At 70.4% G+C, this 46,413-nt stretch carries 46 protein-coding genes and 4 pseudogenes; 22 read left to right on the forward strand and 28 right to left on the reverse strand.

Translation table 11 applies throughout. The features are described from left to right. Positions 1 to 191 precede the first annotated feature (191 nt). A complete protein-coding gene (locus ACFW1I_RS13910) occupies positions 192 to 578 on the forward strand; it encodes a DUF6416 domain-containing protein (protein WP_384669537.1) in 387 nt (128 codons plus the stop codon). Positions 579 to 643: 65 nt separating this feature from the next. On the opposite strand, the gene ACFW1I_RS13915 is transcribed toward ACFW1I_RS13910, so the two are convergent. The 4 genes from ACFW1I_RS13915 to ACFW1I_RS13930 all read right to left on the reverse strand — a co-directional run bounded on the left by ACFW1I_RS13915 (position 644) and on the right by ACFW1I_RS13930 (position 6,867). Further along, positions 644 to 1,459 (reverse strand): hypothetical protein, encoded by an 816-nt coding sequence (locus tag ACFW1I_RS13915; RefSeq protein WP_384669538.1) that lies wholly within the window; start codon positions 1,457 to 1,459, stop codon positions 644 to 646. A gap of 319 nt (positions 1,460 to 1,778) precedes the next feature. After that, positions 1,779 to 2,714 carry an AraC family transcriptional regulator gene (locus ACFW1I_RS13920; RefSeq protein ID WP_384669539.1) on the reverse strand — a complete coding sequence of 312 codons (936 nt, stop codon included), beginning with the start codon at positions 2,712 to 2,714 and terminating at the stop codon, positions 1,779 to 1,781. 56 nt (positions 2,715 to 2,770) lie between these two features. After that, the gene (locus tag ACFW1I_RS13925; RefSeq protein WP_384669540.1) at positions 2,771 to 3,697 is read right to left on the reverse strand and encodes an NADP-dependent oxidoreductase; all 927 of its coding nucleotides are present in this window, start codon (positions 3,695 to 3,697) and stop codon (positions 2,771 to 2,773) included. A gap of 302 nt (positions 3,698 to 3,999) precedes the next feature. Beyond that, on the reverse strand, positions 4,000 to 6,867 hold the full coding sequence (locus ACFW1I_RS13930) for a BTAD domain-containing putative transcriptional regulator (protein ID WP_384669542.1): 2,868 nt from the start codon (positions 6,865 to 6,867) through the stop codon (positions 4,000 to 4,002). 138 nt (positions 6,868 to 7,005) lie between these two features. Here ACFW1I_RS13930 and ACFW1I_RS13935 point away from each other — a divergent pair, with 138 nt between their 5' ends. Together ACFW1I_RS13935 and ACFW1I_RS13940 are read left to right on the forward strand one after the other, a co-directional pair. Continuing rightward, on the forward strand, positions 7,006 to 7,362 hold the full coding sequence (locus ACFW1I_RS13935; RefSeq protein ID WP_384669544.1) for a hypothetical protein: 357 nt from the start codon (positions 7,006 to 7,008) through the stop codon (positions 7,360 to 7,362). Positions 7,363 to 7,705: 343 nt separating this feature from the next. Further along, positions 7,706 to 8,038 carry a hypothetical protein gene (locus ACFW1I_RS13940; protein WP_384669546.1) on the forward strand — a complete coding sequence of 111 codons (333 nt, stop codon included), beginning with the start codon at positions 7,706 to 7,708 and terminating at the stop codon, positions 8,036 to 8,038. Between the two features lie 44 nt (positions 8,039 to 8,082). Here ACFW1I_RS13940 and ACFW1I_RS13945 read toward each other — a convergent pair whose 3' ends face one another. Beyond that, positions 8,083 to 9,195: a hypothetical protein gene (locus ACFW1I_RS13945; RefSeq protein ID WP_384669548.1), complete on the reverse strand. Its 1,113-nt coding sequence runs from the start codon at positions 9,193 to 9,195 to the stop codon at positions 8,083 to 8,085. Positions 9,196 to 9,433: 238 nt separating this feature from the next. Between ACFW1I_RS13945 and ACFW1I_RS13950 the strand changes: the two genes are divergently transcribed. Both ACFW1I_RS13950 and ACFW1I_RS13955 read left to right on the forward strand, forming a co-directional pair. Further along, on the forward strand, positions 9,434 to 9,880 hold the full coding sequence (locus ACFW1I_RS13950) for a DUF6228 family protein (RefSeq protein WP_384669550.1): 447 nt from the start codon (positions 9,434 to 9,436) through the stop codon (positions 9,878 to 9,880). A gap of 213 nt (positions 9,881 to 10,093) precedes the next feature. Next, on the forward strand, positions 10,094 to 10,828 hold the full coding sequence (locus ACFW1I_RS13955) for a class I SAM-dependent methyltransferase (RefSeq protein WP_384669552.1): 735 nt from the start codon (positions 10,094 to 10,096) through the stop codon (positions 10,826 to 10,828). A gap of 109 nt (positions 10,829 to 10,937) precedes the next feature. Here the strand turns inward: ACFW1I_RS13955 and ACFW1I_RS13960 are convergent, their stop codons facing one another. Further along, positions 10,938 to 11,954 (reverse strand): DMT family transporter, encoded by a 1,017-nt coding sequence (locus ACFW1I_RS13960; protein WP_384669554.1) that lies wholly within the window; start codon positions 11,952 to 11,954, stop codon positions 10,938 to 10,940. 111 nt (positions 11,955 to 12,065) lie between these two features. Between ACFW1I_RS13960 and ACFW1I_RS13965 the strand changes: the two genes are divergently transcribed. Further along, entirely contained in the window at positions 12,066 to 12,956 is an 891-nt protein-coding gene (locus ACFW1I_RS13965; RefSeq protein WP_384669556.1) for a LysR substrate-binding domain-containing protein, read from the forward strand. A gap of 70 nt (positions 12,957 to 13,026) precedes the next feature. Here ACFW1I_RS13965 and ACFW1I_RS13970 read toward each other — a convergent pair whose 3' ends face one another. Next, entirely contained in the window at positions 13,027 to 13,785 is a 759-nt protein-coding gene (locus tag ACFW1I_RS13970) for a DeoR/GlpR family DNA-binding transcription regulator (RefSeq protein WP_384669559.1), read from the reverse strand. A 49-nt stretch (positions 13,786 to 13,834) separates the two neighbouring features. Here ACFW1I_RS13970 and ACFW1I_RS13975 point away from each other — a divergent pair, with 49 nt between their 5' ends. Next, positions 13,835 to 14,218, forward strand: coding sequence for a DUF4406 domain-containing protein (locus tag ACFW1I_RS13975; protein WP_384669561.1), 384 nt, complete (start codon positions 13,835 to 13,837; stop codon positions 14,216 to 14,218). Beyond that, positions 14,215 to 14,895 (forward strand): NUDIX domain-containing protein, encoded by a 681-nt coding sequence (locus ACFW1I_RS13980; protein WP_384669562.1) that lies wholly within the window; start codon positions 14,215 to 14,217, stop codon positions 14,893 to 14,895. Before ACFW1I_RS13975 ends, ACFW1I_RS13980 begins: the two co-directional genes overlap by 4 nt. Positions 14,896 to 15,321: 426 nt before the next feature. On the opposite strand, the gene ACFW1I_RS13985 is transcribed toward ACFW1I_RS13980, so the two are convergent. Then, positions 15,322 to 16,152, reverse strand: coding sequence for an isocitrate lyase/phosphoenolpyruvate mutase family protein (locus tag ACFW1I_RS13985; protein ID WP_384669564.1), 831 nt, complete (start codon positions 16,150 to 16,152; stop codon positions 15,322 to 15,324). Between the two features lie 187 nt (positions 16,153 to 16,339). Between ACFW1I_RS13985 and ACFW1I_RS13990 the strand changes: the two are divergent. After that, positions 16,340 to 16,435: pseudogene (locus ACFW1I_RS13990) on the forward strand (IS5/IS1182 family transposase); the annotation flags it as partial. Between the two features lie 106 nt (positions 16,436 to 16,541). Here ACFW1I_RS13990 and ACFW1I_RS13995 read toward each other — a convergent pair. The 3 genes from ACFW1I_RS13995 to ACFW1I_RS14005 all read right to left on the reverse strand — a co-directional run bounded on the left by ACFW1I_RS13995 (position 16,542) and on the right by ACFW1I_RS14005 (position 18,510). Then, a complete protein-coding gene (locus ACFW1I_RS13995) occupies positions 16,542 to 16,937 on the reverse strand; it encodes a hypothetical protein (RefSeq protein WP_384669566.1) in 396 nt (131 codons plus the stop codon). 378 nt (positions 16,938 to 17,315) lie between these two features. Then, positions 17,316 to 18,005, reverse strand: a complete 690-nt coding sequence (locus ACFW1I_RS14000; protein ID WP_384669568.1) for an RNA polymerase subunit sigma-70 — start codon at positions 18,003 to 18,005, stop codon at positions 17,316 to 17,318. Positions 18,006 to 18,159: 154 nt separating this feature from the next. Then, entirely contained in the window at positions 18,160 to 18,510 is a 351-nt protein-coding gene (locus ACFW1I_RS14005; protein WP_384669570.1) for a hypothetical protein, read from the reverse strand. Between the two features lie 328 nt (positions 18,511 to 18,838). On the opposite strand from ACFW1I_RS14005, the gene ACFW1I_RS14010 reads away from it, so the two are divergent. Beyond that, a complete protein-coding gene (locus tag ACFW1I_RS14010; RefSeq protein WP_384669572.1) occupies positions 18,839 to 19,438 on the forward strand; it encodes a TetR/AcrR family transcriptional regulator in 600 nt (199 codons plus the stop codon). Positions 19,439 to 19,869: 431 nt separating this feature from the next. Here the strand turns inward: ACFW1I_RS14010 and ACFW1I_RS14015 are convergent, their stop codons facing one another. The 4 genes from ACFW1I_RS14015 to ACFW1I_RS14030 form a co-directional block, all read right to left on the reverse strand. Continuing rightward, on the reverse strand, positions 19,870 to 20,475 hold the full coding sequence (locus tag ACFW1I_RS14015; protein ID WP_384669574.1) for a suppressor of fused domain protein: 606 nt from the start codon (positions 20,473 to 20,475) through the stop codon (positions 19,870 to 19,872). A 169-nt stretch (positions 20,476 to 20,644) separates the two neighbouring features. After that, complete coding sequence (locus ACFW1I_RS14020) at positions 20,645 to 21,484, reverse strand: SDR family oxidoreductase (protein ID WP_384669576.1); 840 nt, start codon at positions 21,482 to 21,484, stop codon at positions 20,645 to 20,647. 57 nt (positions 21,485 to 21,541) lie between these two features. Next, positions 21,542 to 22,150 carry an MFS transporter gene (locus tag ACFW1I_RS14025; RefSeq protein ID WP_384669578.1) on the reverse strand — a complete coding sequence of 203 codons (609 nt, stop codon included), beginning with the start codon at positions 22,148 to 22,150 and terminating at the stop codon, positions 21,542 to 21,544. Continuing rightward, positions 22,069 to 22,965, reverse strand: a complete 897-nt coding sequence (locus tag ACFW1I_RS14030) for an MFS transporter (protein WP_384669580.1) — start codon at positions 22,963 to 22,965, stop codon at positions 22,069 to 22,071. The genes ACFW1I_RS14025 and ACFW1I_RS14030 overlap by 82 nt, the downstream gene beginning before the upstream one ends. A 117-nt stretch (positions 22,966 to 23,082) precedes the next feature. Here ACFW1I_RS14030 and ACFW1I_RS14035 point away from each other — a divergent pair, with 117 nt between their 5' ends. Continuing rightward, a complete protein-coding gene (locus ACFW1I_RS14035) occupies positions 23,083 to 23,757 on the forward strand; it encodes a TetR/AcrR family transcriptional regulator (RefSeq protein ID WP_384669582.1) in 675 nt (224 codons plus the stop codon). 468 nt (positions 23,758 to 24,225) lie between these two features. Here the strand turns inward: ACFW1I_RS14035 and ACFW1I_RS14040 are convergent, their stop codons facing one another. Then, positions 24,226 to 25,197 carry a helix-turn-helix transcriptional regulator gene (locus ACFW1I_RS14040; protein WP_384669585.1) on the reverse strand — a complete coding sequence of 324 codons (972 nt, stop codon included), beginning with the start codon at positions 25,195 to 25,197 and terminating at the stop codon, positions 24,226 to 24,228. Between the two features lie 63 nt (positions 25,198 to 25,260). On the opposite strand from ACFW1I_RS14040, the gene ACFW1I_RS14045 reads away from it, so the two are divergent. Further along, positions 25,261 to 25,647 carry a VOC family protein gene (locus tag ACFW1I_RS14045; protein WP_384669587.1) on the forward strand — a complete coding sequence of 129 codons (387 nt, stop codon included), beginning with the start codon at positions 25,261 to 25,263 and terminating at the stop codon, positions 25,645 to 25,647. A 119-nt stretch (positions 25,648 to 25,766) separates the two neighbouring features. Here ACFW1I_RS14045 and ACFW1I_RS14050 read toward each other — a convergent pair whose 3' ends face one another. Next, positions 25,767 to 26,282: a hypothetical protein gene (locus ACFW1I_RS14050; RefSeq protein WP_384669589.1), complete on the reverse strand. Its 516-nt coding sequence runs from the start codon at positions 26,280 to 26,282 to the stop codon at positions 25,767 to 25,769. Further along, positions 26,279 to 28,015, reverse strand: a complete 1,737-nt coding sequence (locus tag ACFW1I_RS14055) for a PHP domain-containing protein (protein WP_384669591.1) — start codon at positions 28,013 to 28,015, stop codon at positions 26,279 to 26,281. Before ACFW1I_RS14055 ends, ACFW1I_RS14050 begins: the two co-directional genes overlap by 4 nt. Before the next feature lie 233 nt (positions 28,016 to 28,248). Here ACFW1I_RS14055 and ACFW1I_RS14060 point away from each other — a divergent pair, with 233 nt between their 5' ends. The 3 genes from ACFW1I_RS14060 to ACFW1I_RS14070 all read left to right on the forward strand — a co-directional run bounded on the left by ACFW1I_RS14060 (position 28,249) and on the right by ACFW1I_RS14070 (position 32,122). After that, the gene (locus ACFW1I_RS14060; RefSeq protein WP_384669592.1) at positions 28,249 to 29,595 is read left to right on the forward strand and encodes a jacalin-like lectin; all 1,347 of its coding nucleotides are present in this window, start codon (positions 28,249 to 28,251) and stop codon (positions 29,593 to 29,595) included. A gap of 241 nt (positions 29,596 to 29,836) precedes the next feature. Then, positions 29,837 to 30,631 carry a barstar family protein gene (locus ACFW1I_RS14065; protein ID WP_384669594.1) on the forward strand — a complete coding sequence of 265 codons (795 nt, stop codon included), beginning with the start codon at positions 29,837 to 29,839 and terminating at the stop codon, positions 30,629 to 30,631. A 690-nt stretch (positions 30,632 to 31,321) separates the two neighbouring features. After that, positions 31,322 to 32,122 (forward strand): hypothetical protein, encoded by an 801-nt coding sequence (locus tag ACFW1I_RS14070; RefSeq protein ID WP_384669595.1) that lies wholly within the window; start codon positions 31,322 to 31,324, stop codon positions 32,120 to 32,122. Between the two features lie 60 nt (positions 32,123 to 32,182). Here ACFW1I_RS14070 and ACFW1I_RS14075 read toward each other — a convergent pair whose 3' ends face one another. Continuing rightward, positions 32,183 to 32,839 (reverse strand): hypothetical protein, encoded by a 657-nt coding sequence (locus ACFW1I_RS14075; protein ID WP_384669597.1) that lies wholly within the window; start codon positions 32,837 to 32,839, stop codon positions 32,183 to 32,185. Between the two features lie 538 nt (positions 32,840 to 33,377). Here ACFW1I_RS14075 and ACFW1I_RS14080 point away from each other — a divergent pair. Next, positions 33,378 to 33,806, forward strand: a complete 429-nt coding sequence (locus ACFW1I_RS14080) for an ester cyclase (protein WP_384669599.1) — start codon at positions 33,378 to 33,380, stop codon at positions 33,804 to 33,806. A gap of 48 nt (positions 33,807 to 33,854) precedes the next feature. On the opposite strand, the pseudogene ACFW1I_RS14085 reads toward ACFW1I_RS14080, so the two are convergent. Beyond that, positions 33,855 to 34,286 (reverse strand): annotated as a pseudogene (locus tag ACFW1I_RS14085) (NAD(P)-dependent oxidoreductase); the annotation flags it as partial. On the opposite strand from ACFW1I_RS14085, the gene ACFW1I_RS14090 reads away from it, so the two are divergent. Then, positions 34,235 to 34,609, forward strand: a complete 375-nt coding sequence (locus tag ACFW1I_RS14090) for a helix-turn-helix transcriptional regulator (protein ID WP_384669600.1) — start codon at positions 34,235 to 34,237, stop codon at positions 34,607 to 34,609. The pseudogene ACFW1I_RS14085 and the gene ACFW1I_RS14090 sit on opposite strands and share 52 nt — an antisense overlap. 100 nt (positions 34,610 to 34,709) lie before the next feature. Here ACFW1I_RS14090 and ACFW1I_RS14095 read toward each other — a convergent pair whose 3' ends face one another. From ACFW1I_RS14095 to ACFW1I_RS14120, 6 genes are all read right to left on the reverse strand, one after another. After that, positions 34,710 to 35,453, reverse strand: coding sequence for an amino acid ABC transporter ATP-binding protein (locus ACFW1I_RS14095; protein ID WP_384669601.1), 744 nt, complete (start codon positions 35,451 to 35,453; stop codon positions 34,710 to 34,712). Then, positions 35,450 to 36,358 carry an amino acid ABC transporter permease gene (locus tag ACFW1I_RS14100; RefSeq protein ID WP_384669603.1) on the reverse strand — a complete coding sequence of 303 codons (909 nt, stop codon included), beginning with the start codon at positions 36,356 to 36,358 and terminating at the stop codon, positions 35,450 to 35,452. The genes ACFW1I_RS14095 and ACFW1I_RS14100 overlap by 4 nt, the downstream gene beginning before the upstream one ends. Positions 36,359 to 36,368: 10 nt before the next feature. Next, complete coding sequence (locus ACFW1I_RS14105; RefSeq protein ID WP_384669605.1) at positions 36,369 to 37,244, reverse strand: ABC transporter substrate-binding protein; 876 nt, start codon at positions 37,242 to 37,244, stop codon at positions 36,369 to 36,371. A gap of 209 nt (positions 37,245 to 37,453) precedes the next feature. Then, the gene (locus ACFW1I_RS14110) at positions 37,454 to 38,290 is read right to left on the reverse strand and encodes an SAM hydroxide adenosyltransferase (RefSeq protein WP_384669607.1); all 837 of its coding nucleotides are present in this window, start codon (positions 38,288 to 38,290) and stop codon (positions 37,454 to 37,456) included. 521 nt (positions 38,291 to 38,811) lie between these two features. Further along, positions 38,812 to 39,300 (reverse strand): pyridoxamine 5'-phosphate oxidase family protein, encoded by a 489-nt coding sequence (locus ACFW1I_RS14115; RefSeq protein ID WP_384669609.1) that lies wholly within the window; start codon positions 39,298 to 39,300, stop codon positions 38,812 to 38,814. A gap of 34 nt (positions 39,301 to 39,334) precedes the next feature. After that, positions 39,335 to 40,777: an MFS transporter gene (locus ACFW1I_RS14120; protein ID WP_384669610.1), complete on the reverse strand. Its 1,443-nt coding sequence runs from the start codon at positions 40,775 to 40,777 to the stop codon at positions 39,335 to 39,337. A gap of 173 nt (positions 40,778 to 40,950) precedes the next feature. Here ACFW1I_RS14120 and ACFW1I_RS14125 point away from each other — a divergent pair, with 173 nt between their 5' ends. Both ACFW1I_RS14125 and ACFW1I_RS14130 read left to right on the forward strand, forming a co-directional pair. Continuing rightward, positions 40,951 to 41,874 carry a LysR substrate-binding domain-containing protein gene (locus tag ACFW1I_RS14125; protein ID WP_384669612.1) on the forward strand — a complete coding sequence of 308 codons (924 nt, stop codon included), beginning with the start codon at positions 40,951 to 40,953 and terminating at the stop codon, positions 41,872 to 41,874. 37 nt (positions 41,875 to 41,911) lie between these two features. Continuing rightward, positions 41,912 to 42,104: pseudogene (locus ACFW1I_RS14130) on the forward strand (ATP-binding protein); the annotation flags it as partial. A 67-nt stretch (positions 42,105 to 42,171) separates the two neighbouring features. Here ACFW1I_RS14130 and ACFW1I_RS14135 read toward each other — a convergent pair. After that, positions 42,172 to 42,855: a hypothetical protein gene (locus tag ACFW1I_RS14135; protein WP_384669614.1), complete on the reverse strand. Its 684-nt coding sequence runs from the start codon at positions 42,853 to 42,855 to the stop codon at positions 42,172 to 42,174. 52 nt (positions 42,856 to 42,907) lie between these two features. On the opposite strand from ACFW1I_RS14135, the gene ACFW1I_RS14140 reads away from it, so the two are divergent. The 3 genes and pseudogenes from ACFW1I_RS14140 to ACFW1I_RS14150 all read left to right on the forward strand — a co-directional run. Further along, complete coding sequence (locus ACFW1I_RS14140; protein ID WP_384669616.1) at positions 42,908 to 43,180, forward strand: hypothetical protein; 273 nt, start codon at positions 42,908 to 42,910, stop codon at positions 43,178 to 43,180. Positions 43,181 to 43,839: 659 nt separating this feature from the next. Continuing rightward, the gene (locus tag ACFW1I_RS14145; RefSeq protein ID WP_384669618.1) at positions 43,840 to 44,598 is read left to right on the forward strand and encodes a hypothetical protein; all 759 of its coding nucleotides are present in this window, start codon (positions 43,840 to 43,842) and stop codon (positions 44,596 to 44,598) included. Positions 44,599 to 44,873: 275 nt separating this feature from the next. After that, positions 44,874 to 45,384, forward strand: a pseudogene (locus ACFW1I_RS14150) (hypothetical protein); the annotation flags it as partial. A gap of 62 nt (positions 45,385 to 45,446) precedes the next feature. Here ACFW1I_RS14150 and ACFW1I_RS14155 read toward each other — a convergent pair. Continuing rightward, positions 45,447 to 46,271, reverse strand: coding sequence for an HAD hydrolase family protein (locus ACFW1I_RS14155; protein ID WP_384669622.1), 825 nt, complete (start codon positions 46,269 to 46,271; stop codon positions 45,447 to 45,449). Between the last annotated feature and the right edge of the window lie 142 nt (positions 46,272 to 46,413).

Here is a 46,413-nt window from a genome sequence, read left to right on the forward strand (position 1 = left end):
TTAATATGGCCTTCGCGCCCTCTCGCCCCGGTTTCGAACGGGGGGGGGGCACCCCGTGGGGCGCCGGCGGGGGTGTCCGCCCCGTCCGTTCCCCCCGGCCGGCCTCGTCTACGATCGCGAGGAGCGCGAACACACGCCACACCCCCGGGCCCGGAACAGGGTCTCCCGAAGAAGGACGAGGAGCAGCATTCGTGTACCTGGACGACGCTCATCCCCTGTGGGACAAGCACTCCGGTGGATCGGGCCACGACGGTCCCGACTGGACGGCCGACGACCACGCGCGGGCCGTGGCCTACTACCAGGCGCTGTCCACGACCGCACAGCAGATCTTCGACTACCTGTGCGCCACCCCCGGACGCCTGGTCCCCTGCGACGAGATAGTCGAGCGGTTCGACCTCAACCCCGACGGCACCAAGAACAACCCCAACGTGCTGGCCGGCTACATGAACACGGCGGGCCGCGCACGCAGGGAGGCGGGACGCCGCTTCCCCTTCCACTGGTGGGAAGCCGAAGGCGGCGCCGACTACGCGGTGAAGCAGTCCGTCGCCACCCTCTTCGCAGCGGCCCTGGAGGCGTAGGCGCGGGTGCGAGGCCGCCGGAACCGACGCTTCTGGACGCCGGTGACCGGTGATGCGGCGCACGGCTACGGGCTCGTGCGGGCGCCGTGGGCGTCGCAGGGGAGCGGGCGGTTCGGGTGGTCCTGGGCGTAGTCCTCGCCGATGTCGTCCACCGTGTCCTCCATGGCCGTGCTGGAGATGTGGATCTGCCCGGAGAACGGTCGGTCGATGTCCTCGATGAGGAGGAGCGAGCCGGTGAACAGGGCGGTCAGGACGCACAGCAGCACGAGGTGCGACGGCCCGCGTCTGGCGGGCAGGCCGAAGGCGAAGGCGCCGATCGTGGCGGCGAGCGCGACGACCATGAACCAGTAGACGACGTGCGGGATCGCCGGAGCCGCCTCGGCCAGGCGGGCCTGGCGGGCGACGGAGCGCTCGTCGTCGGCGTCGACCAGCAGGCCCAGCGTGTCGGCGTCCGTGCGGGCCAGCTCCTTGAAGTGGCGGCGGAAGTCCGAGGACCACACGGACGCCTCAGGGGCCTTCTCGCCGTTCCTGTCCATCTGCGGCCACTCGTAGGCGAGGATGGCGCGGGCGTAGCAGACGGCGTCGGCCTGGATGTGCTCCCGCTGGGGCTCGGGGGCGTAGTCGGCCACCTCGTAGAGCTGGTCGACGCGGTGGGCCTCGGCCCCCACGGCCACGCCGGCCGAGCCGAAGGACTCCGCCGCGACGACGATGACGAACGCCACGAGGAGGACGGCGAGCGTCTCCAGCGGGCTGACGAGGTCGCTGACGGACGCCTCTTCCTCGTCCCCCTTCGGGGACGCCCGTCGACGCCGGTAGTGGTTCGCCGCCAGCCCGAAGGCGAGTGCGGCGGCCATCGCCGCGATGGTGATGATGGTCAGCATGCCCAGGCCCCAGACAGAAGGTCGGTCGACTTTCGGCCACCCCCACCGACCAGCCGATCACACCGGAATCGCTCCGGCGGGAACGACGCGCCCGCGATGCTCCATGCAGCCCATGGGGCTCGCACGCGCCGCGCCGACGCGTGCCGTGGCGTGACGGATCCGCGCCGGGGCCTGACCGCGGACCGAGCAGAGGCGGGCGCGCGGACCGGCGCCGACCGGCGGGTTTCGATGCCGGTGGGCCGTACACCGGCGGCGTCGAGCGCATGCGATCGCTCCGCCCGTCACCTGTACGACCAACGCCGCCGGTGGTGATCCCCGGTCAGGCGGCGCGCACCTCACGCCGGTAGCCGCCCGGGGCCTGTCCGTACTCGCGCTTGAACGCCTTGGCGAAGGCGTACTCGGAGCCGTAACCGGTGCGCGCGGCTACCGTCGACAGCGGGACCTCGGACTCCCGTAGGAGCCGCGCGGCGGTCGTCATGCGCCAGCGGGTCAGATACGCCATGGGCGGCTCACCGACCAGGTCGTTGAACCGGCGGGCGAAGGCCGCACGGGACAGGCCCGCGCGGGTGGCCAGCGACTCCACGGTCCACGGGAAGCCCGGCTTCTCGTGGATCGCCGCCAGGGCCGGCGCGACCGCCGCGTCCCCGAGCGCGGCGGCCCAGCCCCTGGCCTGCACGGCCGGACCCTCCTCCAGCCAGGCGCGCAGGATGTACAGGAGCAGCGAGTCGATCAGCGCGGGCACGATACCGCCGGAACCCGCGCGCGGCTGCTCCAGCTCCGCGCGCAACAGCTGTATGGCCGAGGTCAGTTCGGGATGCCGGACGGGGTTCGCGGGCAGGTGGATGATCTCCGGCAGCTGTCGTACGAGGGGGTGGGGGCGGGCCTGGTCGAGGTGGTAGTTGCCGCACAGCAGGTGGGTGGAGGCGCCCTCGCCGCCGACGGTGACCGTGCCGAGCGGTGAGCCCGGACTGAACTGGGATTCCCGCTCGATCTCGGCCGGCGTGTCGGGGTGGTCGGCCAGGATGTGACCGCGCCCGTCCCGCAGGAAGACCACGTCGCCCGCGCCGAGCGGCAGGGGAGCCTGATGGGCCGCGTCCTCCAGCGGGACGAGCCAGCACGTGCCCGACAGCACCACGTGGAACCCCGCGCCGGCCACGGGGGGCAGCCTCAGCCCGAAGGGCACCCGTCCGGTGGTCCGGACGGAGACCGGTCGCCCGGTACGCATCGAGGCCAGCACCTCCGTGAGGATGTCCAACTCCCGCCCCTCCCCGTACCTCTCCCGGTCTTCCTCCGCACTCTAACCCGCCCTGCTCAGGCCACGGTCAGGACGACCTTGCCGCGGGTGCGGCCGGAGCCGACCAACTCGTGGGCCTTCGCGGCCTGTTCGAGCGGCAGCGTCGCCGAGACGTGCGGGCGGACGCGGCCGGCGTCGATCAGGGCCGCGATCGCCTCCAGGGACGCGTAGTCCGGTTCGACCGAGATCCCGGCGAAGCGGCGGCCCTCCTTCTCGGCGCGGGCGGCAAGCTCGGTGTTCCAGTGCTCCATGATGCTGACCAGGGTGCCGCCGGGCTTCAGGACGCTCAGCGCGCGCTCGCCCTCGGAGCTGGAGTCGAAGACGACGTCGATGTCCTCGGCCGCTTCGGTGTAGTCGGTGGTGCGGTAGTCGATGATCTCGTCCGCCCCGAGCTCGCGTACGAAATCGTGGTTGGCGGCGCTCGTCAGGGCTGTGACGTGGGCGCCGCGCGCCTTGGCGATCTGCACCGCGAAGTGTCCGACGCCACCGGCCGCCCGGTGGATCAGCACCCGCTGCCCTTCGGCGACGCGGGCCGCGTCGACCAGGCCCTGCCAGGCGGTGAGGGCGGCGAGCGGCACGGCGGCGGCCTGCGCGTGGTCGAGCGACGCGGGCTTGCGGGCCACCTGGCGCGAGGGCACCGCCACGTAGTCGGCGTAGCCGGTGGCCGCGCGCGGGAAGAACGGCATGCCGAAGACCTCGTCCCCGGCCTTGAAGCGGGCACCGGGACCGGCTTCCTCGACGACGCCGGAGATGTCCCAGCCGACGCCGAACGGCGGCTCGCCCAGGAGCGGGTACGCGCCGGAACGCACCGCCACGTCCACCGGGTTGACGCCGCTCGCGTGGACGCGGACCAGGACCTCACCGCCGAGCGGGGCGGGCTTGTCCCTCTCGGCGAGCTCCAGGACCTCGGGGCCGCCGAAGGACTTCTGGATGACAGCACGCATGGTGAACTCCCTGTTGCGGTAGTGGTCTCGGGGCGACCGCCCCTCATCTGCCTCCACACTAGGAAGATCGAACGAGCCGCTGAATATCCTCCAGTCTTCGAAAGATGTCCGAGCGTCCACGGCGCCGGCAGCGGAGGCGGCCGACGTGGCCCAGGCGGCAGCGCTCGCCGCGCGCACGGGAACGACTCACACCCGAGACCGCGGCCGCCCTGATCGCGGAGCCGGAGAGCACAGGCGTACCCGAAGGACGGTCACCGCCCACACCCGGCCTGTCGCCCCGGGCGGGGTGCGGGGGACGGCCGTCAGCGGTCGGCCTTGGAGCGGGTGTGGATGTCTCGTACGGTCTGGAACTCGCGCTCGGCCTGCCGCCAGCGTCCCGTCGCCAGGTAGGCGTGGCCCAGCCGCGCCCGGATGTCCATCTCCAGCCAGTCGTAACTGGGTTCGGTGAGACGGGACAGCGACCGGTGCTGGCGCAGGGCCTGATGGTGCAGGACGATCGCCGCCTCCGGGTCCCCGTCGGCCTGCTCCGCCGTGCCCAGCCGGGTCAGACTGCGCGCGCACAGGAAGAAGTCGCTGACCTGGTCGACCAGGACCACCGCCGCCCGCAGATGACGCTTGGCCTGCTTGAACCGGCCCAGCCGGAGGTGCGCGTCGGCGGCGCAGCTCAGCGCCCGGCCCATGGTCCGGGGGCGGCCGATCGCTTCCGCGTGCGCGAAGGCGTCGGCGAAACAGGCCAGCGCCTGCTCGTTCTGGCGGTCGAAGTAGTACGACAGTCCTTGGATGATCAGTGCGGTTGCCGCGACCCAGTCGCTGCCCGCGCTCCGGGCGAGGGCGATGCCCTCGTTCGTATGACGGATGGCGGATCCCGCGTCGCCCAGGCTCAACTGCATGGCGCCCATGGCGGTGTGCGCCCGGCTCTCCTCATGGACGTCGGGATGGTCCGCGAGCAGTTTCCACGTCTGCTCCAGGCAGGTACGGGCCCGGGCGTACCGGCGTTGGTGGATCGCGGTGTAGCCGAGGCAGTTCCACAGGGCGAGCGGCATCCGGCGGTCGGTCGTCTCGTCCACATGGGCCAGGGCGGTCTCCACGGCCGTCTCGGCCTCGTGGTAGCGGCCCTGCCGGACGAAGTAGTCGGTCAGGCCCTCGGCCAGCCAGCAGGCGTGATCGGCGTCGCCCGCGGATACGGCGTGGGCGACGACATCGGCGAGTTCGCCGCCGGCCGCGTCCAGCCAGGACTGCGCCTCCTGCCAGGTCGTGAACGTCCCGTCCAGCGGCCGAGGGCCGGTCGGGAAGCCCTGCGCACCCCAGTCGCTGGCCATCCGGGCGGCGCCCAGATGGAGACGGAGCGCGGCCTCGCGGGCGCCGGCGGTCTCGCCCGGGGTCGCGTGCGCGAGTCGTCGTGCGTGGGCCCGGACGAGATCGTGTAGCCGGTAGCGGCCCGGCTGGGGCTGCTGGACCAGGCTGGTGTCGACGAGTTCCTCCAGCAGTACCTCTGTCTCGGCATGGGGGAGTCCCAGCATCGCCGCCGGTGTCAGCGCGTCGAACTCCACCGTGGGTGTCACCCCCAGGACCCTGAAGGCGCGTCGTTGCGCGACGGGCAGATACTCGTACGACATCTGGAACGCCGTCTCCACGCTGCGGTCCCCGGCGTTCAGCTCTCCGAGCCGGCCCTCGCCCGCCATCCGGCCCACCAGGTGCGCGACGGTCCAGGCGGCCCGGCTCTGCAACCGTGACCCGGCCAGACGCAGGGCGAGCGGGAGCCCGTCGCACAGCCGGGCCAGCCGCCGGACCGCGTCGGGTTCCTGGTCCGAGCGCTGTGACCCGATGATGTCGGCGAGCAGCGACACGGAGTCGTCCGCTGTCAGCGGCTCCAGGGTGATCCGCAGATCCGCGTCCAGCCCCGCCAGCCGCCGCCGGCCTGCCACCAGCACACGACTCCCCGCGCCCGCCGGCAACAGCGGCCGTACCTGGTCGGCGTCCAGTGCGTCGTCCACGACGAGCAGCAGCCGCAGCCCACTGGTGGCGGTCCGCCATACGGAGACCAAGTCATCGAGATCGCTCGGGAGTTCACCGGTCTCCGTGCTCAGCGAGCGGATCAGCCGTTGCAGCGTCCGCACGGGCGTCTGCCGCTGCTGTGCGCTGTGGGCGCGGAGATCCACGAACAGACAACCGTCCGGATACTCCCCGCTCAGCTCGCGCGCCGCGCGTACGACGAGTGCCGACTTGCCGACTCCTGCCGGCCCGTCCACGGTCCGGACGGTCACGGCCCCCGGGATCGCGGCACCCCTCAGCCGAGCCAGCTCGGTCTCCCGCCCGATCAGCCGGCCGGCGTCTCCGGGCAGTTCATTGACCACTCGGCGGGCGGGCGCGGGCGGGCGCGTGGATGCGGGAGCGGGTGCAGGTGCAGGTGCGGATGTGCCGGGCAGTATCACCGGATCCCCACGGAGTATCGCCCCGTGCACTTCGCTGAGCGCGTCGCCGGGGCTCACGCCCAGCTCGGTGCGCAGCAGTCGGCTCAGGTCCGCGAAGACCGTGAGGGCTTCGCCCCGGCGACCGCTGCCGGACAGGGCCCGCATCCGCAGTGCCGCGAGCGGCTCGTCGTAAGGACTGGACGCGCACAGCTCGGTGAGATCGTCGACGACCTCGCCGTACCTGCCGAGGTCGACCAGGCATTCCAGCCGCTGTACGTGTGCCTCGCGTCGCCGGTTCAGCAGCCGTTCGCGTTCCTGCTCGGCGAACGGCCCGGGCAACCCGGCCAGCGGCTCACCGTCGAACAGGGCCATCGCGTCCGCCAGCAGCTCCGCCGCAGCGGCCGGGTCACCGGCCGCCCTCGCCCGCCGGGCCGCGTCGGTGAGCTCGGCGAGATCCGTCACATCGAACGTGAAGCCGTCGGAGACCAGGCGGTACCCGCCCCGCTCCCCGCGGATCAGGGACTTCTCCGGTCCGCTTCCCGGAACGTCCAGCTCCTGACGCAGCGCGTACACATAACTGGGCAGTACGCTCCGGCCGGTCCTCGGGGGATCGTCACCCCAGACCGAATCGAGCAGCAGCTGATGACTGACCAGGACACCCGGTCGCAGCGCGAGCGCGACCAGAACCGCCTGGCGGCGGACCGGCCCGAGCGACAGCCGCCCGCCCTCGCGCCAGAGCTGTACTGGCCCGAGCAGCATGAGCCGAAGCCGTCGCGCCTGCTGCGCCCCCACGCCGTGCCTCCGCTTCGCGTCATCGGAATTTCATCGGCATTGCAGCGGCTTCCGCTTGGCTGACGCAAGTGCCCCGCCGAGGGGCTGAGCTGGAGGGACAGAGAGATGACGCCCGAATCGAACGCGCTGACGTCGCCATCGGGACAGTACGGGATCCTGCTGGTATTGGACCGTCCGGTCGAGCGGGGCGGCGTGGTGTACGTCTGCGTGGACGACGGCTTTCCCGGTGGCTTCCCCGTCGGCCGGGCCATCCGCGGCGACGACGGCACGTGGTGCGCTTACGCCCGTGTCCGCCCGGGCCGGGTCTTCGCCGACGACCGTGTGGCCACCGGTCTGCGGGATCTGCGGATGGCCGTGCGCAAGGTACTCGCACACGCCCGCTACACCGAACCGGAGACCTCCGATCTCCCCGCCGCTGTCGCGCCGCGCCGGCGACCTGCCGAGAGTGGAGACCGCGATTGATGCGCGGGTCCACCATGCGGGTCCACCGCAGGCACGGGCAGGCGCCGGGGCTCGGCCGATGCAACCGCCGGCCTTCCCCTGCACCGGTTGGACGAGGTCGAAGCCGTGGAAGCGACGGTCACGGGCGGTGGCTGCTCCAGAGGAGTCACTGCGTGAGGAGTGACGCTGTCTCAATCTCGTGGGTCCTGATCGGCCGACCGACAGGTGTGGACCTGCTCAGGGGCGTGGACGCACACGGAGTGGAACCCGGCCCTGGAAGGGCGGACGGTGACGCGAGCGGAGGCTTCGCCGGCCGCGTAGCTTCGCGCATTGCGGGGACACACCAAGGGGGTGGGGGACGCACATGACGGATGACAACCGCTCAGGTCCAGACGGCGACGTGATCTGGGGCGTCCTGGGGCTTCTGGCAGGCGGCGTTCTCGCCTTCAAAGTGCTGTCCGCCATGGGCGTACGCGAGGGCGACCGCCTCACACTGGAAGAGATCGCGATCGGCCTGGCCCTCTTCTTGGGCCCCTTCTGGGCGCTCATGACCGCCGCGGAGCACTTGAGCAAGGACGTAGCGGCCGGAAGGACCACCGCCGCGACGTACTGGACCACGATGGCAGGACTGTCCGTCACCGCACTCACCCTCGTCGGCATCACAAGCGTCGACGACCTCCTCGCCTTGGCCAGGTAACGAGGGCCACCGACCGGGCCCACGGGCCCGGCGGGCCAGGCAGCTCAGCCGTCGAAGTTGGTCCAGGGGATTCCGAGTCGTCCCAGCGGCCGGAGAACACTGCGATGCACCGCCCCGACCCACACGGAGGTGTTCCCGTGCCACTGGTCCGTCGTCTCGGCGATGACGCCCGGCGCGACGTAGAAGCGTGTGGAGTCGTTCGGCCAGCGCCAGGGCTTCCACGGCACCGGTGTCAGCGCTGCCGTCAGCGTGTCGAGGTGCTCGGGGGCCAGATCGGAACGCAGGGCGTTGTAAGGGGCGTTCACCATGGCCTCGTACAAGGCGTACTGGAGCAGGAAGCCGCTCAGCGGCAAGTGCTCGCGGCGCAGCTCGTACCCGTCCTGGTCGATCCACACGTCGGGGTCGGGGCGCGAGGGATCGAACAGCCAGGTGAATCCGCCCTGGTTCTCGTCCCCGAAGGCGATCAGGCCGTCGTGTTCCTCCCGCCACGCGTGCGGGGGCCGCAGACGGTTCTGAACGCCGAGCAGAGCCGGCCGGTGTCGGGCCAGCCGGTAGAACAGGGCAAGCGGTTGGGGAACCGCCCGTGGCGCCGCTGCGGCGAACGCGCCGAGGTCGTCGCAGGTCTCGGGCACCCAGCCTTCGATGAACTCCGTCAGCGCCTCGAGCGGGCTGGTGGACATGCGTGCGAGCCAGCCCAGGTTCGGCAACGCTTCGGGTTCCGCAGGTGGCCTGACCCGGTTCAGGAGCTCCGGCGTCAGTTCCGGCTCTATCGTCAGGGCCGCGTAGTCCAGGCATTCGTCCGTGTATCCGGCCTGCCCCGGCTTGCCGACTCCCAGGTACGCGCAACCTTCCGGCAGCCGGGTCAGCAGGTGAACCGGTCGGATGTCCGGCCCCTGGCTCCAGCTCCATTCGGGAGAGTCCGGGGGATGTCCGAACAGGCGGACGCCGACGTCGGGAACGAATGGTCCGTGAAGGTGGAACCGGCGACTGTTCCATACGCCGCTCACGTCGCGCCCGTCCCGCGGTTCCGCGATGATCACGGTCGCGGCGTCACCGAGCAGGACGGAGGCGCCCTCGGTCTCGCAGCCGATGACGTTGTCACCGGCCAGACGTATCGCCGCGCCCTCGGTGAGGAGATCATGCGGGTTCACGGGCATGCGACGGACCCCATCGCCGTCGTGGATCCTTCCACTGGCGGGGTGCCGTGCCCGGCTCCCGACACCGACCGGGCCCGCCACAGGAACTGCAGGTCAGGGGCGTCGGGCGTGATCGGTCAGGGTGGCGTGCACGGACCCGAGCGTACGACGCGCTGATCCGCCGAACAAGCGGCGGCGGTAGCCGGTGCCGCAGGAACTGCCATGACGGTCATGCTGCTTGCCTCGTAGGGTTCGGCGGGTGAGTCTGTTCGAGGTTTCCGCTGAGTGGTCCGAGTTCGTCGTCCGTAGTCCGACGGCGCCGGCGACGTATGTCCGCCTCTTCGATCGGACCCGTGTGGACGAGGATGAGATCGCGTTCGCGGTGGAGGTCATGGCGGACGGCTTGTGCGCACGGCTCGATTCGGTGAGCGTCTCGGTGTGGGATCGTGCCGGGGACCTGACCGAGTTCCTGGACGGCCTGGCAAGGGATTTCCGAGGCTGGGAGGGCGAGAGGTCATGGGTGACCAATCGGCTGGTCCTGACGGCGCTCTTCCGCTCCGGTGGCCACGTTCAGCTGAGTTGGGGTCTGCGCTCTGGGATCTTTGCCGAAGACGCGTGGGAGTGTTCTGTTACCACGACCCTCGAAGCGGGTGAGCAGATGTCGAGGGTGGCTTCCGACGTGCGGAGTTTCCTCCATCAGGGATAGGCCGCCCGTCCCGCGTGCCGCTGCTCGCGCGGCGCGGCCTGGTCGGCGTGAGCATCTGGTCGATCAACGGCTCGGAGAGGTAAGCCGCGTCGGCCATGTGCACTTCCGCGGAAGTGCGGTGTCGGGCCGGATCGACACCGGATCACCGTGTCACAGAGCGTTGGACGTTGTAATGGGTGGTCGATCTCCCGTAGTTCTGGTTAGCCTCCGCTGATGTTGCATGCCGAGTTCCGTGACCCCTTGCTGGTAACTGTCTACGATGCCGAGTGTCCGTGGACACGTGAGGACGACTTCTTTCTTGGTGTGGTTGGCGAGACCCCGAGAGGGAGGGTGCTCGATCTCGGCTGCGGGACGGGGCGGCTGGCCCTGGGCCTGGCCGCGGCCGGCCATGTGGTCACCGGCGTCGACCCGGCCAGCGCCTCGCTCCAGGCGGCTCGCGCCAAACCCGGCTCCGAACGGGTGACCTGGGTGGAGGGAACCTCGGCGGACCTGCCCGACGCGGCGTTCGACGTCGCGGTCATGACGAGCCATGTCGCACAGTTCTTCGTCACGGATGAGGAGTTCGGCCGTGCTCTCGCCGATCTGAGGCGTGCACTCGTGCCGGGCGGACGCCTGGTCTTCGACACCCGAGACCCTGAGGCCCGGCGCTGGGAGTCGTGGAACCCGGTCGACTCCCACCGGCAGGTCGAACTGGCGGACGGAACTGTGGTCACGGCCTGGACCGAGGTCACCGCGGTCATCGACGGCGCGGTCTCCTTCACTCACCACTACACCTTCTCCAACCACCAGCAACTGCAGAGCACCGCGACCCTGCGATTTCGGACCGAGAGGGAAGTCCGTGCGGCACTGCATACCGCGGGTTTCCAGGTCGGGCACGTCTACGGTGGATGGAACCGGGAACCGGTCGGTGACGGAGACGGCGAACTTCTGGTGATCGCCCACCGCTGATGTTTCGCAGGAGGAAGACCGGCGGGAAGGGTGCTCGTGGGACGGCCGCAATATGCGTACGAGCGCGGACGAGGCTGGCCATGTGGGGGAGGGGGAGGGTGATGTCGTATCAATGCCCACCTCCTCGCGACGCCGGGCTCGCCGGGCTCGCCGAGCCGTCGGGCCCGCCCTGCCCGGTCGGTTCCGCCGGTTCCGCCGGGCCCAACGGTTCCGGCGAGCGTGTCGCCGTGTCCGCAGGTGACGCGGGACGAGTGTGCCACCGGGTCGCCGCGACACCGGCGAGCACGACAGCCGCTCCCGCGAGGACCCGGAGACCGATCTTCTCGTCGAGGACGATCGCACCCAGCGCCACGGAGACGACGGGCAGGAGGTAGCCGACGGTGGCTGCGCTGGTGGCTCCCTCGTCGGCGATGAGGCGGTAGCTGAGGTAGAAGGTGAACCCGGTGCTGAGGATCCCGAGGGCGAGGACGGCCAGGATCGCTCGCAGATCGAGATCGACGGACGCCGTGTCACTGCTCAGCGCGCCGGGCGCGGTGAGCGCGGTGGCGACGACGAGCTGGGCGGCCGCGAGCGACAGCGGGGCGGATGCGCGGCCCGTCAGCTTGCTCCCCATGTAGGCGAAGCCGACGGCATAGCTCGCCGAGGCCGCGAGCAGGGCGAGCGCGCTGCTGCTCAGCAGTCCCGTGGCCTGCCAGGGAGCGAAGATCATGAGCGTTCCGGCGAATCCGAGCAGCAGTCCGCCCCATCGGACCGGAGGGATGTGGCGCTCCGTTCCGATGAGGGCGCCGATCAGTACGGACCACAGCGGAGTCGTCGCGTGCAGGACGCCCGCCAGTCCGGAGTCGACGTTCTGCTCGGCGATGCCGAAGAGGAGGAACGGCAGAGCGTTGCAGAAGAAGGCGGCCACCACGAGCCGCCTCCAGGTCCCACGGTCCCGCGGAAGGCGCTCGTGCGCGCCGCGGGACAGCGCGAGCAGGACCGTCGCGCCGAGGGCGGAACGGAGGAAGGCGATCTGGAAGGGCGTCAGTCCGCTGTTGAGAGCGAGCTTGATCCACAGAAACGCCGATCCCCACAGCAGCGCGAGCGCCGCCACGCGTGCCAGCGACCCATGTCGGCCGTCCTTCATTGCCGCCTCCCCGCTCCGTAACTCCGTCGCTCTGTCGGTCCGTAACGAATCTGCCCGGCGGAACACAACAGGACAAGCGAAGAGTTCTAACGGACCTTTAAGCTCTGCTACATGCTCGATGTGAGGCGCATGCAGGTCCTTCGCGCGGTCGTCACCAGCGGGTCCGTCACCGCGGCGGCCGCGAACCTGGGGTACACCCCCTCCGCCGTCAGCCAGCAAGTGGCGGCACTGGAGAAGCAGGCCGGCACGGCGCTGCTGGAGCGGGTCGGTCGTGGCGTTCAGCCGACGGAGGCCGGACGGTTGCTCAGCGAACACGCGGCGGTCATCAGCCGGCAGGTCGCCGAGGCGGAGAGCGCCCTCGCCGACCTGCTGGCCGGCCGCACGGGGCTGCTGTCGATCCGCTACTTCGCCACGGCGGGTGCCCCGCTCGTGGCGCCCGCGCTCGCCCGGTTCCGACAGGAACACCCCGGCGTACGGGTCGACCTCAGGATGACCGACCCCGAGGACCCGCTGGTCGAGGTGGCGGAAGGCCGGGCCGACCTCGCCGTCGCGGTCCGCCCACGCGACCGGCACCAGGAGGGCATGCGCTTCGTCCACCTGCTCGACGACCCTTACCGCGCCGTTCTGCCCGCCGGGCACCGCCTCGCCGCGAAACGCGTGCTCGACCTGACCGACCTCGCCGACTCGCCGTGGGTCCGCAGCGACTGGTCAGGCCCCTGCCTGGACACCGTGCTCGACAGTTGCGGTGCCGCGGGTTTCAGCCCGAACTTCGTCGTGGACAGCGAGGACTACGCCACCGCCCAGGGCTTCGTCGCCGCCGGCCTCGGGATCGGCCTCATCCCGACCATGGGCCTGGTCAACCGTCATCCCGGGGTCGTCGTGCGCCCCGTGCGCGGTCCGGAGCCGGTCAGGGTGATCCACGCGGCGGTGCGGGAGACGTCGATGGGTCAGCCTGCCGTCCGCGGCCTGCTCGCGGCCCTCCGTGACGTACCGCCGCAGTGACGCTCGGGCAGGGGAGCAGCTCTGGCAGTACGGCTTCCCGCCGATCGTCGTCTCATGGCGGCGTGCGCTTTCAGCCGGCGGTCAGAACCTCCACGCCGAGCGCCCTGAGCCGTTCGACGACGGCGTCGCCGGGGTCGGCGTCGGTGATCACGCCGCTGATCTCCTCCCAGGGCAGGACGCGGAATCGTGAGGCCGTGCCGATCTTCTCGGAGGAGGCGAGGACGTACGTGTCCGCGGCCCGCGCCGCCAGGGCGCGCTTCATCGCCGCCTCCTCGGCGTCTCCGGTGGTCAGGCCGGATTCCGGGTGTACGCCGGTCACGCCGAGCAGGCAGAGGTCGGCGGAGACGTTCTGCGCTGCCTCGACCGCGGCGGCGCCGCAGGTGACCGCCGAGTGCTTGAAGACGCGGCCCCCGAGCAGGAAGAGCTCCGCTTGCGGGTGGTCGAGCAGAGCCGTGGCGATGGTCGGGCTGTGGGTGATCACGGTGCAGGCCAGGTCCCGCGGGAGCGCGTGGGCGACGGCGAGGGCGGTGGTTCCGCCGTCGAGAATCAGCGCGCTGCCCGGCTGGACCAGCCCGGCCGCCGCCGAAGCGACCTTTCGCTTGCCTTCCGGGGCCACGGTGTGGCGGGCGGCGTAGTCCACCACCGCCGGCGAGACGGGCAGTGCGCCGCCGTACACCCGCTGGCACCGTCCCTCGGCGGCGAGATCGCGCAGGTCGCGCCGCACGCTGTCCTCGGAGATCCCCAACCGGGCGGCGACGTCCTTGGCGACGATCTTCCCCTCGCGGGCGAGCAGATCGAGCAGGTGGTCGCGCCGTTCAGCAGCCAGCATGCACACTCTCTCCTGTTCTTGCACGTTTCTGCGTGTACTGTAGCGTGCCATGACCGATAAGCCGATGCTCATCCTCATCGCCGGGCCATACCGCTCCGGAACCGGCGGCGACCCGCAGGCCATGGCCGCGAACCTCGCCCGCCTCGAAGCGGCGGCGTGGCCGGTCTTCGCGGCGGGCCACGTGCCCGTGATCGGGGAGTGGATCGCTCTTCCCGTCCTTCGCTCGGCCGGCGCGGGCCCCACCGACACCCTCGCCGACCAGGTCCTCTACCCCGCCGCCGATCGTCTGCTCGCCCACTGCGACGCCGTACTGCGGCTGCCCGGCGAATCCACCGGGGCCGACCAGGACGTCGCCACCGCCCGCCGTCGCGGCCTGCCCGTCTACCACGACGTGACCGAGATCCCCCGGCGCACCCCGCAGGAGGCCGCGTGAACGCCCGTCGTCCCGGCATCGACACTCCCGACCACCGCGGACGCACCGGCCTCGACCGAGCCGGGCGCGACCTGGACGGCAACCCCGACGTCGTCGTCCGCGACGTGGAGCTCACCTCGCAGGGCTGGCACGTGCTGCGCCGCACCACCTTCGACTACCGGCGCCGCGACGGACGCTGGGTCACCCAGCAGCGCGAGACGTACGACCGCGGCAACGGCGCGGTCGTCCTGCCGTACGACCTCGAGCGCGGCCGCGTTCTGCTCACCCGTCAGTTCCGCTACCCGGCCTACGTCAACGGCCACCCGGACGGGATGCTCGTCGAGGCCGCGGCCGGACTGCTCGACGGCGACGACCCGCTCAGCGCCATCCGGCGCGAGAGCGCCGAGGAGTTGGGCGTCACGCTCGGCCCGCTCACCCACGTCCTCGACGCCTACATGAGCCCCGGCTCGGTCACCGAACGCCTGCACTTCTACGCGGCGCCCTACACCCCCGCAGACCGCACCGGCGACGGCGGCGGTCTCGAGGAGGACGGCGAGGACATCGAAGTACTCGAACTGCCCTTCGCCGACACCCTCGCCATGGCTCACGACGGACGCATCAGCGACGGCAAGACCATCCTTCTCCTGCAATGGGCCGCCCTGCGCGGCCCCTTCGGCCCCCCGGTAAGCACCGGCTAACCGTGCGTGATCCCCTTTGACGGACATCAGCGATCAGGGGCCGCGTGCCCCGCCGGCCGATGGTCGCCTCCGCCGCCCGCCACGACGGAGGCCCTGGTATTCGTGCGATGCGGTAGGTCGACCTGACTTCCCGGATCAGTGCCGTGCACGAACGACCCGCGTCACCCTGCGGGCGCCACGCTTCCACACCGCCCCCAAGCCAGGGCCAGGTGCGCGGTCGCCCTCGGACGGCCGGCTGACGCGGCAGCCCGCACAGTCCGCCCCGGAACGGGCATGCGACCGCACCACACAACGGTCCCCGACCCGCACGCCGCTGCCCCCAGACTTCCGGTCCGTGGCACCGCGCACCACGACAAGCGGGCCACGTCGTCCACGGAACCGTCACTGTGCCGGTGATGCACACGTGGCTGCGGTGCTGACCGTGTCTCAGCGCGGGGGCTCGGCCAGGAGCAGCGCATTGAGGGTGGCATAGTCGAATCCGCCCTGCAGCGCGGTCGTCGTGCCCTTCTCCAGCAGTTCGCGGGCGGCCAGGCGGACCAGCCCGTACGCCGCCTCGGCGAGGGAGGACCCCGCACTGATGCGGGCGGCTCCCGCCCCGGCGAGCTCGGACACCGGCAGCGATCCGGGACCGGCCGGCACGTTCACCGGCAGGGGCTGGGAGTCCGCGAGCGTCCGGACCGTCTTGGCGTCCGGCGTGCCGAGGACGAAGATTCCGTCCGCGCCGGCTGCCGCGTAGGCGTGGGCACGGGTGAGGGTTTCGTCCAGCCAGGCCGCGTGGTCACCCGGCGGCAAGCGGTGTGTGTCGATACGGGCGTTGATGAACAGCGGGATACCGGTCCCGTCCGCGGCCTCGCGTGCGGCGGCGATCCGTTCGACCTGCTCGGCGACGGGCCGCAGAGTGTCTTCCAGGTTGATCCCCACGGCTCCGGCCGCGACAACGCCTCGGACGGTCTCGGCAACGCCGTCAGGGTCGGCCGCGTAGCCACGCTCGATGTCGGCGGTGACCGGTAGGTCGACGGCGGCCGTGATCCGCGCGATCACGCCGAGCGCCTGGTCGCGGGTCATATGATCGCCGTCGCCGTGTCCGAGCGACCAGGCGACCCCGGCACTGGTGGTCGCGATCGCCGTAGCACCCGCGTCCGCGACCACACGGGCGGAAGCCACGTCCCAGACATTGGGCAGAACCAGCGGCGTGCCTGGTACGTGCAGGGACCGGAACCGCTGTGCGATCTCAAGTTGCGTTGCCATGAACAACATTGCACCACGAGAGCGATATGAACGATCACGCCCGACCGGTCCGACAGCCGCCCGGCCGCGACTCGTGCGTTGGCGGACGAGGACTTGGGTTCCGCCTGACCGATCTCAGGTGGCGCGCGGCGCCGGTGCCGGCCATGGGAGGCGGAGTTCACCTGCCTCTGCTGCGGAACGGCTTCTCCAGCAGGCGCAGGCGCAGGCCGATGCCGCCGGCGAGATCGGCTGGAACGTCTCGGTTGACTCCACCTCGATCCGCGCCCACCAGCATGCGGCCGACGTGTGGAAAGCTCCGCCGCCCGCCACGTCAGAAGGGTCGGTGCCATCCCCGAGAAGAGCGACCAGGCTGCGCACCGCGTGTGCCGGGGCCGGGTGGGGGATCGGCGGGACAGAACTCAGTTGGCGGGTTGATCCGCAGAAACCAGCCACCGCCAGCGCTGCCGCTCCGTGACGAGGGTGCTGGCGGCCAGCACGGTCACGGGGACCGCCGCCCAAGCAGGCCAGGCCAGCCATGAGGAAATCACGGCTGCGGCGAGTTGGAGCAGCACCAGCAGGATCGTGACCCAGCCCGGCACCGCAATGATGACGTGGGCCTTGTCTCCCCGGGTGGAGAACAGGGTCGGAAGGCCGATCAGAACGACTACGGACACGGCGGCAAGCAGCCATGAGTGGTCGGCCAGCGCCCAGGGGGTGGCCACCCACGCGACGAGCTCCGTCGCGAAGCGCAGGACGGACGCGGCGCGGTCGTCCGGTCGTCCCGAAGTCGTTTGTCCAGCAGCAACGTCAGTCACCTGCGGACGATCTCACGGCGCGCGGTCTCCTGCCAGGGGTTTCGGGCGGCACCGTCGCACCATGGCTTACCGAACAGCGCCCGCAGCCCGGGGTCCACGGGACGCCGAGGGCTTCAGTTGGCGAAACCCGCCAACTGAAGCCCTCGGTCACCATCCAGGACGCAGCGGACGTTCGGGCTGCCGAAGTAGCCGTGGACGATGGGTGGTTGATGCTGGCGACTGGTCCACCCAGTCACGATCGGCCGCATCGTTGCCTACGCGGCCGGCGGTGCGCTGTGAGCAGATCGTGCGCGGGCCTTCAGCCGCTGGGCTGGGGAAGTGGCGGAGGTCAGGTGTGGATATCGGGGACGGACGGACCCTCTTCGCGTACCGCGGCTGTCACAGCGTGGCGTCGATGCGGAGCAGTGTGTTCAGCTCCGTCATGTCGTAGCGGGAGAATGCGGTGGCATACCGTTCGGCCAGCATGCGGTGGACGGAGTCGTGTGGCCAGGCCTCTAGGGTGCCGTCGGGCTCGCGGCGGCCGGCCAGTGTCGTGCGGGCTCGCTGCAGAGCACTGTTGACCGAGGCGATCGTGGAGCCGTGCAACTCTGCAACCTCCCGGGCCGAGAAGGCCAGTACGTCCCGGAGGATTAGCGTGGACCGCTGCCTGGGGGAGAGGTGCTGGAGCGCGACGACGAAGGCCAGCTGTACCGATTCGCTCGTTGCCGCCGCGGCCTCGGGATCCCCTCCGGGCCAGAGTCCCATCCACACGGCGGCGTCCTGCGGAGTTCCCGGAGGTGAGACTCCGGGTGTCGACTCCGAAAGGTCCATGGGCACAGCCCGCCGTCTGTCGGCGGTCAGGGCGTCCAGGCAGACGTTGGTGGCGATGCGGTAGACCCACGCCCGCAGCGACGAACGCCCCTCGAACCGTTCGATGTTCCGCCATGCCCTGACCATCGTCTCCTGTACGGCGTCCTCGGCTTCGGCGTACGAGCCGAGCATGCGGTAGCAGTACTTGGTCAGCGCGGCCCGGTGTTCCTCCAGTCGGGCCACCGCCTCACGCTCGCTGCCCACAACAAGATCCTTCACGTGTGATTCCGCCTCCTGGCACAAGCTCTCCCGGGCCGCCGAGCAGGATCGGCTGTCATCCCCTTCACCCACCCCAGCCGCTCCCGCGGCCCCGACCGGCCCGAGCCGCGGCCTGCGGCCGGCTCCTGCCGGCCGGGGGGTGTCGAGCGGAGCCTCAGCCCCGCGTCACCTTCCACTCGGCGATCCAGTGGCCGTACTTCTTCGAGATCGAGAGGGAGCGGCCGCCGGGTCTCTTCAGGGGTGCGGTCATGCTGTGTCTCTCCTGTTCTCCAATGTCGTGTTCCTGGCCGGGGAAGGGGCGCAGGGTGAAGTGGTGCGCCAGCGCGGCGAGTTCCCGCGCACCGGTGAGCATGTGTGGTGCGCCGGAGTGTCGGCCGTAGGCCATGGCGTCGCCGTACGTGTCCTGCTCGAAGAGTCGTCTCCAGGCGAGCGACGTGGTCGGCGGACGCCTGCCGCGGGTGACGAAGGCGGCTGGTGCAGCGCCAGTCGGGTCACTGTGCTGCACCAGGCAGTGGCGTGCAGGGCCCGTACGACGTCGGAGGATGTCCGAAGACCATGGGCTCGCCGCCCTCGCCGCCCTCGCAGGCCATGAACGCGTCGCCGACGCATGCCACTGCGGGGTCCGAGCGCTTCTGCCCGTACGTGATGGCCGCGCAGTCGGCCGAGAACGCGCCTTGTCGATGGGAACCCACTCGCTTTCTTGCGTCGGCGCACAGGTCCGCCCCCCCCGCCCAATGAGACACGACACGTGCCGTGTCGTCTAGGTCTGAGACTGCAGGCTTGATCGCGTCTCTGTCAACACGACACGTATCGTGTCTTGCTAGGGTGGCGTGGTGACCAAGCCCCCGAACCCACAGCGGCGTAGCCAGAGGAGTCACGACGCGATCCTCGCCGCCGCACTCGAACTGTGCGCCGAAGAGGGGTACGGCCGTGTGACGATCGAAGGCATCGCCACCCGCGCCGGCGTCAGCAAGAAGACGATCTACCGGTGGTGGCCGTCCAAGGGTGCCGTCGTCCTCGAAGCCCTCCACCAGGTGGCGGACATTGCGGCCCCCCACCCCGACACCGGCGACCTCGCCACCGACATGCGCACACAGCTCGCCGCTGTCACCGGCTTCCTCACGCCACCGTCACACGCCCCGCTCACGGGCCTGATCGCGGACGCCCTCAGCGATCCGGAACTGGCCGACCAGGTGCGCGAGCGCCTGATCCAGCCGCGCATCGAGGAGTTCAGACAGCGCATGCGGCGCGCTCAGGATCAGGGCCAACTCCACCCCGACGCGAACCTGGACGTCGCCCTCGACCTGTTCTACGGACCGCTCTACCACCGCCTGGTCTTCCACCTCGGCCTGCCGGACCCCGAGTATCTCGACACGCTGATCGCGCACGTCATCCGTGCGCTCACGCCCGACGAGGCCGCCCCGCACCAGTAATTGAGGAGCGGCCGTCGGTACGAAGCGGGCCAAAGTCAAGCCGGTGAACCGCCCTTCGCGCGGAACACCGACCGGGGACTGGCCACGGCGCCTGAAGACGACGGCTTGGCGGGGCCGCAATGCGCCGTGGGTCGCCATAGGCGGCCTTTTGCTGATGGTGGCGGTGCGCTTCCTGATGGCGCTCACCAACGACCCCGGCGGTGGCAGGCCGTGCCCGCCCGCCAAGGTCTGTGGTCTCGTCCGTTGAGCTTGCCGAAGCGACCATATGTACCTCCCCGTACGGGGCGGGACACCGTTTCGACCGGCTCGCCGACGTCGGCAAGGTCGTCCACGGCTTCCCCGGGGCTTGTCGGCCTTCATCCTCATCCTTGCACCACGGTGCTGAAGGGCTTTCCGGGCTGTTGCGTGCCCCTGGACCGTGCCCGTGCGGTTCAGACGACGGATGGGCGTCTCGGGTCGGTGGGCACGATCGCGTGCTGGTCGAAGAGTCGTTCAAGGGCTTCGTGGCCGTGCTCACGGCGGTACGTGATCTCGGCTGCAGTGACCGGAAGGGTCCAGAGGATGCGGGCATGGCCGTCCGGCAGAGGGCAGTGCTCCAGGTCGGGGCCATGGAGGTAAGGAAGGCTGATCAGGAAGTGGTCGCAGTGGGATCCGGGCAGCCAGGGCTCACCGATGGGAAGGCTGTGCTCGACGTCGAGGTGGTGATCGGCGTGGTAGAGGGCCGTCATGGCCAGGAGGTCGGCGAAGCGGTCGTCGCGGGCGGGCGTGGTGAGGACGAATTCGAGGCCGTGGCCGTCGGTCTCGGCTGTGGGCCAGCAGCCGGCGGTGACGTAGGCCCAGCTGTCGGCGCGTGGTCCAGGGCTGACGGTGAGGATCCGCAGGTCGGGAACCGCTCCGCTTCGCCCAGGTCCCAAGTCGTAGTCGCTGACCGTGATCGCATGGCCTGTGAAGAAGCCGCGAACGTGGGCCTCGACGCCTGCGATCGCCCGCTGGCCGCGCTCGCTCTCGAACATGATGGAGAGGATCTCACGGGTCATCCCAGGCTCTCTGAGTCCGCTCGGCCTCGGGGTACATCGGCCGCTACGCTCCGCCGCCTCCTCCTCGGCCCTCGGTGCTCTGTGACCGGCGTCCGTGCCTGTCGGGTTTGCGGAGGCGTGGGCGCCGGGCGGTCACGGTGGTGGGTTGTCTGCTGTCCTCGGTCGGTTGTCAGGCCGTCGTGAAGTCGGTGATGTGGTCGGTCGCCCAGGTGGTGAAGGGGCGGGCGGGGTGGCCGGTGAGGTCTTCGACTGCGGTGGTGAGGGTGACGGGGGAGTTGTCGTGGGCCTGCCACCAGTTGAGCAGGGCGTCGGCGAAGGGGCCGGGGAGGTACTCGGCCATTTCGCCCTTCCATGCTTCGCGGGTGACGTGGTGGGCGGTGATGGGGTGGCCGAGGGTGTTGGCGAGCTGGTCGATCTGCTGGGCGAAGGTCAGGGACTGGGGGCCGGTGAGGGTGAACCGGCCGCCGCGGTGGCGGGGGTCGGTGAGGACGGCGTGGGCCGCTTCGGCGACGTCGCGTTCGTGGATGGGGTCGTTGTGTGCGTCGGGGTAGGGCAGGCTGACGGGCCTGTCGGACTTGATGGACCAGGCCCAGGCGCCGGCGTTGGAGGCGAAGGAGCCCGGCCGCAGGATCGTGGTGGCGATCGGGGAGGCGAGCAGGGCCTGTTCGACGTCGAGGTGGGGCTTGGCGATCGGGTCGGTCGCGGCGCCGGGGGCCAGGACGCTGGAGGAGGACAGCAGTACGACGTGCTCGACGCCGGCCCACTGTGCGGCGTCGGTGAAGTCGGCGATGCGGTCGGGGCTGGCGTAGAGGAACAGCTGCCGCACGCCGTTCAGGGCGGCGGGGAAGGTGGCGGGGTCGGCCAGGTCGAGGCGGACCGTCTCGACGCCAGGGGGAGGGGTGAGTTGGTCGGGCTGGGCGGAGCCGAGCCGGATGGGCAGGCCCGCGTCGTGGAGCAGGCGGGTGAGATGGGTGGCGACCGCGCCGCGGCCTCCGGTGATCAGGAACATGCGGGTGCTTCCTTCTGCTGGTCACAGCGTTGCGTTGGGCTGTGGGGTGGGTGGGGGTCAGTGGTGCTGGGGCTGGGCGTTCTTGGGCAGGAGGCGGACCAGGCCGCAGCAGGCGAGGGTGATCCCGGCGACGATCAGCAGGCTGAGGAGCATGCCGTGCGCGGCGCGTGTGGGGGTGTGCAGGTAGACGGTGGTGACGGCGGCGGCGCCGAGCGCGTTGGCGAGCTGCTGGACGGCGGTCAGGGAGCCGGATCCGGAGCCTGCTTCGTCGGGGGTGACGTCGCCGAGGGTGATGTCGTAGACGGTGCCGAAGCAGGTGCCCATGCCGAGTCCTGTCACCACGGCGGCAAGGACGATGGCGGCCGGCCCGGTGCCGGTGCCCCAGGTGTGGACGGCGGCGGCCAGGGCGAGGGTGCCGGCCAGGGTGGTGCCCAGGCCGATGAGGATCAGGGTGCGGCCCAGCCGGGCGATGAGCCGGTAGCAGGCGATCGAGGCGATCACGATGCCGGCGGCCATCGGCGCGCTGCCGGTCAGGGCGGTGCGCAGGGGTGAGTAGCCCAGTCCGTCCTGGAGGAAGAGGGAGATCACGTAGAGCAGGCCGGAGACGGCGGCGAAGAACGCGATGCCCAGGACGAGGCCGGAGACGAACCCGCGGTTGGTGAACACAGGGACGGGCGGATCAGCGGGCTGGCCGCGGTGGTCTGGCGGCGGGCGAAGGCGACGAAGAAGATCACCGCCCCCGCGAGCGAGGCCCAGGACAGCGGGCGCCAGTCGTGGGTGGAGCCGTCGATCAGCCCGTACAGCAGCGTGGCCATCGCTCCGGCCAGCAGCACCGACCCGATGGCGTCGATCACCGTCGTCCGGTCGCCGGAGTCGTGGGGCAGCAGGCGGTGGGCCGCGACGAGGGCGGCGCCGCCGAGCAGGATGTTGATCAGGAACATGGCGCGCCAGCCGAGCCCGAAGGGGTTGGCGTCGATCAGGGTGGCGGCCAGGATCGGCCCGCCGACCGCGGACAGGCCGAGGACGGGGCCGAAGGCGCTGAAGGCTTTGCCGATCTGGTCGCGGGGGAAGACGGCGCCGAGGATGCCGAAGCCCTGCGGGATCAGCAGGGCGCCGAACGCGCCCTGCACCAGACGTCCGGCCACCAGGACCGACGGGCCGGTGGCCAGGCCGCAGGCGAGGGAGGCGGCGGTGAAACCGGCCAGGCCGATGAGGAAGACGCGGCGGCGGCCGTACTTGTCGCCGAGCCGGCCGCCGACGACCAGGAGTACGCCCAGGGCGAGCGCGTAGGAGGCGCCGAGCCACTGCACGAGGGAGGCGCCGCCGCCGAGGGAGGCGGTGATGGTGGGGGCGGCGAGGTGGGTGATGGTGGCGTCGAGCAGGTCGAGGACCTCGGCCGCCAGAATCACGGCGAGGATCGCCCAGCGGCGGGACGGCGGGAGGGCCCCGGCCTCAGTGGGCGGGGCGATGGTGCTGGTCATGGGGAACCCCCGGGACAACGGGACGAACAACATTCGTCACGAACAACGTTCGTTTCGACGGTAGTGAGCGAACATTGTTCGTGTCAAACAGTGTTCGTTCCGGGCTAGGCTTGCCCCATGAGTACGCAACCGGTCAGCCGTCGCGCACGCCCCGCCAAGGCCCCCCTCAGCCGCGACGTCATCGTCCGCACCGGCCTGGAGATCCTCGACCGCGACGGCCTGGGCGCCCTCACCATGCGCCGGGTCGCCAAGGAACTCGACACCGGACCGGCCTCGCTCTACGTCTACGTCGCCCACCGCGACGACCTCATGGCCGCCATGCTCGACGAGGCCCTCGCCCCCGTCCCCCGCACCCCGCTCCCCGCCGACGGCGACTGGCGCGAACACCTGCACGTCCTGGCCGGGGCGGCCGTGGAGGCGATGAGCCGCCATGAGGGCCTGGCCCAGGTCGCTCTCGGCGCCATCCCCACGGGCGAGAACGTCCTGCTCGTCCTCGACCGCATGCTCGCCCTGCTCAAGGCCGGGGACCTCACCGACACCACCGCCGCCTGGGCCGTCGACCTGCTCTGGCTCCACCTCGCCGCGGCCGCCGCCGAACAGAGCGCCTACAACACCAAGGGCTCGGACGAAGAAAGCACCCTCGCCGACGCCGACCGCCGCTACGCCGCCCTGCCCGCCGACCGCTACCCGATGATCACCTCGCTCCGCCAGGCCCTGTTCTCCCCAGGCGACCGCGACACCTGGGGTCTGGACGTCCTGATCAACGGCATCCTCCACACTCCCGCACGGTGAGATCCGGCGAACGAGCCCCGACCCGCCCGCCGCGACCGCGTGACGGGCGCCGACGCGCCAGACGGCCCGGGCGAAGCCGCCGACAGCCCTGTCGGGACGGAGCGGACTGAAGGCGACGTTCAGGTGCGTTTCGTACGCTGCGGGCTGGACGCCGAGTTCGTGGGCGGAGTGCTGAAGGGCTCCGTGGAGCTGAGCCGGGCGTCACTGAGGTCCGGGCCGCCGACGACGAGGGCCGCCGTTTGAGGTCCACCGCTCGAGGACCGCTTCCCTGGACGACGGGGAGTTCGACAGGGTCGCCGACAGCCTGCCGGAGTTCCTGGATCACCTCCCTCGCTGCGTTGTCCGCTTCGTGGAGACGGGCGCGGCCGGTGATCTGTAGCGATGACGCCTGTGGGTCGCCAGGGGCCTGTCGGCTCCGGGTCCCGCTGGCTTCGGCGACGTGGTGTCGTTGATGCCCTGACGGCGTCACTAGCGGGACTCGCCATCTGCGTCCGCGTTGTTGTCGAGGAGTTCCTGGGTGCGGCGCAGCAGGGCCTGTCGTACGGCGTCCGGTGACAGGACTCGCAGGGGTGTGGCCAGGCCGAGGAGGTACTGGGCGAGTCCCTCTGCGTCGGGGCCGCCGACGTCGACGATGGTGGCGTCGGTGCCATCGGGACGGTGGGTGCCGATCGTGGAGGGGATCAGTCGCAGGGCCTGGTCCATGGGCACCGGGAGGCGGATCGTGGCGGTGAGCGGGTAGGGGCCGGTCGCGATGGAGCGGGAGACGAGCCGTGCGGGGTCGGGCGGGTCGAGGAGTTCCACCGGGTGTCCGGTCGTCTGCAGCCGGTCGACTCTGTCGGCCCGGAAGGTCCGCCACTGATCCCGTGTCACGTCCCGGGCGACGAAGTACCAGCGGCGGCCGGTGTGGACGAGGCGGTAGGGGTCGACGTCCCGGATCGTGGCTCTTCCTTGCCAGTCGCGGTACGACAGACGGGCGCGCTCGCCACGGCGGCACGCGGCAGCCAGTTCCAGCAGCATGCCCGGCGTGATCTGCGGCTCTTCGGGCCTGGGGGTGTGGACGAAGGCGGCGTCCATCTCGCCCAGCCGGTGGGCGATCCGCTGGGGCAGGACCTGCCGCAGTTTCAGCAGTGCCGACAGCGCGGCCTGGTCACCGCCCAGCGCGCCGCTGTGCGCCGCCCCGCGCAGTCCGACGGCGACGGCGAGCGCCTCTTCGTCATCGAGGATCAGCGGCGGCACCCGGGTTCCGGCGCGGAGGCGGTATCCGCCCCATGGTCCGGGGTCGGACTCGATGGCGTAGCCGAGTTCCCGGAGCTTGGCGATGTCCCGCCGCACGGTGCGGTCGGTGACCTCCATCCGGCCGGCCAGCTCACCGCAGGTCCACGATGGCCGCGCGGCCAGTAAGGAGACCAGTCGCAGCAGGCGGGCGGATGCGCTGATCATGTTCCGCAGTGTTCCACATGACCAGGACCGGATCTGTCCTGGTCCAGCCGTAGCGTCTTCTTCATGAACACGGGAAACGCTTCCGCACCTACGTTCCGCTATGCGGCCGTCACCTTCGACTGCCCGGACCCCGCAGAACTGGCCCGCTTCTACGGTGAGGTCCTCGGTCTGCCGGTCGTCTACTCCACAGAGGATTTCGTCCTGCTCGGCCAGGAGAGCGCGGCCGGCCTGGGATTCAACCGGCTGTCCGACTACCGCCGTCCCACCTGGCCGGACCCTGCCCAGGAGAAGCAGGCCCACATCGATCTGGGCGTCGACGACCTGGACGCCGCCGAGGCGCGCCTTCTGGCCTTGGGGGCCGTCAAGCCCGGGTTCCAGCCGGAGCCCGACCGGTGGCGGGTCCTGCTCGACCCGGCCGGCCATCCCTTCTGCATCTCCACCCTGGTCTGAGCACCACAGAAATCGCCGGAATCGCTCCCGCGACCTCTATCGGCCTGGCCCTCGGGCGGGGGACCTGCGGCCCCGGCGAGTGTCCGTCTGTCCTGAGGGAGCTCGGCCGACTCTCCGCCTCAGTGGTCCGCGCAGCACGGGGTCGGGTCCGGCATCTCGAAAGGCACCAGGACCCCGCCCGCGGCGGGCATGGCGGACAGGACGAGTTCGCCGTCGGCCGTCCATTGGGGGCGTACGTGGTCGTTCGTGACCAGGCAGGTGTCCGGGGCCGGTGGGTCCAAGGCCCCGAGCACGGCCACGCGGTCGATCGCCGAGCGCGCGAGGACGTCGGTGACGGCGAGTGTGCCCGTGAGGGAGGCCGCGCCGGGGTACAGCACCGCGCGGCCCACCGCGTCGGGGATGCCACGCGTCACCGGGTGGCCGTGTGCCGCCAGCCGCTCCTCGACGGTGCTCAGGAGCCGCCGGGAGGGCAGGGCGAGGGACACCGCGACACGCGGCCGCTCGTCGCGCACCAGGTGCGTACATCCGAACACCTCGTCAGGCAGGTCGAGTTCGGAGGCCAGCGTGTGGAGCAGGTGGTCGGCGGCGCGCAGGTCCCTGGCGTGTGCGTCGACCGTCAGCGTGTGCGGCGTCACGACGGCAGGACCCACACCGGGTTCGAGTAGAACCACAGGTCGAGCCACGGGTCCGCGTCCCCGATCACGTCGATGGCCGGGCCCGCGGGGTCGACCGCGGCACCCATCGGGCCGACGGCGGTGCGGTTGCCGTCGGTGCCGCGCAGTCGGAGATAGACCGGGCGGTCGACGCGTCCGAGGTCGTAGCTGAGGCGGACGCTGCCGGAGGACCTGTTCACCTCGTACGACGTCACGACCCTGGCCGTCGGCGCGGTGAAGGTGTCCCGATCCGCTACCGGGCCGGTCACGTCGCCCTGGATGACGTCCACCCGGGACAACCGCGGCACGAAGCCAGCCCAGTTGGGCCCTCCGGCGAGGGCGACGTCGACGGTCAGCGTGACGTTCGTACCCTTCCTGACGTGCAGGGCACCGCCCAGCGTGGCCCAGCGGCTGCCGCCGGCCACGCGGACGTCGAGACCGCTGATCAACTGTCCGTGGTCCACCCAGATACGACCCGCCCGGATGCCGTCCATGACGGCGGCGTAGCCGAAGCCGTCGGCCCCGACGTGGGTGCGGCCGTAGTGGCCGGGCCAGTAGTCACCCTCCGTGAGGTCGATCCTCCCGCCGTAGACGGGGTCCCCGTGCTTGCCGTCGGTGGCGAAGTCGCCGTTCGGGCCGCGGACGGCGGTGTCCGTGTAGACGTGGTGGGAGTCGGAGTTGGCGGTGATCCACCAGGGTTTGCCCTCGGCGAGGAGGCTGTCCCACAGTCCGCCGACGGTGGCGGTCATCCAGTCGAACCCGCCCCAGGTGCGGTAGCTCTCCAGCGGGTAGCCGGGGAAGGAGTTGGCTCCCGGGCTGCCGTCGTACAGGCCACGGGCCCGGCCCATGCCGAGGCCCTTGGCGATGCCGGCGGCCTGGTGGCCGGGGGCGCCCTCCATGCCGACGGCGATGCGGCGGCCCTCCCCGGTCGCGTCGCGCCAGGCACGGATCTCGTGCGGCGAGTCGATGCCCTTGCGCGCCGGGTGGTTGGCGAGCATCAGCGCGTCCTTGACCTGGCGCTGCCGGACCTGGTCGGCGAGGAAGCCGAGGCCCGCGATGGCCAGTGCCTCGTTGGCGGGCGTCGAGTCGCCGGCGCCCTTGACGCTGCCGTCGTAGTCGGTCTCGAACCGCTTGAGGACGGAGACCTCGTTGCGGCCGGGGTGGACGAAGACGGTGCCGTGTTCGGCACCCGGGATGTTCCACTCCAGGCCCTGGAAGACGAGGGTGTCCTCGTAGGCGGCGCGGGCCTCTCGGATGTCCGGGTTGACCTTCTCGACGCCGATCCTGGCGTGGGTGGCGTTGCCGTGGTCGGTGATGACCAGCCAGTCCAGGCCGTGCCTGGCGCCTTGTCGGACCTGGTCGGCGACGCGGTACTTGCCGTCGTTGCTGTACTGGGTGTGGACGTGGTGGTCGCCGGCCAGCCACAGGAAGCCCTTCGCCCGGCGGGCGCCGGGGGCAGCGGCAGCCGCGGGGGTCTGCGGGGCGAGGACGCTCGCGGCGGTCAGGCCCGCACCGAGCAGGCCCGCCCGGCGCAGCAGAGAGCGGCGTGACCGCTGCTCGGGGGTCAGAGCCTCGTCGGGCACGGAGGCGTCGAAGGCGGCGGGCAGCTCCGTCGCCGTGTGCGCGTCATCGTGGTCGTGGTCGTGGTCGTGGTCGTGGTCGTGTAGGTGTCCGTGTACGTGCCAGTGATGACCGTGCCCGTGGCCGTGCCCCATGAATCGCCTCCTGGCTACCGCCTGCCGCCGCGGGCGCTGCTGCGCCGCCTGAGGAGGATCGAGGCGAAAGGTGAAAATTGAACGACTGGTGGGTGAGTGGCGGACGACCTGGGCGCGACGGTTCGCGTCCGCGCTCATTGATTCCTCAAGTTCCCTTGCTCATCGTGGTGTTGTACGCCGAACCTGAGCATCGTTCATGTCTCGTCCACTCCTCCGACCGGAGACACCCCCCCATGAGAAGACTCCTCGGTACCCTCGCGGCCGCGGCCCTGACCCTGACCGGCCTGGCCGCCACCGGCGCCACGCCGACGGCCGCCGCCCCTGACGCCCCCTCCGTCGCCGCCGGCGCCACTGGATCCTTCACCGTCCTCACGTACAACATCGCCGGCCTCCCCCTCGGCCTCGGCGACAGCGACCCGGAGACGAACACCCCGCTCATCGGGGAGCGGCTCGGCCCGTACGGCATCGTGAACGTGCAGGAGGACTTCAACTACCACGCCTCCCTGTACGCCCACGACACCCACCCCCACCGCACGGCGACCAGCGGCGGAGCCGCGATAGGCGACGGCCTCAACACCCTCTCCGACTACGCCTTCGAGGACTTCCAGCGGGTCAGGTGGAACCACTGCACGGGGACCAACTGCCTGACCCCGAAAGGCTTTTCCCTGGCCCGAGCTCGGCTCGCCGAGGGCGTCTTCGTGGATCTCTACAACGTTCACACCAACGCCGACAGCACCGATGACGCGCTGGCGGCCCGTCGCGCCAACATCGAGCAGCTGTCGGACTTCATCCAGGCCAACTCCTCCGGCAACGCCGTGATCGTCATGGGCGACACGAACACGCGGTACACGCGCGCGGGCGACAACATCCGCACCCTGCTGTCGGAGAACGGCCTGAAGGACCCGTGGGTCGACCTGGTCAAGGGCGGCACCCCGCCCCCGCAGGGCGGCGACCCGCTGCTCTGCGACTCCGCCGCCCCGGCCGACTCCTGCGAGGTCGTCGACAAGGTCCTGTACCGCGGCAGCGAACTCCTGAGCCTCCATGCCACCCACTATCACAACGAGTGGGCGTCCTTCCTCCGCTCCGACGGCAAGCACCTCTCCGACCACTTCCCGCACACGGTCGACTTCTCCTACACCCTCGCCCCGTCCCTGAAGGCGAGCGACTTCCTCGGCGGCCCGCACGGCACCGCGTTCAACGACGCTGACGACCTGCCGACCACCGTGTCCCCGCGCACCCTCACCCTGCGTGGCGGCTCCCGCCTGGACGCGGTGTCGCTGACGCACGACGGCGGCAGGGTCCTGACCCACGGCGGTACGGGCGGCACGGCGACGTCCCTGACGCTCGTCACCGGGGAGCACCTCACCTCGGTGAAGCTGACGCAGGGCCAGAAGGACGGTCGCACCAGGATCTTCTCGGCGGCCTTCACGACCGACCGGGGCCGTACCCTCTCCTCCGGCGTGGCGTCGTCGGACACCCGTACCTTCACCGCACCGCCCGGCTGGCAGATCGTCGGCTTCACGGGCCGGTCGGGCGACGAGATCGACAAACTGGGCGTGCTGTACGCACCGATCGGCTGAGCAGCGCTCGCCCTCGGGGGGTTTACGTCCTTGGTCGAGGCGGTCGAGGCGGTCGAGGCGGTGTCAGGTGGGTCTGGGAGGTTCGGCCCGGGGGTCCGGCTTGGGCGATCGTTGTCTGGGGCGACGGCTTGTGGCCAGCCCTGGGTGGAGCAGTGTGTGCGGCTGTCAGGTGAGTGGGTCCTCGGTATGATCAGCGTTTCCTTTGGGGGTGGGTTGCTCGCACCGGGTGGGGTGTCCAGGGGTGGAAGTGAAATACGCGCTGTTCTCGGACGAGGACGACAGCGACTTCTGGGGTTTTGTTCACGGGGCCAGGGGACTCTTCACGCCGCTTCCGGACGGGGAGGGCACTCGCCGCGTGCTTTTCGAAGGATGTCGCCCGCAGGGTGGTCTGCTGGAGAGCGTCCGTCACGTCGGTTTCCGTCGCGCCAGGGCGGGAAACGCCTATGTCGCCCTTCTGGACCGCGACGGCGCCACTATGGGCTCCTACTTCGTGGGCGAGGTCACTGTTGTCGAGGTCAAGCCCTCTGTACATGGCGCCGGCCTGGTCGACCTCACGGTGACCCTCTGGTGTGCGGACGCTCTGCCCGGAGCGGAACGAGCGTGGGATCTGGTCCGCACAGGCGGTCTGAACCGTACGGGTATGTGGCGCGAGCTCGCAGCGGAGGAGCGACATGCGTGGTTGTCGGTGGCGCTGTGGTCCCGGGGATACCAGCGTCAGGGAAAGCCGGATGCTCCGGTGGGTCAGGTGCTCGTCTTGGACGGTCGGCACATCATCGACGAGGACAGCTTCTACTGTGCGATCGGTGAGGCCGTCAACGGGCCCGGAGGGTACTTCGGCTGGAACCTCGACGCTCTGGACGACTGCCTGTGCGGCGGGTGGGGCGCCACTGCTCCCTTCACCGTGCGCTGGGATTCTTCGGCCGAGGCACGGGCACGGTTGGCGGAACGCGTCCCTGTCGGCGATCGTGAGGTGACGGTGTTCGACCTGCTTGTGGAGATTCTCGAAGAACGGGGCGTGAGCGTCATCCTCCGGTGACGGCTGGTCGGTCCGAGGGAGTGATCCGCGCAAGGATGCGGGGAGTTCTACGGACGGCGGTGTGCGACGTGAACTCCGCGACCTGGAGCCTTCGGTGAGCGTCGGCAACGGCTTGGCATCACGCACCCCGAGCTGCGCGACGTCGTCCCCCGGGGCTTCACGGACCTGTCCCCGATCGCCGAGCAACTCACCATCACGTACGACTTCACCCTCGCCGCGGCCCGGCGGTGTCCCGCGCGCGAACCCTGGCATCACCTTCACCTACGTCCCCGGCGAGGGCACCGACAGTTCCCAACGCGGCCGCACGATGCCGGCACATCAACCAGCTGGGCATGAGCTGACGCCTCTTGAGCCGGCGATCTCCTGCCGACGGTGACCCGACCTCGCGCGGGGGCGATCCCCGAGTGAGTGGGGCCTGCCTGGGCGGAGGGCGCGGCAACCATCGCTGCCGGAGCCGCGTGCGCGTGGACGGTGAAGGCGACCGCACTCCACCGTTCGCGGACGGGCACTCGAACGGGGAGAACGGGGAGAACGGGGAGGTCAGGGCCCTGCTCCGGATGGTCGAGGGGGCGTCGCTCATGCGGGGGCGAGGGAACGTTTCCGTACTTCCTGCCCTGTCACCGGCTCGGAGATGATCACGCCGCCCCGGCCCTTGCCGGGGAACCCAAGCTCTCCCCGGAGGTGGCTCCTGTGGTCCTCGTCATCGTCGTCGCCGTACTCGCGCTGCTCGCCGGCCTGGCCGCGAACCGCTGGCTCCGGCCGCGGCTGGTCAACGCCGACGACGACGAGGGCATGGCGGTCAAGGACCTCGTCGGCCCCCTGCTGACGATGACCGTTCTGCTGCTCTCCTTCGTTCTGGTCACCGCCAACGGTTCGTACGGCAAGGCCGAGGTGGCCGCGCGCGGCGAGGCCCGCGCGCTGGACCAGCTCGTGGAGACCGCCGAGTACGCCCCTGCCCTGCAGCGGGGGAAGATCCAGGCTGACGCCGTGTGCTACGCCCGCGCGGTCCGGGTCCAGGAATGGCCCGCCATGTCCGACGGCAACGGTTCGCCGGCCCCCAGTGTGTGGTCGACGTCGTTCCGGGAGACCTTCGAGACGCTGGAGGGCAAGCCGGCCTTCGGCATGCTCGTCGCCGCCGACAACAAGCGCTCCGACGAACGCGAGGAACGCCTGACCCAGGCGACCTCCAGCATCCCCTCGACCATCTTCTGGTTCCTGCTCGCCACCCTGGTCATCACCGTCGCGGCCCTCGGGATCTGCCTGCCCCGCAGGAACAACCGGGGCCAGATCATCACGCTGGTCGTGATCACCGCCCTGCTGACCACGGCCCTCGTCATCATCCGTGACGTCGACCGGCCCTTCGGCGGCATCATCGACATCGAGCCCACCGCCATCGCCGAGGCCGAGCGCCAGGCCGAACGCGACTTCACGGCCAACCACCCTGTCGCCGAACTCCCCTGCGACGCCGACGGCAACCGCCGGAACGCCTGAGGGGGTGCGACGCCCTCCTGGCCCGCACCCCCCGGAGCGAGGGCACGGCGAAAGGGCACGTCAGCGCGGTCCTGACGAACCTGTATGGGTGAGTACGGTTCCGGCCTTGGTCAGCATCTGGCCGAGGAGGTGGAGGGCTCGTGCCCGGGTCGGTGCTCCGCGGGCCGTCCCCGCCCAGTAGGTGTCGGTGAGTTCCTCGGTCGCCTTGAGGGTCTGGCCCTCGTCCTGGGCGGCGAGTACGAGGACGAACCGCACGTAGTCGCCGATGTCGGTGGCCTGGGGGTACTGGTGAAGGAACGGCTGCAGGCGTGGTGTCAGGGCGGGGAGGGTGCGGTCCGTCGGGAAGACGACGGCGAGGCCGGCGAGCGCGAGGCGGACCGCGGGACATTCGGCCGACCAGCGGGCGAGCAGATCTGGGACGTGCGCCTCGACCGCGTTGCGGGCGCGGGTTTCGCTGTCGTGATCGTCGGGGCGCGGGGTGGCCGGCCAGGCCTCGGTTAGGTGGCGCTCGGCGACGGTGGCGGCGTTGAAGAGCAGGACGACGGCCTGGAACCGGTGGCGGGCGGGAATCCGGTCGTCGACGGCGAGGGCCGCGGGCAGGGCGAGGCCGCCGGCGGTGTCGGGCCGGCACGTGTCCTGGTGGAGGATCTCGTTGTAGAAGTCGCCGAGGAAGCTCCGGTCGTCCCAACCGGGGTCGACCTCGGCGTCGAAGAGCATTGCGGCCTGGGCCGGCCTGGCGCCCGGCAGAGGCAGACGGTCGGCGATGACGTCACGGAAGAGCCGCCGGATCGGCGGACCGGAAGCATCGCGTCGCCCAGCTTGTCGTTGAACCAACGGTCGCCCCCCCCGCAGCCTGCCCCGGGTCGTCCGGCTCCGCTCCGCCAAGGGTAGGTTCAATTCTGCCAGCGACGGCTGACTGAGGCAGCAGCGGAAGGGGGTCGGTGTGACGCACGAGAGGGACATCCAGGTCGGGACTGACGTACGGATCACCGGGGGACCGTTCACGGACTTCACGAGCCCCGTGGTGGCCGTCGACCACGCTCGGGGCCGTGTTGAGTTGACGGTGGACATTCTCGGTGACGCGACCAGGATCGATGTCTCTTTGTCGGATGTCGTGAGAGTGGTCTGACCTTGTTCCTCATGCTCGCCGCGGACGTCCGCCGCCCCTGCTGCGGCAGCGCGGTGAGTGTCCGCCGCATCCGGCCGACGGCGCCCCGAGACTCGCGCGGCGGGGAGGGAATGCCAGACTTTGCGGATGATCAACGCCAAGGACACGGTCCGCGAGTTTCTTCTGCAGGTGCGGTCAGGGCTGCATCCTGACCGAGCCGGTCGCTTCATGGCCGGCCGGGTCCAAGCCCACCAGGTCGTCTCGGAGGCGCCGGTGGTCGTGGAGCGAACACCGCAGCAGTACACCGAGCACGTCCAGGAGATGCTCGACGCGTACGGCGCCTTCACGCTGACCGTGGACGAGCTCATCGCCGAAGGCGATCGCGTCTATGCCCGCTGGACCCAAACCGGACACCATGTGGGAGCGGTCGACCACCACCCGCCGACCGGTGCGCAGATCACAGCGACGACCAGTGCGGTCTATCGCGTGGAGGACGGCCTGATCGTCGAGTACTGGATCCAGATCGACCGGCAGGGAATCACCGCCCAGCTGGAGCAAGCCGCTGCCGAGCACTGACGTCAGACCTGATCCACGGCGCGCGCTCTCCGTACCCGTACCGGGGGATCAGTAGCCGACGGTGAAGCGCCGCTGGTGGTGGCGGGGGTGTTCGATCTCGTCGAGGAGGGCGAGGGCGTAGTCCTCGACGGAGATGGCGCTGTTGCCGCTCTCGTCCGTGACGAGGTCGTCCAGGGCGGTCCGGTATGCACCGGTGCGGTCGCCGGGGGCGATCTCCGCCGCGGGGCTGAGGTCGGTCCAGCCGAGGTCGGCGACGGTGCGGTAGTGGTCGAGGGCGTCGCCGTGGGCGCGCATGATCTGCAGGAGGAAGTCGGGCAGGCCAGGGGTGTCCCAGACCTGCTTGCCGTCGGGGGTGCGCAGGGAGCCGGCGCCACCGACGGTGATCAGGCGCGGGGCCTGCGGGCCGAGGGTGCGCAGACCTTCGGTGAGTGCTTCGGCGGCGGGCCGGATGGTGGCGAGGTCGCCGGGGCCGTCGCCGCCTCTGCTTCCGCCGCGCGGTCGAGAGCGACTTCGCCCACGCCCGGGACGTCGGCCACTACGCCCAGGCTCTCGGGTACGCGCCCCGCACCCTCACCCGGGCGTCGCTGGCCGCCGCCGGTGTCGGTGCCAAGGACTGCATCGACCGGCGCGTCATCCTGGAGGCCAAACGCCTCCTCGCCCACGACGACGCCCCCGTCGTCTCCATCGCGGCCCGCCTCGGCTTCCCGGACCCCAGCAACTTCACCAAGTACTTCACCCAGCGGACCGGCACCACACCCGCTGCCTTCCGCGCCCCCTACCATCCCGGCCGGCCACCCCGCTGAACCACCCGCCGGCGCTCCACCGCCGACGGAAAAGCCCGGTTCCTCCCCGGGGAAGGGGAGGAACCGGGCTGCGCGTTCCGCCAGGGGGCGTGGGACGGCGTCAGGAGCGGTCGAGCGCGCGGGCGAGGAAGCGTCGCGTGGCCTGCTCGCGCGGAGCGGTGAGCACCTGCTCCGCGGTGCCCTGCTCCACGATCACGCCGCCCTCCAGGAAACAGACCCGGTCCGCGACGCGTCGGGCGAAGTCCATCTCGTGGGTGGCCATCAGGATGGTCAGGCCGCGCCGCTTGAGGTCGGCGACGACGTCCAGGACCTCGCCGACCAGTTCGGGGTCGAGGGCCGAGGTGATCTCGTCGAAGAGCAGCAGCTCCGGTTCGGTGGCCAGGGCGCGGGCGATCGCCGCGCGCTGCTGCTGCCCGCCCGAGAGACGGTCGGGGTGCTCGTCGGCCTTGTCCGCGAGCCCGAGGCGGTCGAGCAGCTCGCGGGCCGCGGCCTCGGCCTTCCGGCGCGGGACGCCGTGGACCTGGCGGGGCGCGAGCGTGATGTTGTCCAGCACGCTCAGGTGCGGGAACAGGTTGTACGCCTGGAAGACGATGCCGATCCGTCGGCGGGCGACGTCGGGGTTGAGGCGGGGGTCGGTCAGCTCGGTCTCGCCCAGGTGGACGGTGCCGTCGTCGACGACCTCCAGCAGGTCCACGCAGCGCAGCAGGGTCGACTTGCCCGAGCCGGAACCGCCGATGAGGCAGACGACCTGGTGCTCGGCGACGTCCAGGTCGATCGAGCGCAGGACCAGCCGCTCGTCGTACTGCTTGCGGAGGCCGCGGATGCGCAGCAGCGGCGCGCTCATCGGCCCGCCCCCGCCCAGGTGCGCCGCGCGGCCCGCTGCTGGAGCCGGTCGGCGAAGCGGGTGAGGGGGATGGTTACCGCGATGAACAAGAGGGCCGCTCCCAGGTACGGGGTGTAGTTGAAGTCGTAGTCGGCCTTGATCTGCGCGGCCCGCAGCGCTTCGAGCGGACCGAGGACGCACACCAGCGCCGTGTCCTTCTGCAGGGCGATGAAGTCGTTGAGCAGGGGCGGGAGCACGTTGCGTACCGCCTGGGGCAGCACGACGTGGCGCAGGGTCTGCCGTTCGTTGAGGCCCAGGGCCCGGGCGGCGTTCCGCTGCGCCGGGTGGACCGAGTTCAGCCCTGCCCGGAACACCTCGGCGACGTAGGCGGTGTAGGAGAGGGTGAGGGCGATCACGCCGAGGACCCACGGCTCGGAGGGGGTTCCCTGCAGCTGCAGCGCCGGCAGTCCGAAGCCGACGAGGAAGACCAGCAGCAGGGTCGGTACGCCGCGGAAGACGTCCACGTACACGGTGGCGGCGAGCCGCAGCGGCTGGAGGCCCGGGGCGCGGGTGACGCGCACCAGGGCGATCAGCAGTCCCAGGACGAGGATCAGGACCTCGGCGACGAGGAACATCTGGATGTTGAGCCAGAAGCCCCGGAGGAGATCGGGGAAGGCGGCGCGGAGTTCGGCGCCGTCGAAGAACAGGCTGTCGACGCGCTCCCAGCCCGGCGAGGAGACCGCCGCCGCTCCCACGGCGACCAGGGCGAGCAGGGTGCACAGGGTGGAGACCCAGGTGTGGCGGCGCTTGCGGGAGAGGCGGTACCGCTGCCGCTCCCGTTCGTGCTCGCTGGGCCGGTAGGGGGTGTCGGGCGTGTCGGGAGAGGTGGTCGGCCGGTCCGGTGCGGCCGTCTTGCTGATGTCCACGGTCGGCCCGTTATCGCTTCAGCTCGGGGACGTTCGCCGAGGCCGACAGCCACTGCGTGGTGAGCCTGGCGAGCGTGCCGTCGGTCCTGAGCTCGTCGAGGGCCTGGTTGACGCAGGAGGTGTACCCGCTGTCCTTCGGCAGGAGGAGGCCGAACTTCTCGGGGGTGCCGCCCGCGTAGCCGAACTGGCCGACGATCGCGCCGTTCTCCAGCTCCGCCCCGGCCAGGTAGAAGACCGTGGGCAGGTCGGTGACGATCGCGTCGATCTGGCCGTTCCGCAGCGCGGTGACCTCGTCCTTGGTGGTGCTGAAGACGCTCGGCTGCTTCGCGGGCTTGATCTGGTCGAGCACGGCCTGGTAGCTGGTCGTCGCCACCTGTACGCCGATCCTGGCGTCCTTGAACGCGCTCAGGGACGCGGCCTTCGCGAAAGCGGATCCGTCGAGCGTCAGGATGGCCTGATTGGCGGTGTAGTAACTGGTGGAGAAATCAACGGCTTTCGCGCGCTGCGGCGTGATGGAGATCTGGTTGATGTCGAAGTCGAAAGCCTTGGGGCCAGGGGCGTAGGAATGGGAGAAAGGCTCGACGACCCATTTCACCTGGTCCCGTTCGAAGCCCAGCTTCCCGGCCACCGCGTAGGCCACGGCGCTTTCGAATCCCTTTCCGTTCGACGGGGTGTTGCTGTCGAACCACGGCTCGTAGGCGGGGGAGTCGGTCGCGACGGTGAGCTGGCCGCGCTTGTGGAGATGCGGGCTGTCGGTCGTGCACTGGGCGGCGTTCTTGGAGCCGCCGGCCTGGGGGGTGCTCTGCGGCTGGGGTGCGCAACCGGCCACCGCCAGCGCGACGAGGGCGGAGGCGGAAGCCGCCAGGGATATGCGAGTACGGGACATCAGGGGTCCTTCGGAGAAGTCCGGGAAAGGTGAGGGAAAGAGGGCCGGTGCTGTGTGTTCAGCGACACAGATCGGCCGCACAGCGCACGTTGTCCACGTGGCGGCGGCGTACCAGCGGGAGAGTTCCGGACATGCTTTTCAGCATTCCGGTTCACCGAGACCGGCGTCAATCTCGAAGACCGTTGCCGGGGTAACGCGTTGATAACATGTCAGCTGGTGAGATGGAACACCCGGTCGCCTTGGCGCAGGCCGAAAACCTCCGCCGCGGAACCGCCCCGTACCACCAGTTCGGCAAAACCGACTCCGGAGCTTCCGACGGTGATTCCGGGCTCGCCGAGCGGCACGTCCGGGAGCCGGTCGTAACAGCGGACGCGGACGTCCCGGCCCTCGACCCGGTTGTGGACGAGGAGGCTCTTGGCGTCGGCGTAGCCGGGCAGCTCGACGGCCGGCCGGTCGAGCTTGCAGTTGCCGAAGTTGTCGACGACGGCGATCCGCACGTCGTCGGCGACCGCCGGGCGGACCGCCAGCGGCTGGGCGGGCACCGGGTGGCCGTCCGTCAGCCAGCGGGCCAGCAGGGGCGTGTACCAGAGGCTCCGGAACTGGGTCCTCACCATCTCCTCGATCTCGGCCGGGGTCAGCTCGGCCCAGTCGGCGGCCGCGGCCTCCAGTACCTCGCGGACATCGGTGACGTGAACCTCCGTCAGCCCCAGGTAGGTCGCCAGAGGGGCGAGGACCCGCTGGTTGAGCGTGCTGACGACCAGGTGGTTTCCGTGGCGGAAGGAGCAGAAGGGCACCCCGTTGGGCCAGTGTCCGTCCCGGGGCGCGATGTTGACGAGGACCACGACCGGCTGGGTCGGGCCGCCGATCAGGTCCGTGGAGCGGAGCAGGTCGAGCAGGGTGAGGGCGGCGGCGCCCTCGGGATCCGGTCCGCCCAGCGGCAGGACGGTCGGTGTGGCGCCGAAGAGGGTGGCGATCCGGGTGGACTGGCGGGCGAGGGCGTTGGGGTCGGCGCAGTCGGTGAGGGAGACGACCGGGGGGAGCGGCATGGCGGTGGTTCGCCCTTCTGTCGAGGGGGTGGACACGTGGTGGGTCCGGGGATCGAGGAGCGGCGGCCTACGGGCTCGGCGGCCGGGCCCGGACAACAAAAAAACGGACCCTCCGTTTCCGGAGGGTCCGTCGCGTCTTGCGCGCACACGGCTTCGCTAGCGAAGCGCCTCCGGGAGCGGGGGCATCATTCGCATCATGGCGAGGGTGGTGGTGTGCTGCATGGGCTGGACGGTAGCACCCGGCGGGACCGTCTTGGAAACCCATCCACATGGTGGACACGCCTTTCCGATCGCCCATGATCGCCATCAGGGCGGGCGCCACCGCCTCCGTACGACGACGCGCCCAGGAGGACGCACGCCGACGCCGAGCGCGAAGCCCCGTCCCTTCGTGACCTGCGTCTCGCCGAGCAGGTCAGGAGCGGAAGACCCCGATCATGATCAGGGCGGCGGCGCACAACCGGCGACAGCGCGGGGCACGGGTGCTCCCGGACCCCGCGCTGTCGAGTCGAGGGGTGGACGGCTCAGTCGTCGGCCGGCTGCCAGATCGTGCTGCGCAGATCCGAGCCGCTGACCAATTGGATCCGCCGGGGTTCGATCCGGATCACGTGATACTCCGGATCGTCGGGCCCGCCGCGCCAGTAGTGAACCGGGTCGTAACCCACCCCCGGCGGACTGCCCTCGAGGTAGAGGTCCCAGGCGTGCCGCCGGTCGGTGTCGGCCTCGACCCAGGTGGAGAGCGCGTCGACGTGGACGGCGTTCTGGCGGGGGCTCCAGTACGAGTACGTCGTGTGCGGGCTGTGGGCCAGGTGCGCCGCCTTGACCGGGGTCCTGTAGGCGGCCAGCCAGCCGACCGGGCGGCCCCCGACGATCTCCCAGACGGGGAGGAGGACTCTGGCGCGCGGCCGGTTCCGGCGGTCGACCGTGATCATCGTGGCGTACTTGATGTCGCGGACGTAGCTGAAGAAGGCGTCCTGGACGTCGGTGAACGTGTCGGTCTTGGTAGCGGGCACGGCGGTGCTCCTTCCCCGGGGTCGGGATCGCGGGTTACTCGACGGCGGTGAGTTCGGGCGACGGTTCGCGCTCCGCGACCACACGGCCCTTGCCCGACCGCACTCCGAAGGCGCTGACCAGCACCGCTCCCAGTGCCGCGGCGAGCGGCACCCACAGCGCGGCCTGGTATCCGGCAAGGCGCGCGGCAGCCGTATCCGATGCCGTGGCCGCGACGTTGACCGCGGCCGCCCCGGAGAGACCGAGTGCCGCGCCGAACTGGAAGGCGGTGTAGAGGAGTCCGCCGGCCAGTCCCTGCTCCTCCTCCTTGACGTCCTCCGTCGCCACGATGGTCAGCGGACCGTACGTCAGGGCGAAGGCGACACCGAGGAGCAGCAGGCTCGGAAGCATCGTGAGGTAGGTCCAGTCGGCGCCGAGCGGAAGGAAGAGCGCGTAGGAGAGGGAAGCGACGATCAGGCCGCCGAAGATCAGGCGGGCGTTGCCGAAGCGGTCGACCAGCCGGGGGACGACCGTCGGCGAGAGGATCGCGTCGACACCGATGACGATCATCGCGAAGCTCGTCTCCAGGGCGGACCAGCCGCGCAGCTCCTGGAGGTAGAGGACGACGATGAACTGGAAGCCGAAGAACCCTGCGGCGAAGAGCAGGCCGGCGACGTTGGTCCGCACCAGAGCGCCGCTGCGGAAGATGCCGAGCCGGACCAGGGGCGCGGCCGCGCGGCGTTCGATGACGAGGAACGCGGCCAGGCAAGCCAGTCCCGCGCCCAGCGTGACGACGGTCGAGACGAGAGAGGCGTGGCTCACCCGCTCCACCCCCAGGACCAGGAGCAGGATGGCCGCGGTGATGGTCAGACCGCCGGCGAGGTCGAGGCTCTGCCCGGTCCGGTCGGGCCGCGGCGACTTCGGTACGAAGGCCAGCGCGCCGATCAGGATCAGCGCCGAGAGGACCACCGGCGCGAAGAACACCCATCGCCAGTCGACCGAGGCGAGCAGGCCGCCCACGACCAGGCCGATCGAGAACCCGCCGGCGGCTGTACCGGAGTAGAAGAGCAGAGCCTTGTTGCGGCGCGGGCCCTCCGCGAAGCCGGTGGTGATGACGGAGAGCCCGGCCGGGGTCATGAAGGCCGCCGCGACACCGGTCACGAACCGGGCGGTGATCAGCTGCCAGCCCTCGGAGGCGAATCCGCCGAGCCCGGAGAAGACCAGGAACACCGAGAGCCAGAACACGAACATCCGGCGCCGTCCGAAGAGGTCCGCCGCCCGCCCGCCGACCAGCATGAAGCCGCCGTAGCCGAGGACGTACGCGCTCATCACCCACTGCAGCGTGCCGGTGGACAGGCCGAGATCGGCGCGGATGGCAGGCATCGCCACGTTCAGCATGGCGACGTCGATGCCCTCAAGGAAGATCGCGCCGCACAGGACGAGCAGCACGCCCCACTCCCGGGCACTGAACGCGGCGGCTGCCGCCTTGGTCGTATTCATGACAGGTCGACTCCTGGCTGTACGCAGAGGGAGGGAAAGAGAGGGAAAGAGATGGGCTGCCCGCTGTGCGGGCGGCTCGTTCACCTTCGGCCAGGACGCGCGGGCGGAACAACGGCGAAGATCTGGATGTTCGTTCAGCGAGGCTTACCGATCCGGCTCACCTGGGGGAACCGATGGAACGCGACGAGATCGAGTGCTTTCTCCTGCTCTCCGAGGAGCTGCACTTCGGCCGCACCGCCGACCGGATGGGGCTCTCCCGCGCCCGCGTCAGCCAGCTGATCCAGCGCCTCGAACGGCGCGTCGGAGCCCCGCTGTTCATCCGCACCAGTCGCCGCGTCGCCATGTCGGCGATCGGCCGCCGGCTGCATGCCGACCTCGAACCGCACCACCGCGCGATGGACGCCGCTCTCGCCCGCGCCGCCACCGCCGCGCGCGGCATCGACACGGTCCTGCACGTCGGATTCTCCAACCCGCTCACCGGCGAGATCGTGATGAAGGTGACGGAGGCGCTACGGGTCAGCCATCCCGGGCTCGCGGTGGAGATCTGCGAGGTGCCGATGAACGATCCGTACGGGCGACTGCGCGACGGCGCGTTCGACGTCCAGCTCCAGGAGTTCCCGGTCCGGGAGAACGACCTGGGCGGCGGCCCGCCCCTCCTCACCGAGGAACGCGTCCTCGCCCTACCGTCCGCGCACCCGCTCGCCGCCCGCGACACCCTCTCCCTGGAGGATCTGGCCGACGTCCCACTCCTCACCGTCGAGGGCGAACTGCCCGACTACTGGCAGGAGCACCACACCCCCACCCGCACCCCGAGCGGCAGACCCATCGCCCCCGGCCCCTCCGTGACCCAGATGCAGGAGGCCCTGATGCTGGTCGCGGGCGGCCGAGGCGCCCTCCTCACCGCCGCGCACACGGCGACCTACTTCGCACGCCCCGGCATCGCGTACGTCCCCGTCGCCGACGCGGAACCGGTCGGCTACGGCCTGGTCTGGCGCGCCGGAAACACCACCGGCGCCCTGCACGCCTTCGCGGACGCGGCCCGCACGGCGGCGCGGGAGCTGGCGCAGGGGGACCCGCGGACGGTGGCACCGGCGTGAGAGCGGCGCGTCTTGCGGACTGCGGGGCTCGACCGCCAAACGCGAGGAGATGAAGAGTGTCGGCATCGCCTCCAGCGAGTCGTTCGGCGGCTGGACGGAGACCTTCATCGTTCCCGCCTTTGCGCGGCCATCGTCGACCGCGTGACATTCAGTGGCACCGTCATTGAGACCGGCGCGACTCCTACCGACTCGCCTCGGCCTTGGCGCGGACCGAGACGCCCGCCAAGGCCTACTGGCCGCCGCAGGAGGCGGGGAGCCGTCGGACCTTGCCCGTCGGGCGGGCCATGGGACCGGCACTCACAGCGCCAACCTCTCCCACGCAACCCCGTTCGGCCGGGTTGCTGGATCTCGCGCGAAGTCCGCGAACACTGACACGACCTGCTCACGGTCCTGGAGTACACAGCGGTAGTGTCGCTCGGGCGAGCCGTCGCGATGCTCAACCGCATACCCGCCCTCAGCAACCCCGGCCCGGGCACCGGTTCCGACCTGGACAAACCGACCTGACGGATCTTCGAGGATCACGAACCAGTTCTCCGCAGACAGGCGACGCACTGCCCGCTCCACGGCCTCCCAATCCGGGCCGCTGACCGGTAGCCCGACACACGACCGAAGCTCCAGCGCACCCGCGGTCCGCAGAGCGGGCGGGGCATGCACCACTCCGGCCTGCGGGTCGAAGCAGACCAGTCCATGCTGGCCGGCCAGTTCGATGACTCGAGGCGCCACCTCTGCCGCCCGGCCCCACTGCATCGGCATCAGCACAAAGCCGTCACCGACATCCAGACCCGCCGACCACGGCGACGACTCGTCCCCCGCGTCCTCGGCATCGGGGAACTCGGCAACCAGCGCCGCATGGAAACCCCGCACCGCCGCAGTGGGCCGAACCACCGAAGGCTCGCCCGCGCACAGACGCCGAAGCGTATCCGCCGCCGCGGCACGTGAGGGGCGAGTCTCCTCCGACCACACCCCAAGATCAAAACTCACGACGGATGTCTCCTTGCAACGAGCACCGGCCTCGAACGAGCGGGGATCCTACGTGACCACCCTGCCGGCCCGCTCTTCGCTGCCCACACCCTCGCCAGACCCATTCGAGATCCAACAGCATGAGGCGACAAGGAGACCGGGGAAGAACGCCGACCGCACCACGCAGCTGCCGTTCACCCCGGCTTCCGCCATTTCCGGCTTCGGCACGGGCCTGGCCCTCGGCGGCCGGCCCTCACTGATCGCGGAGCGCCTCACCTCCGACCGTACGGTGAGTGTGACCGTCGTCAACAACGACCTCAAGATCCGGCGCCCTCCGCTGATCTGACCTCCTGGGGACTGAGCGTGCTACGGCGCGTAGGCGCAATTGCATTCCAGGTCCTGAGTAACCGTGAGACGTGTGCCCCGGGTGCGGCTCAGAACCGCCGCCCACCCCATCGTCCGCACAGCGACGCGGACACGCCAGCCGGAACGCAACAGGCGAGCGATGCAGGAGACCCACACAGCGCCCGGCCGAGCAACTGTCAGGCCAACGCCGGCCGCGAGCCTGACACACACCGTGGGAGCAATGAGGCTGACACACCTGACCGCGGCCCACCGCCCTGCAGCAAGCCGACAGTACTGTTCCGCCGAGGCTCCGCCGGCCAGGTCGCCTGAGAGGCGAAAGCCGACAGTTCTTGTGCCCTCACACGTCGGGGATTGGCGAGTGCTCTGTCGGTTTCCGTGAAGTTGCTTGAGAGCTGGCGGACACCCGGTAGAAGGGCGGGGAGGAAGCTGCTTCCCGCACCCGCCGGGAGGGGCGCCCAGGCTCGCTGCTCCAGGTGCTGACGTCTCGTGCTTCTCCTGCTCCCAATCGCGCGGGTCTGTCGTCCTCTGTCGTGGGCGTTCATCGCGCTCCTGCGCTCGCGGGGCCCCCGCCCTGGCCGGCCACTGCGCGCTGGGAGGGGTGAGACGGAGGCTGTCAGAGCGGGGTGGCACCCTGGGCGCGTGGTGATCAATGGATACGAGGACGTTCCTCTCGTTGCGGCGGAGGACCTTCTGACGCTGCCTGGGTTCTGGGCTGCCTACCTGCTGTGGATGTGCCAAACGGAGGACGACGATCCCGATCCGCTGTGGTTCGGTACGGACGAGGCCGACGTGGATGCGGCGTACGAGGTCCTGACCGACGAGGAGCGCTGGCCGGTCTTGCGTATTCCGTTCGCCGACGGCCACAGCGTGCTCATTGTGGGTCGCAACTTCGCCGACGACCTGGGCGTGGAGTACTTCATCACGCACCCCGAGTGGGACCGGCACGGATACCTGGCCACCATCGACGGGCATCAAGCGGGCCCTGGATTGTCCTGGCGCGAGCTCACGCACATCGCCGACACTCCCGACCCCGAGGCTCCCGGCGTCCAGGTACCGCACATCCGCACGCTGCTTCTGCTTCCGGTCCTCGGAGACAGCAACCTGCCCGATACTGCGGCCGCGGTGATTGGCAACGCGCTCATCCGGGTGGGCGTCGCCGAGGACCGAGCGCCTGAGGTGGCAGATGCGCTTCTCCACGACCATCCCTTGTGGGAGCCGGCGGAGTGGGCCCTGGCCTCACCCTCCCCGCTCTCCGGAACCGCGCAGCACTTTCCCGGCATCCTGCAGTGCGACGGCCCCCACAGCCCACGATGCGGAATGCGCCTGGCCCAGGGCATCACCCGCGAACACAGCGACCGACTGGCCCGAGCGCTCGGCACCTGGCCGGAACCTCCGTGACCGATTGCCCCGAATCGATGCCCCACGACACAGCCGGGAGAAAACACCGGCGCGCATGTGCGCCCAGTGAGTGGGGGAGACCGGAGAAGGGCGTCCTGCTTCGCCTCGCATTTTTGGCGGGGCGGAGCGTCAGATGTACCTGGATTATGAACACTTCGAAGGCCGGACGGGGCCGGCTGGGTCTCCACAGCGCCGTCTCCACTGCCGCCCCACACCTTCGTTCCCCTGCGGCGACTCGAGCGTGTCTCCTTGATCTGCTCGTCGGTTGACCGGACGTGCCTGTCCGGTTGGTGATCACTGATGCGATGTGGGACCGGGTCGAGTCGTTGATGCCGGCCGATCCGGTCCGTGGTCGGCGATGGGGCTCCGGATCAGGCTGAGCCTGACGAGCATGCGCTCGGATGTTCCCGTCGCAGCTTGAGTACGAAGGTCCATCTCGTCAGCGACAGCCATGCACCGCGACGTCTCTTGGTCCTCCGCGTCTCCGCAGGTCAGGCGGGCGACGCGTCGCCCTTCGAGGTGGTCAGGGCAGGCATCCGTGGTCCGCGAGAGGGGCCGGGAAGACCGCGGACCGGCCGGACGCCGTTCTGGCGGACCGCGTGTATTCATCCCGCGCGATCCAATGAGCATCTCCGGCGACGAGGTATCCGTGCCGTGATCCCGCAGCCCGCCGACCGGGTCGGTCACCGACTGCCGCGAGGTCGCGCCGGTGGTCGCCCGCCCGGCTTCGACGCCGTGGCGTACAAGCAGCGCAACTCAGTCAAACGCAGCATCAACCGGCTCAAGTAATGGCGCAGCCTGGCGATGCGCATCCTCATCTGGACCCGGAGCTGAGCCGGGCACGGGCCTCAGTATGCAGGCGTCGCTACGGCAAGCCTGGAGATCTCTGCGGCGACGGCCTCTGGGTTGGGGGCGGTGGTGACGCGGGCGACGTTGTCCAGGCCCGGGTGGGTGCCGACGCGGACGGAGTGCTGTGCGTTGCGCAGCAGGTCGAAGTCGTTGATGTCGTTGCCGAAGGCGTTGTACTGGTCGATGCCGAGGGAGGAGAGGGCCTCCCACTTGTTCGTGGTGCCCGGGGCAAAGTCGATGATCGCCTCGTCGAGGTGGTGGTTGACGGTCATCCCGAGTGCGCGGCCGACCTCGGCGAGGGCGGCCATGTCGGTCGCATCGACCACGAGGAGCTTCACGACGGTCGTGAGGTCAGCGAGGTCGACCCGGCGGGCGAGGCGGCTCTGGTCAACGCGGCCGAGGATCGGGTGGTCGGCCGGCCCGGTGTACGCGTAGTCCCAGAGGCCGTCTGCGAGATAGCCCGCCCGGAACTGGGCGGCCTCGACGAGCAGCTTGTCGAGGTCGCCTCCGTCGAACGCGGCCCGAGCCCGGACCTGACCATCTACGGAGACGAGGCTGCCGTTCCCCCCGATCAGGGTGGCGGTGGGGAAGGTTCCGTTGAGCACGGGTAGGAGATCCCGGACCGGTCGGGCGGAGGCGAATACCAGTCGGTGCCCAGCACGCTCGCAAGCCTCGATGGCGGCCAGGATTCGGCGGTCGATGCTCCGGCCGTCGAAACAGAGTGTGCCGTCAATATCGAAGACCGTGGTGCGCGCTATGGAAGTGATCACGATTCGATCGTATCGGGCCAGCACCCCACACAACCTACCGCCCGCCAGATGCACCGCCTCGGCTGCTGGCAATCACGTGCGGTAGAGAGGAGACAGCTCCAGGGCCTTCCCCCGTGATGGTGGACACGCTTCGGTGATCACGCGGCGAGTGTGAGCTTAGCCGCGTGGTGTCGGCGTTCGTATTCGTTGGGGCTGA

The organism is Streptomyces sp. NPDC058955, assembly GCF_042741435.1.
Taxonomy (GTDB): domain Bacteria; phylum Actinomycetota; class Actinomycetes; order Streptomycetales; family Streptomycetaceae; genus Streptomyces.

Coding starts and splice junctions, on each gene's coding strand:
- ACFW1I_RS14035 (WP_384669582.1), top strand. CDS start 23,083: ATGAGTACGCAACCGGTCAGCCGTCGCGCACGCCCCGCCAAGGCCCCC.
- ACFW1I_RS14105 (WP_384669605.1), bottom strand. CDS start 37,244: ATGTCCCGTACTCGCATATCCCTGGCGGCTTCCGCCTCCGCCCTCGTC.
- ACFW1I_RS13930 (WP_384669542.1), bottom strand. CDS start 6,867: ATGCTGCTCGGGCCAGTACAGCTCTGGCGCGAGGGCGGGCGGCTGTCG.
- ACFW1I_RS13955 (WP_384669552.1), top strand. CDS start 10,094: ATGTTGCATGCCGAGTTCCGTGACCCCTTGCTGGTAACTGTCTACGAT.
- ACFW1I_RS14015 (WP_384669574.1), bottom strand. CDS start 20,475: ATGACCCGTGAGATCCTCTCCATCATGTTCGAGAGCGAGCGCGGCCAG.
- ACFW1I_RS13925 (WP_384669540.1), bottom strand. CDS start 3,697: ATGCGTGCTGTCATCCAGAAGTCCTTCGGCGGCCCCGAGGTCCTGGAG.
- ACFW1I_RS13935 (WP_384669544.1), top strand. CDS start 7,006: ATGACGCCCGAATCGAACGCGCTGACGTCGCCATCGGGACAGTACGGG.
- ACFW1I_RS13915 (WP_384669538.1), bottom strand. CDS start 1,459: ATGCTGACCATCATCACCATCGCGGCGATGGCCGCCGCACTCGCCTTC.
- ACFW1I_RS14080 (WP_384669599.1), top strand. CDS start 33,378: ATGATCAACGCCAAGGACACGGTCCGCGAGTTTCTTCTGCAGGTGCGG.
- ACFW1I_RS14060 (WP_384669592.1), top strand. CDS start 28,249: ATGAGAAGACTCCTCGGTACCCTCGCGGCCGCGGCCCTGACCCTGACC.
- ACFW1I_RS14055 (WP_384669591.1), bottom strand. CDS start 28,015: ATGGGGCACGGCCACGGGCACGGTCATCACTGGCACGTACACGGACAC.
- ACFW1I_RS14120 (WP_384669610.1), bottom strand. CDS start 40,777: ATGAATACGACCAAGGCGGCAGCCGCCGCGTTCAGTGCCCGGGAGTGG.
- ACFW1I_RS14040 (WP_384669585.1), bottom strand. CDS start 25,197: ATGATCAGCGCATCCGCCCGCCTGCTGCGACTGGTCTCCTTACTGGCC.
- ACFW1I_RS14095 (WP_384669601.1), bottom strand. CDS start 35,453: ATGAGCGCGCCGCTGCTGCGCATCCGCGGCCTCCGCAAGCAGTACGAC.
- ACFW1I_RS13940 (WP_384669546.1), top strand. CDS start 7,706: ATGACGGATGACAACCGCTCAGGTCCAGACGGCGACGTGATCTGGGGC.
- ACFW1I_RS13970 (WP_384669559.1), bottom strand. CDS start 13,785: ATGCTGGCTGCTGAACGGCGCGACCACCTGCTCGATCTGCTCGCCCGC.
- ACFW1I_RS14110 (WP_384669607.1), bottom strand. CDS start 38,290: ATGCCGCTCCCCCCGGTCGTCTCCCTCACCGACTGCGCCGACCCCAAC.
- ACFW1I_RS14030 (WP_384669580.1), bottom strand. CDS start 22,965: ATGACCAGCACCATCGCCCCGCCCACTGAGGCCGGGGCCCTCCCGCCG.
- ACFW1I_RS13960 (WP_384669554.1), bottom strand. CDS start 11,954: ATGAAGGACGGCCGACATGGGTCGCTGGCACGCGTGGCGGCGCTCGCG.
- ACFW1I_RS14020 (WP_384669576.1), bottom strand. CDS start 21,484: ATGTTCCTGATCACCGGAGGCCGCGGCGCGGTCGCCACCCATCTCACC.
- ACFW1I_RS13975 (WP_384669561.1), top strand. CDS start 13,835: ATGACCGATAAGCCGATGCTCATCCTCATCGCCGGGCCATACCGCTCC.
- ACFW1I_RS13945 (WP_384669548.1), bottom strand. CDS start 9,195: ATGCCCGTGAACCCGCATGATCTCCTCACCGAGGGCGCGGCGATACGT.
- ACFW1I_RS13985 (WP_384669564.1), bottom strand. CDS start 16,152: ATGTTGTTCATGGCAACGCAACTTGAGATCGCACAGCGGTTCCGGTCC.
- ACFW1I_RS14125 (WP_384669612.1), top strand. CDS start 40,951: ATGGAACGCGACGAGATCGAGTGCTTTCTCCTGCTCTCCGAGGAGCTG.
- ACFW1I_RS14045 (WP_384669587.1), top strand. CDS start 25,261: ATGAACACGGGAAACGCTTCCGCACCTACGTTCCGCTATGCGGCCGTC.
- ACFW1I_RS13965 (WP_384669556.1), top strand. CDS start 12,066: ATGCTCGATGTGAGGCGCATGCAGGTCCTTCGCGCGGTCGTCACCAGC.
- ACFW1I_RS14075 (WP_384669597.1), bottom strand. CDS start 32,839: ATGCTCTTCGACGCCGAGGTCGACCCCGGTTGGGACGACCGGAGCTTC.